The sequence below is a fragment of the Pseudomonas sp. TH41 genome (genome assembly GCF_016650695.1).
In the GTDB taxonomy this organism is placed as follows: Bacteria; Pseudomonadota; Gammaproteobacteria; order Pseudomonadales; family Pseudomonadaceae; genus Aquipseudomonas.
Map to the genome: position 1 here is coordinate 1 of NZ_JAEKFH010000009.1, position 57,671 is coordinate 57,671.

At 57.7% G+C, this 57,671-nt stretch carries 45 protein-coding genes and 5 pseudogenes (1 of these 50 running past the window's edge); 15 read left to right on the forward strand and 35 right to left on the reverse strand.

Translation table 11 applies throughout. The features are described 5' to 3' along the window. Positions 1-51 precede the first annotated feature (51 nt). The 4 genes from JFU37_RS29335 (at position 52) to JFU37_RS29350 (ending at position 6,883) form a co-directional block, all read left to right on the forward strand. On the forward strand, positions 52-1,881 hold the full coding sequence (locus JFU37_RS29335) for a DUF1302 domain-containing protein (protein WP_201120619.1): 1,830 nt from the start codon (positions 52-54) through the stop codon (positions 1,879-1,881). Between the two features lie 32 nt (positions 1,882-1,913). Beyond that, the gene (locus JFU37_RS29340) at positions 1,914-3,275 is read left to right on the forward strand and encodes a DUF1329 domain-containing protein (RefSeq protein ID WP_201117135.1); all 1,362 of its coding nucleotides are present in this window, start codon (positions 1,914-1,916) and stop codon (positions 3,273-3,275) included. 77 nt (positions 3,276-3,352) lie between these two features. After that, the gene (locus JFU37_RS29345; RefSeq protein WP_201120620.1) at positions 3,353-4,411 is read left to right on the forward strand and encodes a WD40/YVTN/BNR-like repeat-containing protein; all 1,059 of its coding nucleotides are present in this window, start codon (positions 3,353-3,355) and stop codon (positions 4,409-4,411) included. Between the two features lie 36 nt (positions 4,412-4,447). Beyond that, complete coding sequence (locus JFU37_RS29350; RefSeq protein WP_201120621.1) at positions 4,448-6,883, forward strand: efflux RND transporter permease subunit; 2,436 nt, start codon at positions 4,448-4,450, stop codon at positions 6,881-6,883. A 119-nt stretch (positions 6,884-7,002) separates the two neighbouring features. Here JFU37_RS29350 and JFU37_RS29355 read toward each other — a convergent pair whose 3' ends face one another. Then, positions 7,003-8,265: an anaerobic sulfatase maturase gene (locus JFU37_RS29355; protein WP_201120622.1), complete on the reverse strand. Its 1,263-nt coding sequence runs from the start codon at positions 8,263-8,265 to the stop codon at positions 7,003-7,005. A gap of 467 nt (positions 8,266-8,732) precedes the next feature. Here JFU37_RS29355 and JFU37_RS29360 point away from each other — a divergent pair. Beyond that, positions 8,733-8,993, forward strand: a pseudogene (locus JFU37_RS29360) (transposase); the annotation flags it as partial. Positions 8,994-9,253: 260 nt separating this feature from the next. Here JFU37_RS29360 and JFU37_RS29365 read toward each other — a convergent pair. Next, positions 9,254-10,279 carry an IS110 family transposase gene (locus JFU37_RS29365; protein ID WP_201120623.1) on the reverse strand — a complete coding sequence of 342 codons (1,026 nt, stop codon included), beginning with the start codon at positions 10,277-10,279 and terminating at the stop codon, positions 9,254-9,256. Between the two features lie 73 nt (positions 10,280-10,352). On the opposite strand from JFU37_RS29365, the pseudogene JFU37_RS29370 reads away from it, so the two are divergent. Then, positions 10,353-11,252, forward strand: a pseudogene (locus tag JFU37_RS29370) (IS3 family transposase); the annotation flags it as partial. A 72-nt stretch (positions 11,253-11,324) separates the two neighbouring features. Here the strand turns inward: JFU37_RS29370 and JFU37_RS29375 are convergent. From JFU37_RS29375 to JFU37_RS29445, 15 genes are all read right to left on the reverse strand, one after another. Further along, on the reverse strand, positions 11,325-12,230 hold the full coding sequence (locus JFU37_RS29375) for a flavin monoamine oxidase family protein (protein ID WP_201120624.1): 906 nt from the start codon (positions 12,228-12,230) through the stop codon (positions 11,325-11,327). After that, positions 12,215-12,763 (reverse strand): FAD-dependent oxidoreductase, encoded by a 549-nt coding sequence (locus JFU37_RS29380; RefSeq protein ID WP_201120625.1) that lies wholly within the window; start codon positions 12,761-12,763, stop codon positions 12,215-12,217. The genes JFU37_RS29375 and JFU37_RS29380 overlap by 16 nt, the downstream gene beginning before the upstream one ends. A gap of 103 nt (positions 12,764-12,866) precedes the next feature. Continuing rightward, positions 12,867-13,241, reverse strand: a complete 375-nt coding sequence (locus JFU37_RS29385; RefSeq protein ID WP_201120626.1) for a cupin domain-containing protein — start codon at positions 13,239-13,241, stop codon at positions 12,867-12,869. A 155-nt stretch (positions 13,242-13,396) separates the two neighbouring features. Beyond that, positions 13,397-13,879 (reverse strand): hypothetical protein, encoded by a 483-nt coding sequence (locus JFU37_RS29390; protein ID WP_201120627.1) that lies wholly within the window; start codon positions 13,877-13,879, stop codon positions 13,397-13,399. A gap of 108 nt (positions 13,880-13,987) precedes the next feature. Then, positions 13,988-15,436: an arylsulfatase gene (locus tag JFU37_RS29395; RefSeq protein WP_201120628.1), complete on the reverse strand. Its 1,449-nt coding sequence runs from the start codon at positions 15,434-15,436 to the stop codon at positions 13,988-13,990. A 288-nt stretch (positions 15,437-15,724) separates the two neighbouring features. Further along, complete coding sequence (locus tag JFU37_RS29400; RefSeq protein ID WP_201120629.1) at positions 15,725-16,528, reverse strand: SDR family NAD(P)-dependent oxidoreductase; 804 nt, start codon at positions 16,526-16,528, stop codon at positions 15,725-15,727. Positions 16,529-16,721: 193 nt separating this feature from the next. Continuing rightward, on the reverse strand, positions 16,722-18,158 hold the full coding sequence (locus JFU37_RS29405; RefSeq protein ID WP_201120630.1) for an arylsulfatase: 1,437 nt from the start codon (positions 18,156-18,158) through the stop codon (positions 16,722-16,724). 11 nt (positions 18,159-18,169) lie between these two features. Next, on the reverse strand, positions 18,170-18,868 hold the full coding sequence (locus tag JFU37_RS29410) for a hypothetical protein (RefSeq protein WP_201120631.1): 699 nt from the start codon (positions 18,866-18,868) through the stop codon (positions 18,170-18,172). Between the two features lie 43 nt (positions 18,869-18,911). Then, positions 18,912-19,904 carry an alpha/beta fold hydrolase gene (locus tag JFU37_RS29415; RefSeq protein ID WP_201120632.1) on the reverse strand — a complete coding sequence of 331 codons (993 nt, stop codon included), beginning with the start codon at positions 19,902-19,904 and terminating at the stop codon, positions 18,912-18,914. Beyond that, positions 19,894-20,598 carry a c-type cytochrome gene (locus JFU37_RS29420; RefSeq protein WP_242485861.1) on the reverse strand — a complete coding sequence of 235 codons (705 nt, stop codon included), beginning with the start codon at positions 20,596-20,598 and terminating at the stop codon, positions 19,894-19,896. Before JFU37_RS29420 ends, JFU37_RS29415 begins: the two co-directional genes overlap by 11 nt. A 12-nt stretch (positions 20,599-20,610) precedes the next feature. Continuing rightward, positions 20,611-22,092 carry a flavin monoamine oxidase family protein gene (locus JFU37_RS29425; protein ID WP_446739619.1) on the reverse strand — a complete coding sequence of 494 codons (1,482 nt, stop codon included), beginning with the start codon at positions 22,090-22,092 and terminating at the stop codon, positions 20,611-20,613. Between the two features lie 122 nt (positions 22,093-22,214). Next, entirely contained in the window at positions 22,215-23,180 is a 966-nt protein-coding gene (locus JFU37_RS29430) for a WD40/YVTN/BNR-like repeat-containing protein (RefSeq protein WP_201120633.1), read from the reverse strand. 15 nt (positions 23,181-23,195) lie between these two features. Further along, the gene (locus tag JFU37_RS29435; RefSeq protein WP_201120634.1) at positions 23,196-25,556 is read right to left on the reverse strand and encodes an efflux RND transporter permease subunit; all 2,361 of its coding nucleotides are present in this window, start codon (positions 25,554-25,556) and stop codon (positions 23,196-23,198) included. 67 nt (positions 25,557-25,623) lie between these two features. Next, positions 25,624-27,477, reverse strand: coding sequence for a DUF1302 domain-containing protein (locus JFU37_RS29440; RefSeq protein ID WP_201120635.1), 1,854 nt, complete (start codon positions 27,475-27,477; stop codon positions 25,624-25,626). Positions 27,478-27,498: 21 nt separating this feature from the next. After that, positions 27,499-28,863 (reverse strand): DUF1329 domain-containing protein, encoded by a 1,365-nt coding sequence (locus tag JFU37_RS29445; protein WP_201120636.1) that lies wholly within the window; start codon positions 28,861-28,863, stop codon positions 27,499-27,501. A gap of 277 nt (positions 28,864-29,140) precedes the next feature. Here JFU37_RS29445 and JFU37_RS29450 point away from each other — a divergent pair, with 277 nt between their 5' ends. The 3 genes from JFU37_RS29450 to JFU37_RS29460 all read left to right on the forward strand — a co-directional run bounded on the left by JFU37_RS29450 (position 29,141) and on the right by JFU37_RS29460 (position 32,537). Next, positions 29,141-29,791, forward strand: coding sequence for a TetR/AcrR family transcriptional regulator (locus tag JFU37_RS29450; protein WP_201120637.1), 651 nt, complete (start codon positions 29,141-29,143; stop codon positions 29,789-29,791). 83 nt (positions 29,792-29,874) lie between these two features. Next, a complete protein-coding gene (locus tag JFU37_RS29455) occupies positions 29,875-30,426 on the forward strand; it encodes a DUF2889 domain-containing protein (RefSeq protein ID WP_201120638.1) in 552 nt (183 codons plus the stop codon). A gap of 374 nt (positions 30,427-30,800) precedes the next feature. Then, entirely contained in the window at positions 30,801-32,537 is a 1,737-nt protein-coding gene (locus JFU37_RS29460; protein WP_201120639.1) for an N-acyl-D-amino-acid deacylase family protein, read from the forward strand. A gap of 450 nt (positions 32,538-32,987) precedes the next feature. Here the strand turns inward: JFU37_RS29460 and JFU37_RS29465 are convergent, their stop codons facing one another. From JFU37_RS29465 to JFU37_RS29515, 11 genes are all read right to left on the reverse strand, one after another. Next, positions 32,988-34,394 carry an SRPBCC family protein gene (locus tag JFU37_RS29465; RefSeq protein ID WP_201120640.1) on the reverse strand — a complete coding sequence of 469 codons (1,407 nt, stop codon included), beginning with the start codon at positions 34,392-34,394 and terminating at the stop codon, positions 32,988-32,990. Positions 34,395-34,478: 84 nt separating this feature from the next. Then, positions 34,479-36,842: an arylsulfatase gene (locus JFU37_RS29470; RefSeq protein WP_201120641.1), complete on the reverse strand. Its 2,364-nt coding sequence runs from the start codon at positions 36,840-36,842 to the stop codon at positions 34,479-34,481. A gap of 96 nt (positions 36,843-36,938) precedes the next feature. After that, the gene (locus JFU37_RS29475) at positions 36,939-37,415 is read right to left on the reverse strand and encodes a 2,4'-dihydroxyacetophenone dioxygenase family protein (protein WP_201120642.1); all 477 of its coding nucleotides are present in this window, start codon (positions 37,413-37,415) and stop codon (positions 36,939-36,941) included. Between the two features lie 112 nt (positions 37,416-37,527). Continuing rightward, on the reverse strand, positions 37,528-38,538 hold the full coding sequence (locus tag JFU37_RS29480; protein ID WP_201120643.1) for an enoyl-CoA hydratase/isomerase family protein: 1,011 nt from the start codon (positions 38,536-38,538) through the stop codon (positions 37,528-37,530). Between the two features lie 13 nt (positions 38,539-38,551). After that, positions 38,552-38,926 carry a hypothetical protein gene (locus tag JFU37_RS29485; RefSeq protein ID WP_201120644.1) on the reverse strand — a complete coding sequence of 125 codons (375 nt, stop codon included), beginning with the start codon at positions 38,924-38,926 and terminating at the stop codon, positions 38,552-38,554. Between the two features lie 116 nt (positions 38,927-39,042). Then, on the reverse strand, positions 39,043-40,281 hold the full coding sequence (locus JFU37_RS29490) for a thiolase family protein (protein ID WP_201120645.1): 1,239 nt from the start codon (positions 40,279-40,281) through the stop codon (positions 39,043-39,045). A 29-nt stretch (positions 40,282-40,310) separates the two neighbouring features. Next, the gene (locus JFU37_RS29495; protein ID WP_201120646.1) at positions 40,311-41,312 is read right to left on the reverse strand and encodes an alpha/beta hydrolase; all 1,002 of its coding nucleotides are present in this window, start codon (positions 41,310-41,312) and stop codon (positions 40,311-40,313) included. Further along, positions 41,309-42,766, reverse strand: a complete 1,458-nt coding sequence (locus JFU37_RS29500) for a wax ester/triacylglycerol synthase domain-containing protein (RefSeq protein WP_201120647.1) — start codon at positions 42,764-42,766, stop codon at positions 41,309-41,311. Before JFU37_RS29500 ends, JFU37_RS29495 begins: the two co-directional genes overlap by 4 nt. Positions 42,767-42,790: 24 nt before the next feature. Continuing rightward, a complete protein-coding gene (locus tag JFU37_RS29505; RefSeq protein WP_201120648.1) occupies positions 42,791-44,347 on the reverse strand; it encodes an AMP-binding protein in 1,557 nt (518 codons plus the stop codon). Between the two features lie 21 nt (positions 44,348-44,368). Continuing rightward, entirely contained in the window at positions 44,369-45,502 is a 1,134-nt protein-coding gene (locus JFU37_RS29510; RefSeq protein ID WP_201120649.1) for a saccharopine dehydrogenase family protein, read from the reverse strand. Positions 45,503-45,549: 47 nt separating this feature from the next. Then, complete coding sequence (locus JFU37_RS29515) at positions 45,550-46,833, reverse strand: acyl-CoA dehydrogenase family protein (protein ID WP_201120650.1); 1,284 nt, start codon at positions 46,831-46,833, stop codon at positions 45,550-45,552. Positions 46,834-46,977: 144 nt separating this feature from the next. Here JFU37_RS29515 and JFU37_RS29520 point away from each other — a divergent pair, with 144 nt between their 5' ends. After that, positions 46,978-47,847: a helix-turn-helix domain-containing protein gene (locus JFU37_RS29520; RefSeq protein WP_201120651.1), complete on the forward strand. Its 870-nt coding sequence runs from the start codon at positions 46,978-46,980 to the stop codon at positions 47,845-47,847. Between the two features lie 7 nt (positions 47,848-47,854). Here JFU37_RS29520 and JFU37_RS29525 read toward each other — a convergent pair whose 3' ends face one another. Then, positions 47,855-48,025 (reverse strand): hypothetical protein, encoded by a 171-nt coding sequence (locus tag JFU37_RS29525; protein WP_201120652.1) that lies wholly within the window; start codon positions 48,023-48,025, stop codon positions 47,855-47,857. A 577-nt stretch (positions 48,026-48,602) separates the two neighbouring features. Next, positions 48,603-48,959: pseudogene (locus JFU37_RS31430) on the reverse strand (hypothetical protein); the annotation flags it as partial. A gap of 425 nt (positions 48,960-49,384) precedes the next feature. Between JFU37_RS31430 and JFU37_RS29530 the strand changes: the two are divergent. After that, positions 49,385-49,560: pseudogene (locus JFU37_RS29530) on the forward strand (helix-turn-helix domain-containing protein); the annotation flags it as partial. Between the two features lie 457 nt (positions 49,561-50,017). Beyond that, positions 50,018-50,878, forward strand: a complete 861-nt coding sequence (locus tag JFU37_RS29535; protein ID WP_201120653.1) for an inositol monophosphatase family protein — start codon at positions 50,018-50,020, stop codon at positions 50,876-50,878. A 164-nt stretch (positions 50,879-51,042) separates the two neighbouring features. On the opposite strand, the gene JFU37_RS29540 is transcribed toward JFU37_RS29535, so the two are convergent. Continuing rightward, entirely contained in the window at positions 51,043-51,471 is a 429-nt protein-coding gene (locus JFU37_RS29540) for an antitoxin Xre/MbcA/ParS toxin-binding domain-containing protein (RefSeq protein ID WP_242485862.1), read from the reverse strand. Positions 51,472-51,740: 269 nt separating this feature from the next. Beyond that, entirely contained in the window at positions 51,741-52,031 is a 291-nt protein-coding gene (locus JFU37_RS29545; protein ID WP_201120655.1) for a helix-turn-helix domain-containing protein, read from the reverse strand. Positions 52,032-52,115: 84 nt separating this feature from the next. Between JFU37_RS29545 and JFU37_RS29550 the strand changes: the two genes are divergently transcribed. The 3 genes from JFU37_RS29550 (at position 52,116) to JFU37_RS29560 (ending at position 54,610) form a co-directional block, all read left to right on the forward strand. Then, positions 52,116-52,643: a hypothetical protein gene (locus JFU37_RS29550; RefSeq protein ID WP_242485863.1), complete on the forward strand. Its 528-nt coding sequence runs from the start codon at positions 52,116-52,118 to the stop codon at positions 52,641-52,643. 477 nt (positions 52,644-53,120) lie between these two features. Then, positions 53,121-53,348 (forward strand): type II toxin-antitoxin system Phd/YefM family antitoxin, encoded by a 228-nt coding sequence (locus JFU37_RS29555; protein ID WP_201120656.1) that lies wholly within the window; start codon positions 53,121-53,123, stop codon positions 53,346-53,348. 689 nt (positions 53,349-54,037) lie between these two features. After that, positions 54,038-54,610, forward strand: a complete 573-nt coding sequence (locus tag JFU37_RS29560; protein WP_201120657.1) for a hypothetical protein — start codon at positions 54,038-54,040, stop codon at positions 54,608-54,610. Between the two features lie 740 nt (positions 54,611-55,350). Here JFU37_RS29560 and JFU37_RS29565 read toward each other — a convergent pair. The 3 genes and pseudogenes from JFU37_RS29565 to JFU37_RS29575 all read right to left on the reverse strand — a co-directional run. Then, complete coding sequence (locus tag JFU37_RS29565; protein ID WP_201120658.1) at positions 55,351-56,130, reverse strand: glutathione S-transferase family protein; 780 nt, start codon at positions 56,128-56,130, stop codon at positions 55,351-55,353. 11 nt (positions 56,131-56,141) lie between these two features. Continuing rightward, positions 56,142-56,975, reverse strand: a pseudogene (locus tag JFU37_RS29570) (SDR family NAD(P)-dependent oxidoreductase). A 17-nt stretch (positions 56,976-56,992) separates the two neighbouring features. Beyond that, positions 56,993-57,671: the 3' portion of a saccharopine dehydrogenase family protein gene (locus JFU37_RS29575; protein WP_242485864.1), read on the reverse strand. 413 nt of this gene lie beyond the right edge of the window; 679 of the gene's 1,092 nt are visible here — the last part of the coding sequence; its start codon lies beyond the right edge, outside the window; it ends in the stop codon at positions 56,993-56,995.

Genomic DNA, 57,671 nt, shown 5'->3' on the forward strand with positions numbered 1-57,671 from the left:
GTGATTCAAAACCATGACTTTTCGTAAACCATAGAGCAGGTGGCAAGTTAGATGAACAAAAATAATAAGATCTGCCATGCAAACCTCCGCAAGGGGTTGCTGACTTCAGCCATCCTGGCGGGTCTGGGCATAACACCGGCACACGCACTGGAAATCAACACAGGGAACGAAGACCTGGCGGTTCGCTTCGACAACACGGTGAAGCTCAACTATGCCCAGCGGGTGGAATCAGCCAATAGCAAATTGGCCAATTCCTGGAACAACAATGACGGGGATCGCAACTTTTCCTCCGGCAGTGCGGTTTCCCAACGCATGGATGTGCTTTCTGAACTGGACGTCGTTTACAAACAGAAGGCCGGCTTTCGCGTCAGCGCCAACACTTGGTACGACCATGCTTATGACGATGTCGGCAGCAACAATGCGTCGACCAACCAGCTCAACAGTGGCCGGCCGGATTCCCATCACCAGAGTGGTTATGCCGATCGTTACTACAACGGCCCGTCTTCGGAAATTCTCGATGCCTTCGTGTTTGGCAGTACGGAGGTCGGCGATGAATCGCTGCTCAGCGGCAAGGCGGGCAAGCACACTGTTTACTGGGGCGAAAGCATCCTCGCGTTTGCCCATGGCAACAGTTACGGCCAGTCCGGCCTGGATCTTTCCAAGGCACTGGCAGTGCCGGGAACAGAAGCCAAAGAGCTGTTCATTCCGCGCAATCAGTTGTCGGCCAGCTTTACGGTTAACCCGGAGCTGACCCTCGGCGCGCAGTACTTCCTGGATTGGGATGCGGCGCGGTTGCCGGAATCGGGCACTTACCTCGGGTTTAACGACGGCATTCAGAGTGGCGGACATAACCTGTCGCTGGTCGCCGCACAGAACCCTCGTTTCGGCACGCCCGGTCCGTTGGGTGCCAATCAGTTTTTGCGGCTTAACAACGGCCACACCTACACCCCGGACAACCATGGTGACTTCGGCCTGATGGCCAAGTGGAGCCCGGAATGGCTGCAGGGCACGCTGGGTGTCTACTACCGCAAAACCTCCGACATCCTGCCCAATCTGGTCTTGCAACCAACGGCTGTCGGTCCTGCGCAGTTGATTTCGGGTAACGCCGGCAGCTACAACCAGTTCTATGTCGACGACATCGATGTCTACGGCCTCAGTCTGTCGAAAAGCATCGAAGGTGTCAGCGTCGGCGTCGACTTGAACTATCGCCACAACATGCCACTGGCCAGCGTGCCGGGAACCGTCAATCCGGCGGCAGGCGCTGCCGGTTTGCCGGGCTTCATCAGCAGTTTCGACGGCGACAACGGCGTGGCCCGAGGCAACACCGTGCATGCAGTCGTCAACGGCTTGACCACCTTCGGTGCGACCCCGGTGTGGGACAGCTCGACCTTGCTGGTTGAACTCGCCTACAGCCGCTGGCTGGACGTGACGGAAAACAAGCAGTTGTTCAAAGGCGAAGACTGGTATCACGGTGTCGACAAGGTATCCAAGGACAACTACGTCCTGGGCGTCAACTTCAACCCGACCTGGTATCAGGTGTTCCCCGGCATCGATATGTACTTGCCGGCCACTTACAACGTCGGACTCTCGGGTAACTCCGCTGTCCAGCTGGGGGGTAACAAGGACTCCGGCAGTTATTCGGTGGGTGTCGGCATGGACGTGCACAACCAGTATCGGTTCGACCTGAAATACGTGGATAACTTTGGTCCGTTCGACACCTGTGGCTCAGCCGGTGGTGCGAGCGCTCAAGGCCAAGGCGCTGCACCGGGTGCCAACGGCCAGTACAACTGCGTACCGGGGCAGACCACTGCCTTTGGCGGTACTCAGCCTCAGCTCAAGGATCGGGGCATGGTCACTTTGACGTTCAAAACGACCATTTGATCGAAGTCTTTGCTTGATAGCAGGAGTCACTCATGAAGTTCGTCAACACGCTTTTGTTCACTGCCTTGACCGTTGCCATCGCCGGCGCGGCACACGCAGCCGTCTCTCCGGGAGAAGCGGCAAAACTCGGCAGCAGCCTGACAGCCGTCGGCGCTGAAAAGGCCGGCAATGCCGACAACACCATTCCGGCCTATACCGGCGGCATCACCACGCCGCCAGCCAGTTACCAGTCGGGCAGCTCTTTTCGTCCAGACCCTTTCGAGGCCGACAAGCCGCGTGCGGTCATCGACGGCAAAAACGTCGGTCAATTCGCCGACAAACTGACCGCGAGCACGCAGGAATTGCTCAAGCGTTATCCGACGTTCCGGGTCGATGTGTTTCCGACCCATCGCAGCGTTGCGCTGCCTCAGCGCCTGCTGGATAACACCGCGAAAAACGCAGTCGGCACCAAAACCCTCGAGGGTGGTGTAGCGCTTGAAAACGCGTTGCCGGGCGTGCCGTTCCCGATCCCGAAAGATGGCTACGAGGCCATGTGGAACCACCTGCTGCGTTATCAGGGCTACGCCACCAATTTCAAATACGACTCCTGGAACGTCGACGGTGCCGGCACGGCGATTCTGGCCACCACCGGTAATGCGTATCTCGAATACCCGCTCTACGATCCCAAGCGTACAGAGCCGGCGAAAGAGAGCGATCTGTTCTTCAAGACCAAACTCTATTACCAGGCCCCGGCCCGCCGCGCAGGCGAAGCCATCCTGGTGCAGGATGCGGTCAACCCTCTGAAAATGGAGCGTCGTGGCTGGCAATACCTGCCAGGTCAGCGCCGGATCAAACTCGCGCCGGACATCGCTTACGACACGCCAAACCCCGGCTCGGCCGGTGCCTCGACCTATGACGATGCCTGGGTATTCAACGGCGCCATGGACCGTTACGACTTCAAACTCGTCGGCAAGAAGGAAATGATCATTCCTTACAACACCTACAAGCTGAACTATCACAAGGAAGCGGCGGACATCACCACGGCGCACCACGTCAATCCCGATTTGGTGCGTTGGGAGCTGCACCGCGTGTGGGTCGTCGAGGCCACGCTGAAACCGGGCAAACGCCACATCTACAGCAAGCGCACCTTCTACCTCGACGAAGACAGCTGGATCGCCCTGGCTTCGGATGAATATGACGCCAGCGGCAAGCTGTACCGCGGCTCCTTCGCACACCTCGCTTACAGCTATGACGTGCAGGCGCCGAACTCCGACAACCACATGATTTATGACTTTGTCTCCGGCAGCTACAACATCACCGGCATCTACGGCCCGTATGGCGGCATCAAGTACATCGATCCGCTTTCGAAAGCGCAGTGGGCACCTGAATCACTGGCCGGTACGGGTATTCGCTAAGCCATAAACGCGGGTATTTTTTTGTCGCCGGCAGTGTGTCCTCGCACTGTTTGGCGGCTTTTTTCCGAGTGAACCTCATGAATGCATTTAGATGGATAACGCTCACTGCGCTAGCCGTGGCATTGGCCGTGCCATTTACCAGAGCCGTGGTCGCCGCGGATTTTGTCGACCCGCTGTCGAGCCCGGCGATTCAGAGTGAAAAAGCCGTTAATGGAACGTTCACCGGGGTGGCCCGTGCGGGTAAGCGAGTGATTGCTGTGGGCCAGCGCGGCCACATTTTTTATTCCGATGATAACGGCGTTCATTGGCATCAGGCTGAAGTGCCGGTGAGCTCCGATCTGGTGGCCGTGCAGTTCCCGACGCCGACCCAGGGCTGGGCGGTCGGGCACGACGGCATTGTGTTGCACAGCGACAACAATGGCGAAACCTGGACGCGCCAGCTCGATGGCCGTCAGGTAGGGCAGATCATGCTCGAACACTATCAGCGGCAAGCGGCACAGGATGAGGCTCTACTGGCTGATGCTCAGAGAATGATCGATGAAGGGGCGGATAAACCCTTCCTGGACGTGTGGTTCGCCAATGAGAAAACCGGTTACATCGTCGGCGCTTTCAACCTCATTTTCCGCACCGACGATGGCGGCCAGACCTGGCTGCCGTTGATGGACCGCACAGACAATCCAGGAGCTTTAAACCTCTATGGAATGCGCGCCATCGGCGACGACCTGTTCATTGTCGGCGAACAAGGCCTGGTCTTGAAACTGGACCCTGCGAGCCAACGATTCGTTAACGTTCCGACGCCCTACAGCGGCAGTTACTTCGGTGTCACCGGCACGCCGGGAGCCGTACTGGTTTATGGCCTTCGCGGCAATGTTTACCGCAGCGTCGATCACGGTGCGAACTGGGAAAAAATCGAGCTGGGCCTGTCCTCGAGCATCACCGCGAGCACGGTCACGGCAGACGGTCGAATCATTCTGGTCAGCCAGGCCGGTCACGTACTGGTCAGCGCTGACGATGGCGCGCATTTCACGCAGCAGCCACAGACACGCCTGGGGCCAGCCGCTGCTGCGCAAGCCATCGGGTCAGGCTCCGTGGTGGTCGCGGGTGCTCAGGGCCTGCGTCAGATACCCTTCGAATGAGCCCACTTCACACAATAAAAAGAGACGAACCACGTCATGGGTAACTACAACCTCGATACGATGCCGGTGATCCGAGAGCTCAAGGGCTTCGATGCACGCTCCGGCAATTTCCTTGAACGCCTGATTTTCAATAACCGCCTGCTGGTGGTGCTGACCTGTCTGATCGTGACCGTGCTGCTGAGTTACTTCGCGGCCACTCGGCTGACGCTCAATGCCAGCTTCGAAAAGATGATTCCGCAGAGTCAGCCGTACATCAAAAACTACCTGGAAAATCGCCAGTCCTTGCGCGGTCTGGGCAACACGGTGCGGGTGGTGGTGGAAAACGCTGAAGGCGACATCTACGACCCGAAGTACCTGGACGTGCTCAAGCAGGTCAACGATGCCTTATTCCTGACCCCGGGCGTGGACCGGGCCTGGATGAAGTCATTGTGGACGCCCGCCGTGCGCTGGACGGAGGTCACGGAGGAGGGCTTTCGTGGTGGCCCGGTCATGCCGGACTCCTACGACGGCTCGGCCAGTGGCGTCGAGCAATTGCGCTTGAACATCGCGCGTTCCGGGATTATCGGCAGTCTGGTCGGCAACAACTTCAAGTCGAGCATGATCGTAGTGCCGTTGCTGGAGAAGGATCCCGTTACCGGCGCCGCCATCGACTATCACCAATTCTCGCGCATGCTTGAAGAACAACTACGCAACAAGTTCGAGTTCGCCGACAGCAACGCAACGCACAAGGCCGGTGAAGAGGGCAAAGGCCCGATCAAGATTCGTGTGATCGGTTTCGCCAAACTGGTGGGCGACCTGATCGATGGCCTGCTGCTGATCATGCTGTACTTCGGCGCCGCCGCGCTGATCGCCACTGCCATCATCTACTTGTTCACCCGCTGCGTGCGCAGTACCGCGTTGGTGATTCTGTGCTCGGTGGTGGCCGTGGTCTGGCAACTCGGGCTGATCACTTTGTTCGGTTACGCGCTCGACCCATTTTCGATTCTGGTGCCATTCCTGGTGTTCGCCATCGGCGTATCCCACGGCGCGCAGAAGATGAACGGGATCATGCAGGACGTCGGACGCGGCACCCATCAGCTGATCGCTGCGCGCTACACCTTTCGCCGTCTGTTCCTCGCCGGGCTCACCGCGCTGCTGGCCGATGCCGTGGGCTTCGCCGTGCTGATGCTGATCGATATTCCGGTGATTCAGGACCTGGCGGTCACCGCGAGTATCGGCGTGGCAGTGCTGATCTTCACCAACCTGGTGCTGTTGCCGGTGTTGTTGTCCTACTGCGGCGTCAGTCCGAAAGCGGCGGCGCGCAGTTTGCGTCAGGAAAGCCAGGAGCGAAAAGGCAAAGGATTGGGCAATGTCTGGAGCTTGCTGGACCGCTTTACCGAACGGCGCTGGGCGACGGTGGCGGTGGTGGTTGCCGGGCTGCTGGCGGTGGGTGGCTTCATGGTCAGCACGCATTTGAAGATCGGTGATCTCGACCCGGGGGCACCTGAGCTGCGTGCGGACTCGCGTTACAACCGCGACAACGCCTACATCACGGCGAACTACTCGCTGTCCAGCGACCAGTTTGCGGTCATGGTCAAAACGCCCAGCGAAGGCTGCCTGAAGTACGAAACCCTGGTGGAGGCAGACCGCCTGGGATGGTTGCTGCAACAGCAACCGGGGGTGCAGACCACCGTGTCGTTGGTCAATGCGGTGCGGCAGATAACGGCGGGTTCCTACGAGGGCAACCCGAAAATGCTGACCATCGCCCGCAACCAGAACGTGCTGAACTACGGCGCGCAACAGGCCTCGGTGAACAACCCGGAGCTGTTCGACAGCGACTGCTCGATGATGCCGGTGATCGCTTATCTCTCGGATCACAAGGCTGAGACGCTCGATCACGTGGTGAAGGTGGCGGATCAGTTCGCTCGCGAACACAGTAATGACGATCGTCAGTTCATGCTCGCGGCCGGCAGCGCCGGGATCGAAGCCGCGACCAACATCGTCGTACGCGAGGCCAACCGCACCATGCTCTTCTACGTGTACGGCGCAGTGATCGTGCTGTGTTTCATCACCTTCCGCAGTTGGCGGGCCGTGGTAGTGGCGGTGGTGCCATTGATGCTGACCTCGATTCTCTGCGAGGCGTTGATGGTCTGGCTGGGCATGGGCGTGAAGGTCGCGACCTTGCCGGTGATCGCCCTGGGTGTGGGCATCGGCGTCGACTACGCGCTGTACCTGCTCAGTGTGCAACTGGCTCAGCAACGTGCCGGTCTGTCGCTGACCGAAGCTTACAAAAACTCCGTTGCGTTTACCGGCAAGGTCGTGGCACTGGTGGGCATCACCCTGGCGGCAGGTGTGATCACCTGGGCCTGGTCGCCGATCAAGTTCCAGGCCGACATGGGCATCCTGCTCACGTTCATGTTCATCTGGAACATGATCGGCGCGTTGGTGTTGATCCCGGCGCTGTCGCATTTTCTGTTGAGGAAAATCCACTGATCCGAGCATGAAAAAGCCTCGCGACCGGATGCGGCGCGGGGCTTGCTCTGATGTCAGTCAGTTAAGGCATTTCAGGTTCAGCAATGTCCTGTGCAGCCGGACGCAGGCTTCACCAGCTGCTACAGCGGTACGATCAACGGGCCGTCAAAGGCTTGCATGATCAGCGCCGCCGGCTGGCCGTGGCTGACCAGCTGGGCCATGGCGTTCATGTAGGGCGTCAGATGGCGGAAATACTTCTTGTAGCTTGGACACAGGTAGTTCAGGCCAGGCTCGCCGTTGGGCGCAGACATGAAGCGGTTCTTCGGGCACTCGCCATGGCAGGCGAAGCGGTAGTCGCACTGCACGCATACGGCTGGCAGAGTCTCTTCTTTGGCCGCCCCAAATGCCTGCTGGGCGGGTGAGGCGAGTAGGGCTGCCGGATCGTCGGTCTGGATATTACCCAGGCGGTATTCCGGGTACATGAAGTGATCGCAGGAGTAAATGCTGCCGTCATGCTCGACGATCGCAGCCTTGCCACAGCGCGGACTGAACAGGCACACCGAAGGTGCCAGCTGGCACCAGGAAGCCAGCGCCCATTCGAAATTCATCACATGGATGGCGCCGACGTCCTGGCGCACCCATTCGTTGAAGATGGCGATTAAAAAGTCGCCATAACTTTCCGGCTCGACACTTTGCGCAGTCACTGCCGCAGGCTCGGACAGGCTGTGCAAGCGCAGTTCCGGCGGAGTGGCAAAGTGCAGGCCTTGCTCGACTTCCGCGGCACCGGGCTGGCATTCCACCACCGGGTTGAACTGAATGTGCCGAACCCCTTGGGCCTTGAGGAAACGATAGATTTCCAGCGGATAACGCGCAACCTCACGAGCCACGGTGACCAGCACATTGAACTCGACGCCGTGCTGCTTAAGCAGGCCGAGGCCGCGCATGACGTCGTCGAAACTGGAGCGCCCACGCTTGTCCGGCCGATAGAGGTCATGGACCTCGCGTGGACCGTCAAGGCTCAAGCCGACCATGAACTTTTCGCGAGCGAGGAAAGCGCACCAGTCGTCGTCGAGCAGGGTGCCATTGGTCTGCAGAGTATTGCGGATGACCTTGCCGCCGGCGAACTGACGCTGGTAGGCCAGCGCCCGCTGGAAAAACGACAGCCCCAGCAGGGTCGGTTCGCCGCCTTGCCAGGTGAACTCCACTTCGGGGCTGTTCTGCGCCGCGATATAACCCTGAACATACGCACTCAGCACCTCGTCGGGCATGCTGAAACGTTCGCGGGGCGGGAACAGCTGCTCTTTTTCCAAATAGAAGCAATAGCTGCAATCGAGGTTACAGATCGGCCCGATCGGCTTGGCCATCAGGTGCAGGCCCTGAGGTGGGGTTTGGGGGGGAAGCATGGCTGGGTTCCTGCGTGCTGTGCAGACCATTCCGCAGGACGCGGCGGTTTCAGTCTACAGGCTAGGGACTGGACGAGCCGCAGCCACCCCCCATGACCGGGGGGCAAAGCAGAGTATTACTGATGATCTGCTCAGCTGTGACCAGGCGAGCCACCAATCAGCCGGGAATCTGTCAACAAAGCCCGGCCAGGATCGGAACCGATGGTCTTACAGCAACTCCACCAAATCACCTACCGCGACATAGCTTGATTGTACGGCGCGGGCGTAAATACCGAGATTTTGCCCCGCATCACGCACGATGCTACACAGCACCGTCGGTCTTTTGGCAAGCCGACCTGCACATACCAGGCCTGCGAACCGACAGGGGCGAGCTCTTCAATGCTAAGTGCACGGCAGGGGATGATGTAGTGGTCTAATGAAACCGGACACCCATTTAGGCGAGAATGCTCGCCAGATCGAGGTGTCATATGACCAAACAACGCCGTTCCTTTTCTGCTGAATTCAAACGCGAGGCTGCCGACCTCGTGCTCAAGCAAAATTACAGCTACATCGAAGCCAGCCGTTCACTGGGTGTCGGTGAGTCGGCCCTGCGTCGTTGGGTTGATCAGGTTCAGCAGGAGCGCCAAGGCGTCACTCCGCAGAGCAAAGCCCTGACCCCGGAACAGCAGAAAATCCAGGAACTGGAAGCTCGTATCGCTCGGCTTGAGCGAGAGAAATCGATATTAAAAAATCTATGGTCACCCCCGTTTTTGCAATGCTGATTCGTGGGCGAAGTGCTTGGCTTGCTTAAATCTATCCGGCGTCTATTGGGTGAGTCACCCGCGCCATGATGAGAGTCGCGCCTGACGATCCTGAAAAGGCTAACGGCTTCTTGCAGAGCCGATTTTTAAAGCAGGTTCTTCGCCAGGCCGGTGGGCCGTTCACGTCATCCATTGTTCAGCTATCGCAAAACCTGAAAGTGGTTCGTGGCACTAGAACAACAGCTGAGTCAGATAGCCACGGCATCTGGCCCTGCATTAAATACTCCATGACCAGCTGAGATCGCCCAAGCGATCCGAGCCAGTTTGTTGGCCAAGGCACAGGCCACCACGTTCGAGTGCCGTCGTATCAGCAGCGAGCGAACCCAATCTGCCAACGCACCATGCTGGATCTTCAATTGCTGAAGATAAACTCGAGCACACTGAACCAATAATCGCCTGAGATTTTTGTCACCGCGCTTGCTGATTCCCAGCAAAGTGGCCTTGCCCCCGGTGCTGTATTGCCTTGGCACCAAGCCAATGGATGCAGCGAAGTCACGACTACATGCGTACTGCTTGCCATCGCCCATTTCCACAGCCAACAGGCTGGCGGTGATCGGGCCGACACATGGAATGCTCAGTAAACGACTGCCAAGATCATCGTCAGCCAGTTGGCGGGCCAGCTCCTTATCCAAATCCCTGATTTGGCCGTCTAGGTAGTTGAAGTGTTCGCGCAAACGATCCAAGAGTGTCATGAGACGAATGGGCAGCTCATGCTGAGTCAGGATGACCGGCAGGCGCTTCATGATGGCCAACCCTCTGGGTAGGCTGATCCCGAACTCCAACAGGAAACCATGCATCTGGTTGACGGTTTTGGTGCGGTCTCGCACCAGTGACTCTCGTAGACGATGCAAAACCGAAAGTGTCTGCTGGGCTTCGGTCTTAGGCGAAACGAAACGCATGGACGGGCGTGATGCCGCTTCGCAGATGGCTTCGGCATCGACAAAATCGTTTTTGTTACCCTTGACGTAAGGGCGAACGAACTGAGGGGAAATCAGCTTGGTTTCATGCCCCATGACCATCAGCTGGCGAGCAACGAAATGCGCTCCAGCACAGGCCTCCATCACCACGGTACATACCGGAAGGTTGCTGAAGAACTGCATCATCTGCTGACGTGAGAGTTTCTTACGAAACACCTCCCGGCCTGTCTTGTCCTGACCGTGCAGATGAAAGCTGTGTTTGCCGAGATCAATCCCGACCATTGCTAACTCGCTCATGATGATGGCCTCCGAAACGTAACCCCCTGGGAAAGCCTAGCTCTCTCAAGGTGTGGGGGTGACCATCTCATTAGGCTACCGCGCTCTTGATGTCGGAAGATCACGAGCGTTCGCGCTGATTGACCAACTGAGCGTCCACGAGCCGATTGATTGGCTGTGCAAGGTGTTTGAAGTCACTCGCTCGTGTTATTACGCCCAGCGTCTCAGGCGCCGGACTCCCGACGTTGAGCGGCTTCGGCTGCGCAGTCGGGTCAATGAACTGTTCACGCAAAGTCGCAGTGCTGCGGGCAGTCGCAGCATCTTGTCGATGCTGCGTGAAGACGGTGAGCAGCTCGGACGATTCAAAGTGCGCAGCCTGATGCGCGAGCTTGACCTCGTCAGTAAACAGCCCGGATCACATGCCTATAAACGAGCGACGGTTGAACGGTTGGATATCCCGAACATCTTGAATCGGGAGTTCGATGTTCCGGCACCCAACCAGATCTGGTGCGGCGACATCACCTACATCTGGGCCCAGGGGAAATGGCATTACCTGGCTGTCGTGCTGGATCTTTGTACGCGCCGGGTGGTGGGCTGGGCGCTGTCGGAAAAGCCGGACGCCGAGTTGGTTATCAAAGCGCTGGATATGGCCTACGAGCAACGTGGAAGGCCTCAAGGTCTGCTGTTTCACTCGGATCAAGGGTCGCAGTATGCAAGTCGTTTATTTCGCCAGCGGCTGTGGCGTTATCGAATGCGTCAGAGCATGAGTCGCCGGGGAAATTGCTGGGACAATGCGCCGATGGAGCGCGTGTTCCGCAGCTTGAAAACGGAATGGATACCGACCGTGGGCTACAGATTTGTTCAAGAAGCTCAGCGCGATATCAGCCATTTTTTGATGCATCGGTAAAACTGGATTCGACCCCATCAATTCAACGGTGGGCTGGCGCCAGCTCGGGCCGAAGAAAAACTTAACGTCGTGTCCGGGATTAGTTGACCACTACATGACAACACCGTACTGGAAGGGGCGGGTGTTGTACTCGGTTTTATCGCCCGCTATTTCTGTCGATTAACCTAATAGCTCTTTTATTTGTTGAGCCGCCTTGATACCCGAGCCTATCGCGCCATCAATATAGCCTCGGTTGCCTGCGCAGAAGTCAGCGCTAGCAAAGAAAACCCGACCTTCTGCGCCGTCCCGCAAACCTTTACCGTATTTCCTATACCAATCCGGACGCCATACACACCAGGTTCCTTGCGAGTAAGGGTCTGCAATCCAGTCATAACCATAGGAACCAGTTACTTCGATGCCGGGCAAAAATTGCTCTAATGCTTTCTGCATCTTGTCAGCGTCGTTAGTGTCAAAGTCTGCTCGATCATTTCCAAAGCACGCTATCAAAGAGCTTTCTTTGCCTATGTGATAGGTTAAAGCTTCGTCAAATCCTATGTCCTTGTTGCCATACAACAACACTTTTGGAGCCTCACCTTTTGTTTGCGCAAATACCTTGAAGCCTTTTCCAGGATGCCCCTCTTTGGAAGCTGCCAATTTGCCTGGATCTAACGATGGTGAAAACTCAACATCTTTCAGTACATTTAAGGGTATCGTACAGACCAACGTCGCCGCGGTAAGGATTTCACCTGCGCGAGTAGTGATAACGACGTGGTCTGATTTTTGTTCAATTCTTTTAACGGGTGTATTTAATCTTACTTCTGGCTTGCCATCTTCAATCATTTTATTGATCAACGAAATGGTGCCTTCTTTTAGCTGGTAACGCGCATTTGTATCATAGTATGAAGCGATGTTTTGTCCGCACAGAGCGAAAATTCGATAGGCTTCATTGGCCGATACATAGGTCGTTTTTGAGTTCACGCCGCCGCTTAATAGTCGTTGGAATATTTCAATTTGATCAGGTGTCAAGTCGGAACTATTTAGCAAGTCATGAATGCTGTCGCTATCTGCTTTCAGTATTTCCTCCATGCTAAAGTCGGCGTCAAATGGCCGCGGCCAAATGGCCATACCTTTATCGCTAATTTTTTACCGCCGGCATACAAGTCGGTAAAAAGTTTAACGATATCGGGCTCGATTCTTTTGCCATCCTTGATTTGAATAAGACGTTCCGCCGTTGCCCCCGGCGTTTCTTTAATCTCTAAACCGTAACGCATCGTTTCGGCCCACACAAAGGGCTGCATCCAGTGAATCCAAGTGCCACCCAACTCTACTTCTTGATCGCCAAAGGGCGCTTGATAAAAAGTACGGCCACCTAAACGATTACGCGCTTCCAAAATGACACAGCGATACCCATTTTCTTTTGCATCGCGAGCGGCGGTAACTCCAGCAAACCCACCACCTACAATCAGGACATCGTAATCGAATGGCGTTTTACCTCGAGGAGCATCAACGGCAGACGAGAGTGAAACATGACTCGACAATCCTGCCGCCAAAGCGCCGACAGTTACACCCTTGATAAAGTCACGCCGATTCGATTTTAAGTGGATGTCATCTTTACTCATCGTCTTTTCCTGTAGATCGTTATTTGACGGCTTTTAAAGGGCAGGAATTTTTGCGGGTGTGTTATTGAGCGGCGGTCGCGCGCAGCTCCTGCGGTCGTGTTGTCTAAATATCCGTAATCGCAGAGAGAAAGCTCTTGCGCGCCGTATCTGACTTCACATGCCAGACAACGGTTTCCCCTTTGGCAATAAACCAACTACGGCCATCACCACCCTTATAGGTAACGCTATTGCCTGACTCATCGGTAATCTCAAGCTCACCGTCGACTAACGTTGCCAGTTCGCTAAATGGATAAGTAAAGCTAAAGCGGCCTTTTGTTGTTTCAAACAATCCTGCAGTCAAGGGGAGGTTTCCACCGCCAAAGTCTGAGCGCGCATAAAGTTTGATTTCTGTTTCAGATAGCGTCTTTCCGCCTAAACTTTCAGGTGAGCCTATGTAAGTGAGTTCATCATTTTTGCATGAAGGTGAGTAGGTGATCATCAAAGTTCCTTTGTTCTATTTATTCGTCGGTTAATCAGATGGTCTTGCCACAATCTTTATGGGCAGGCGGTTAATTTCTGAGCTCGGATTCCCCGTCACGCGACTTGTGAGTATCAAAATTCGGGATCTTGCAAACCGTCTCGCCCAGATGAATTTCAAGGCTTGGGCAGGGGATAGCGCAACTCGCCTATCATCTCATCCAGGGACTCCTCAGATTTACCCTCGCTTTCCATTGCAAGCCATTTCAGGATTGCTGACTCGTGGCGAACCATTGATTCGGTAACGTCGCGATCTTCTTCGGGGCAAATGCGAGCGATCTCTTCAAAGCGGGACAGAAAACCCTGCACAGTAGGCTTGATGACGGCGGAAAACTCCAGGAGGTTATTTGTTGATTTATACGCGTTGACTATTGCCTCGACATCACCGAGATCTATGTTCTCGCTCAGGGACATACCGTATTTGACCAAGAACGGGCGCAAGCGCGCCTTTGTTTCGGTTTCAAGTTGAAGCAAGGTGCCGAAGTGGTACTCGTCGCGTTGATTTTTGGCCACGGCGATAAGCGCCAGCGCGAGCGCTTCACCGAAAATTTCGCTCTCATGTAGCTCTCGGATCCACGCAGGATAGGCCACGGAATTCATATTGTTTCTCCTTTCAGTTGTGCATCGGCGCATTGCCGCGTGTTGTCTCTCACGGCTGTAGCCGTTTGTTTGTTGGCCTTTGGACACGCCACGGCTTCTTCACGGACATCACCCACCAAATTTCGTCAGATTGACTGCTTTGGGATTTGGATATTGCTCAAGTGACTTCAGGTACTCGCCGATCAACTTCATATACGGCGCAATAACCCAGCCATTCACGGCGACGGTGTTGACCTCCTCACGCGGGTCTTGCTCGACATTGAAGATCGACGGATAACCATTCAGTTCGGCACGGTAGCCGGCGGCGCCGGCCATGGCCGGATTACCGGCGGAGCTGACGAACTGCTGCGGATAGATACGGAACTGTCGCCAACGCACCGCCACGATCTGGTCGCCGATGAAGGTGATCAGGCTTACGCGATTCGAGCTGGCCTGTTTGCCAGTGAAGAATTCGCTCTGGTCCACGCCGTCGATGGGCCGATCCTGGGGGATATCCGCGCCGATGATTTTTGCCAACGTCGGAAAGACGTCATGGATGGACACCATCGCGTTGCTCACGCGCGGCGCGATCTTGCCCGGCCACTTGATCATACCGGGCACACGCAACGAGCCTTCTAGCGCATCACCAACCTCGCCACGGAACGGGCCATTCGAGCCGCCGCGGAACTCGGCCGGCCCCGCCGTGGGCGAGGCCCCATTGTCAGATAGCCAGATCACGATGGTGTTGTCCTCGACGCCGGCAGTCTTGATCGCGTCCAGCACCTGGCCGGTGCGATGGTCGAGCTCCATGATCGCATCGCCATACGGACCGCTGCGCGACTTGCCGACAAACTCGGGGGCGACCAGCGAGGGGTAGTGCGTGTTGGTCCAGCCGACGAAGAGGAAGAAAGGCTCCTTCGCTTTGGCTTGGCGCCCGATGTACTCCACCGCCGCAGTGGCGATGTCACCCTCCACCTGACGTCGGTAGTCCACCGTGTAGGGTCGGACCTTCTTCAGAGTGCCGTTTACCTCCGATTCCCAGATGCCGGGCTCGGACGCAGCGATGACGCCTTCAGGCAGCCCGGTACGCTGCATGCTGTCGCGGTACAGGGTGCCGTCGGTCGTCTCGATGACGCCGACCCGGAATTGGTCAAAGCCCTGACGGGTCGGCCAACTTTGCTCGCTTGCCCCCAGATGCCACTTGCCAACGTAGCCCGTCGCGTAACCCTGGCTCTTGAACAACTCTCCCAGCGTCACTTCACTGGCCTGGAGCGTGTTCGGCGTGCCCCCGACAATGATGCTGCCAAGACCCGAACGGGGCGAATAACGCCCGGTTTGCAGCGCCGCGCGGGAGGGCGTGCAACCCGGCTCCACCAGGAACTGGGTAAAGCGCAGGCCTTCGCTGGCAAGCTGATCGATACTTGGGGTCGGCATACCGCGAACCTCACCCGCGCCATAGGCGCCGATGTCTCCATAGCCAACGTTATCGGCCAGCATGACGACGACGTTGGGTTTGTCTTGGGCATACACTGAGCCTGTGAGGGCGATCAGGAGTGCAGGTATCCAAAAGTTTTTCATATCGTCCTCGGTGAATTTCCTTGTACTCGTCAAACTAACTACTACGCGGCCTTTCGATGGCTCGGTACTGAATCGTTACCCCTGATCCAGAACTGAACCTTTCACATATCAGGTATGCACTGTGCTTCGAGGCCGTGCATGAGGAGTGCAACTTCTTTCAAGCCGCAGAGCGCTTGTGGGTGAGCCATGCACTCGCGATCTGATTCACGATGATTTGTTTGTGCGCTTCCCTCAGGGCTTGCAGGCACGCCTCTGGCAGATCTTTGCTTGCTTTATTGTTGGCCCGAATCAGCGCGTGAGCAGCTTTAGCAGTGCCGGATAGAAGTTTGGAAAGAGCCGCGCCATCCAGAATATGGTGGTCGATTTGTTGCCGGTGATGACGCGTTTTTTGCCTTTTCGGATGCCGTTGATGATGTCGGCCGAGCACACTTCCGGTGGGGTCAGCAACATCCTCTCGGCGTGGCTGCAAATTAACTCCTCCTGGGCACCTGCCTCCTTGACGCGGCGTCCGGCTTTTTCGAAATTAGTCTTGATGCCGCCGGGATGGACGCAAATGGCGCGCACACCGGTACCTTCCAGTTCCGACCACAGGCACTCGGTCAGGCCGCGCACGGCGAATTTCGACATGTTGTAAGCGCTCTGGGTGGGGAAGCCGATCAGACCGAAGATGCTGGAAATGTTGACGATGCAGCCTTCGCGCTGTTTCAGCATCATCGGCAAAAAGGCCTTGGTACCGTAAAGCACGCCCCACAGGTTGATACCCAGTTGCCACTCGTATTCTTCAATGGAGGTGTGCGCGACCGTGCCAAACAGCGCAGCACCGGCATTGTTCATAAGGTAGTGCACCGCGCCAAAGTCGCGGTTCACCTCGGCGGCATGGGCCTGGAAGGCCTCCCAGGAGGACACGTCGAGAATGTAGCCCTTGGCGCTACCCGTGCCGCACTTGGCTAAGAGCGCCAGTGTTTCGTTCAGACCGACCTGACTGATGTCGGACAGCGCGAGACGCGCGCCGGCCTCGGCAAACTGCAGGGCCAATGCTCGACCAATACCTGATCCTGCACCGGTGATAACGACTACTTTATCTTTGAACATTTTTTCACTTCAAATTAGGGTTTGATTGTTGATCCCCTGATGACGGCGGAATCGTCGTGGTTGGTCAGGCCAAAAAGCTGGTGATGCTCATCCGGGTTGCAAAACGCGGCAAAGTGAAATGCTCTAAGGGGCATCCTGAAGATGCGGGGGAACAATTACCCCCCCGGCGGCGAGGGGGCTGACTGAAATTCCATCAATGTCCGGGTTCATAAGGATCGGGCGTACCCGGACGGATCGGCGGCTCCTGATGTAAAGACTTCATGTGCTCCGCTATGACCTGAAAAGCCGGGAAGCGCACCCAGAGGTTTTGCATAAAGCGCGGATCTGTGGCGTGCTCCTCTTTCGGGTCAGTCAGCAGGTTGTAAAACAACGGCACACTGTAGCTGCGCACTGGATCGCCATAACCGGCTCCGACCTCCTTGCTCATGACTTTCCAGTTGCGCCACTTGACGCCATAGATGTCGTTACCGACATAGACCACCAAGCTCTCGCGCTTCGATTTATCGGTCTTGCCTAGCAAGAAATCACTTTGGTCCAGGCCGTCGATGATGCGGTCCTGCGGGACCTCGGCACCGGCCAGGCGCGCGAGGGTGGGGAAGATATCCATCTCATGGACGATCTCGTTACTGACTCCACCTGCCGGCACCTTGCCCGGCCAACGGGCAATAAAAGGTACGCGCAACGAGCCTTCCAGCCCGGTGAAGTAGGTGCCGCGCCACGGACCGCTGGAGCCGATGTAGGGCAAGGAAAATTCCGGACCGTTGTCTGAAGTAAAGATCACCAAGGTGTTGTCGCGCACACCAAGCTTGTCGAGAGCGTCGAGCAAGCGCCCCATATAGGCATCGGTCTGGGCCAGCACGTCGGCAAATTCGCCATTACCGGTTTTATCCTTGAATTCGGGGCTGGGGATAACCGGGTAGTGCACCATGGTCAGCGGAAGATAGAGGAAGAACGGCTTGCCGGCTTTGCTCTGGCGGCTGATAAAGTCGATGCCGCGTCTTGTCAGCTCTGCGTCGATCAGCGACCGTTGCTCAAGGTCATAACGCTTGACCTGCTTCGGCGCTTCCCCCTTTTTGCCTTCCATGATGTATTCGGGCCGGACGAAAGGATGAACCGATTTACCGTCGACCAGCGGGTTGTCGGCCCAGTAACTTTCATCAGACGAGTTTGGAATGCCGTACCACTCGTCAAAGCCCTGATCAGTAGGAAAGCGTCCTTCGGTATGGCCAAGGTGCCATTTGCCGTAAGCCGCCGTGGCATAACCTTTGGCGGACAGCGCTTCGGCGATGGTGATCTCCCACTGTGTGAGACCGTAAAGCGGCGTGTCGATCGGGACCGAGCCGTTCCCGGTGCGCACCGCATAGCGTCCCGTCATCAACGCCGCACGGCTGGGCGTGCATTGTGGTTCGACATTGAAGTTGGTGAAACGCACACCTTCTTGCGCCAGCGCATCGATCCGTGGCGTCGGCGCACCACGGACGATGCCGCCGCCATAAACGCCAAGCTCGCCATAACCAAGGTTGTCCATCAACACCAGAACGATATTGGGCTTGTCGCTGCTGACCCCTGCCGCCGATGCAGCCAGCGGCAGGGCAATGAGCCCGAGAAGGAGGGTGCCTACGAGCTTCATATTACTGCCTCTCAGCGATCACGTTGGCGCGACAGTGCGATGCCGGTCAGCAATGCCCACAGTGGCAACAGAATAAAGAAGACCGCCTGGATAATTCCCTCCATTTCTTCCAATCCCAGCACACCGGTGAAAAAGGCGCTGATATAGCAAGCGCCGACTACCATCAACAGGCGCCCATATGCCATGCCTGAGGCACGCATGGCCTTGCCGATGACCAGCCCCCAGAAGCCCATGACCGGACCCTCCATAATCCACAAGCCATGCTGTGCCGCATTTGCCACCGCCAACCAGGCTGCTTCACTGGCGGCCTTGTTCAACGCATCACCCGCCGTATGCAGGGCCGCGAGCGGCGACACTGTGGCGAATAGAATGGATGCGCCGGCAATGCCCATTGCCACGTAGGTGACGATGCACAGCGTGGCCATGTCGATGATTGCGCCGTGTTCGTTGCGCAGCAGCGACCAGAGATAGCCGCCAACTATCAGGAAGGGCAAATAAAACCCCAGGGTATCCACTACCATCGCCCAGTGGAGATAGGTGTGCGCCTGCGACGGTAGGGTCAGAAAGACTTCGGGTTTGAAGACCACCGAGAAGTCACCGCCAGTTGCGGCCCCATACAAACCGACGGTGGTCCAACCCAACAGTGCGCCAATGATGGCGACCCAGCCAACCAGGCGTCGGCCATTGGCCGCAAACAACGAGTGAGTCATACGAAGTTCCAGCGCGTGCATTTGTCTTTTCCTTGATCAGAAGTCAGGCGTTTTTGAACCAATCGAGCAACAGCGTGTTCACCTGTTGCGGACGATCAAGCATCATCCAGTGCGAGGCATCTTCGATGCGCTCGTAACGCCAGGGCGCAGACATGAATCTCGAACTCAGCTTCACCTGAGACTCCCACACATAGGCATCGCCGCTGCTCCACAGGCCCAGTGTGGGCACGCTGCATTTACGCGGGGCTGCGGCGCTATCAAGGGCAGCCAGATATGCCGTGGCCATGGGATTGCCTCTATCCCAATTCAAGTTGCCGAGCATCGCCTCTGGATTTTTCAGGCGCGACCAGACTTCGTCGATCTCAGGATGGGTGGGCATGATGAACTGCTTGAAAAAGGCGCCCTCATTGGCGGCATAAAGCGCCCCAGCCGCTGCCTGCGTCGGCAGGTACATGTACCAACTGTCTTTCACTTCGGCGATTGAGTTCATGTACATCATCTGGTCTGGATGCCCGATCGAGAGCGCCGCGTACCGGCGGAAGCGCTCGGGGAAATTCAGTACCAATTCCCAGCTGGTAGCGGCGCCCCAGTCATGGCCAATCAGGTCCACTTGCTTGAGGCCGAGAGCGTCCAGCAGAGCGATCATGTCGCCGACGATCATTGCCAGACCATAGCGCTGCGGGTCTTGTGGTTTGTCGGTTTCGCCATAACCGAGCATGTCCGGGACGATCACCCGGTAGCCGGCCTGCACCAGTGCGGGTATTTGATGGTCCCAGACGTTCGAGGTGTCGGGCATGCCGTGCAGCAACAGCACGACTTTGTCGCCGCTCCCCTGATCGGCGACGTGGTAGTGCACGCCGTTCAGCTCGATTTTTTTGCCAGGCACACTGCTGCGTATACCCAAAGGTGCAGCGGCTGGTTGGCTGACAGGAACATTCGCGGGTGCTGCTGCAACCTGGGTCGACAGGCTACCCAGCGTTGTCGATAGCGCCAGTACGCTGGCTGTTTTCAGAAACTCACGTCGATCATTGTGCATGTGTATCTCCTTGGTAAATGGCCAGGTAGTTGGCGATATTTTTGATGTCTTCGTCCGACAGCGTGGCGGTAAACGCCATTGCATCGCCGATAGACTTGCGGCTGCCGTGCTTGAAATCGGTCAGCTGTTTGACCAGGTAGTCATACCCTTGCCCGGCAAGACGTGGGAAAGCAGCCTGGCCAGTTAACTCAGCGCCGTGGCAGGCCGCGCAATTCCCCGACTTGACCAGTAGTTCACCCTTTTCCTGGCGTACCGGATCGGCTGCAAACGTTGAGTTGGAGGCGGCGGTCTGTGCGGCGAAATAGGCGGCCAGCGAGCCGATTTCAGCCTCCGAGAGGTTTATCGCCAGTGACGACATGGTGGGGTTGGCGCGCTGACCGTTGGCAAAGGCGGTCAGTTGCGCAGTCAAATAGGCCGTCGGCTGGCCGGCCAGGCGTGGGTAGGTTTGCGTCTGTGGGTTGCCATTGTTGCCATGGCAATTCATGCAGGTTTCGTTCAGTTGCGGCCAGGGGCCGTGGTTGGCGACACTTTCCCGGCTCGCCGTTTCTATGGCCTGGCTGAATCGATAGGCGTCCAGCACTTGTGGGCCATAGCTGTTGCCGACCATTGTCAGCACGGCCAACACCCCAAGCCCACTGATGATGAGCGCTCGCCGTGCTACACCGTGTTTTTTGCTCTGCTGCATAAGCTCCATTTCAGTCCCCCCTTAACCGACTTGCCGTAAGGTTTGCAGTGCCTGCAGCGCGGCGCGATGGCCCGAGCGCACGGCACCGTCCATATAGCCGGCCCAGATATCGGCGGTTTCGGTGCCTGACCAGATCAGATGGCCTACTGGCGGGTGCAAGGCCTCACCGTGCTCCGTCCAGAATCCAGGCGGGATGGCAGAGACACAGCTGATGGTCCAAGGCTCTTGACCCCAGTCGAGATCGTGAAACTCAAGCGGATTCAGGGCTTCTTTGCCTAGCGCTTGGGCGAATAACTCCGAAAGCATGATCTCTGCCTGCTTCGGATCGCTCGGTAGCCCGGACTGAGTGACAAAGGCATTGATCACACCGATGGAACCATCCGGTGGCGAATTGTCGTACGCCCAAAGCAACGGACCATTGGCCTGGATGATATGTCCGTTGTATCCCTGATCACGCCAGAAGGGTTTGGCATACACGTGGGCCGTCTTGCGCCCAGGCGAGTAGGCCGGCCAGCGGCGCTGCATTTCGCTACGCCGTTCAGGTAACGCCGGACTGAAATCTATTCGGTTACACAAGGCCGGCTGAATCGCCATGATCACCCGGCGGGCGCGCAACAGCCCCTGGTCGGTGTGCAGGCTGACCTCGGCCTGATCCCATCCACTGATACCGCGTACCGGTGTCGACAAGCGGACCTTATCGCCCAAGGCCTCAGCCATCTTTTGGCTCAAAATCTGTGAGCCTCCGACAAAGCGGGTTTCCTGAGCACTGCCCTTGATTGAGTCGAGCTGTTCGTAACGACTGTTAGCCGAATTGATCATCGACAGAAAATGCAGCAACCCCATTTTGGCCGGCGCCACTCCGCCTGAAAGCTGGGAGGCCATATCCCAGCCGACCCTGTCCTCCGGTTTGAGGTCCTGCGTGACCAGCCAGTCGCCTAGCGACATTTTGTCCAGTTCGGCCGCACGCGCCGCCTTCCACGGTGCCCCGCAAGGTACACCGCGCGCCAGCTCATCGAGCTTCGCGGCGATGTTTACGTCAGTGCCGAAGCTACCGTGCAGATCCATCGCCACCCGCCCGTCACCCGCGAGGAATACCGTTTCACCCTGGTAGTAAGTCGTGAAGGTGGCGATATCCAGCTCCCGGGCCAAATCTGCCACCGCCGTCTGCCCCGGGCCTATCCATTGCCCGCCCGCTTCAGAGATATAACCGCCACTCAGCTGATGATTAAAGGTCCGGCCACCGACCCGATCACGGGCCTCCAGTACGACAAAAGACTCGCAGCCGGCCAGGCGCAAGTCGCGCGCGGCGGTAAGCCCGGCCAGACCGGCGCCGATGATGACGACATCAAGCACATCGTTGCTGTTTGCCGTTAGCGCAGCAGCCTCGCCCGGCATTGCAGCCACCGCCATGGCTCCGGCCGCCACGCCGAGAAAGCCACGCCGACTCAATTTTCCGCCACTCGGTGGGGGCACGGTTGCCACGTGTTCTTGTTTTTCATCCATTGCTTGATCCGCCCTCTGCCAACTTGATTTCTGTGTTGCCGGGCCAGTGAGTGCGCTGAAAAATGATTCACGCGATCCCCGGCCAGATTTAAAGTGCGCCTTCTTACTCCGCGCCTATCCACTTAATGAGGTCCGTTCAGGTCCTGCTTCAGCACGCCTTGAGAGGTGAACAGCATTAACTGGTCATTGCCTGGCGATACCGCGGCGGCAAGGTTCAGACGGTCCGGGCGCACAGTGGCGTGAAAACGCTGCAAGCCCGCATCGGCGACACTCACCAGCCCTGCGTTGCCAGCCACTGCCACGCGCCCATCGCGCAGTTGCGTTATGGCGGTGATGGCTTCATGGCTGCCGCTTTCCAGGTCATGCCAGGTATCACCGCGATCGTCGCTGAGCAGCACGCGTCCGCTCATGCCGACCAGCAGCACGCGCCCGTTTTCAAGCGTCATGCCGCTCCAGAGTGAACCGCTGGTGCCGGTGTCGAGCGTTTCCCAAGTACTGCCGTTATTGCGCGAGCGGTAGGCGATACCGCCTTCTGCTGCGATGAAAAGGCTGCCATCGGGCCCTGGGAAAATGTGATTGAGGTGATAGTCGTCGGCGCTGACGGCCAGACGCTGCCAACTCTGCCCACTATCGTGGGTTTCACTGGCGTAGCCGTAGGCGCCGACGACGATTCCGTGGCGAGGGTTTTCGAACCATACCGAGAGCAATACCGGGTTGCCTTCCAGGCGCGCCTGCAGAACCCAGCTCTCGCCACCGTCCTCGGTATGCAGCAACACGCCACCGTGCCCGACGGCCCAGCCGTTATGTGCATCGGCAAAACTCAATGCGGTCAGCAATGTATCCACCGGAACCGCATTAGCCTGCCGCCAATTTCGTCCTTCATCCGATAGCAACACCACACCGTGGTCACCCACCGCGACCAATTTCTCTCCGACACGAGTCACCGCTACCAGCGGCGCTTGTTGCGCGGACACCAGACGCATGGCTGGAGTAAACCTGGCAGCATGGCAATTGAGTACCTGGCTTGCCCCAATCAGCAGCGCGACGACGGCCAACAGGCGCAAGGGAGTGAAATTTTTCCTGGGCATTTTTATGCTCCTTAATCAATGCGCCATCAGGGGCGCACGTACCGGCCCCCTGCGCGGAATCAGCACGTCCAGCATCACTGCGATCGCAGGCAGCAAGGTAATTGCCATTAGCATGTTGACCATGAACATGAAGGTCAGCAGCAGGCCCATGTCGGCCTGGAACTTCAGCGCCGAAAACGACCAGGTGGCGACACCAATGGAAAGGGTGATGGCGGTAAATATGGTCGCGACCCCAACCTCGCGCAGCGCCTGTTTGAAAGCACTGACGATGTCCAGGCCTTCGGCCAGATGCAGTTGCAGGCGGTTGTAGATATAGAAGGCGTAATCCACGCCGATACCGACCGCGAGCACCATCACCGGCAAGGTGGCGACGGTAAGGCCGATGTCCTGGACTTTCATGAACCAGTAACCGAGGAAGGTCGCAAGAGTCAGCGGCAGGCAGCAGGCGATCATTGCTCGCCAGTCGCGATAGACCAGCAACACCAGCAGTACGATGGTCAGATAGACATAGAGCATCATCGGTAGCTCGGAGCTTTCGACGATCTCATTCGTGGCCGCCTGCACGCCGGCATTACCACTGGCCATCCGCACGGTGACCCCATTCATGGGATGCTCGGTACGGTATTGCTGCACGGCTGCCACTACCGTTTTCAAGGTTGTGGCCTTGTGGTCGGTCAGGTAGAGATTGATCGGCAGCAAGGTGCAGTCGGCGTTGTACAGGCGCAATCCCTCGGGCACCTGGCGCACGGCTTCCGCGATGGACGACTCATCCACCGGTAGCGCCGCCCATTTCGGGTTGCCTTCGTTAACCCCAGAGGCGGATAGCTTGGTCAATGTCGGCAATGACTGGGCCGAAAGCACGCCCGGCACATTGGCCAGGTACCAGGTCAGGCGGTCGGTGTAGGCCATGACCTCATGGTTATAGCAACCGTTGGCTGGCGTTTCTACCGCCACCGTGAACAGGTCGAGGCCAAGACCGAAGTGCTTGACCACGCTTTCCACGTCCTGGTTGTAGCGCGAGTCGATATGCAGCTCCGGGGCGCCCGGCAGTACGTGGCCGATGTGTCGGCCCTCACTCTGCCACACGGCAATCACCAACAGGATCAGGCACAGCACCGCCCCCAACGCCGCATTGCGTGTTTCGGCAATGCGCCCGAGCTTGAGCATGACCTGGTCGCGCCAATGACGCAGGTGTTCGACGCGCGCGACATAGGCTTTGTCGAAACGGAAATAGCTGGCCAGCACCGGCAGCATGATCAGGTTGGTGATGATTTTGTAGGCCACGCCGACTGATGCCGTGATCGCCAGTTCCCGAATCATCGGAATGGGCACCAATACCAGGGTGGCGAAGCCGACGAAGGCCGTGATCAGCGCCAGGCTGCCAGGAATCAGCAGGCCCGAAAAGCTGCGGCGTGCAGCGGTCATGCCATCGGCACCGGCGCAGACTTCCTTGGAAATGAAGTTGACCTGCTGGACGCCGTGAGACACGCCGATGGCGAACACCAGAAACGGCACCAGGATAGCCAGCGGATCGAGGCCGAACCCCAGCAGCGTGATGGTGCCGAACTGCCAGACCACCGACACCAGCGAACAGCACAGCGGCAGAAAGGTCAGTGCCCAGGAGCGGGTATACCAATACACGGCCGCTACTGTCAGCAAAAACGCCAGGGCAAAGAAACCCAACACCGATTTCGCACCGGCACTGATGTCGCCCATCTGCTTGGCGAAGCCGATGATTTGCACGTCGTACTTATCGTCGGCGTACTTGGCTCGGACCTCATCTTCCAGACGCTGGCTGAAATCCAGGTAGTTCAAATGCTGACCGGTCTGCGGGTCGGGGTCGGCCAGTTCGGCCACCACCATGGCGCCCGAGTAATCGTTGGCCACCAGACTGCCAACGAAACCACCGATGATCGTGCGCTCGCGAATACCGGCAATGGCACGATCATCAAGTGTGCCGACGGTCACGTCACCACCGACCACGTCCTCCGCCTTCATGCCTTCCTCGGTGATCTGCACCGCACGGGTATTCGGCGTCCACAGCGAAGTCACGGTGCGACGGTCGACCCCCGACATGAAGAACAGTGTCTGGGTCAGATCGTAGAGCCTGGTCATTGCCTCCTTGTTCCAGATGTCACCATTCTTGGCATGCAGCACCACGATGACCCGGTTGGCGCCGAACAATACGTCACGGTATTTGTTGAAGGTCTGGATGAACTCGTGCTGCTGCGGCAGCTGTTTGTCGAAGCCGGCCGACATGCGTAGTTGCGAGGCGTAGCCTGCCATCACCAGCGTTACCACGGCGAGTGTGGCAAGCGTGAGCAAACGGTTACGAAAAAAGAAGCGTTCGAGGTTGAGTACGACGGAAGCCAACATGATTACGCCTTCCTGAAAATACGTGATGAACGGGGCAGGGCGGGACGGGCCCGCCATGCTCCCGCGGTCAGAACGAGTAAGAAATGTTGCCGCTCAAAAAGTCGCGGTCAGCCATCAGGTTGTTGTCGCCACCGCCCCAGTACTGGACCCATTGCAAGCCACCTTTCCAGCGGTCGCGGTAGTTGAACAGCAAGGCTGTCGTGAGCGATTTGCGACCTTCAACGAACGGCAAGGCGTTCGGCGACGTGCCGTTGACGTCATGGGTGAAGTCGAGTTGCGGCGTGACAGTAATGCCCGTGCCGAACACATTCGGGTAGTTGATACCCAGCTCGGTGACATAGCCCCATGAGGTCCTGTCCGGCAGTGAATAGTCAGGCAGGAAGTACGGGGTCTTACCCGAGGTGTCCAGATCCGGATAATGGGTGACTACCGCCTCAGCCAGTACGAAACCGTCCGATGCCCCCACGCTCAAGGGAATAAAGCCCAGAGGATCGCTTGCCGAGAAGGTGTAGATGGCATTCACATGGGCCTGCCATTTTTTTTCTTCGACGAAGCCTCTGTTGGTGCCGGTGTCGTACACGCTGAACTTGTTGAACTCGCCGGTAAAGGCCTGACCGAAGGGCACTGTGGGGTCGATGCCGACACTGTCGTTTGGCCGATAGGACAACTCGGCCCCCACTGCCACCGGACCGACCATGGTATTGAGCGACAGGCCGTACAGGTTCTTGTCTTCGCCGTAATTCCAGAAGTAGTTGTCGATCACCAGCCCATCGGGATTTGACGTAGCGGTGTATCCCACGAAGGGCAGCTTGTCGTGATAGCGCTGGTAGAAAAAGCCGAATTCGGTCGCGATTTCCTCTACCGTCCAGCGCAGGGCAACACCATATTGGCCGCTGTTCTTGGCTTCGCGCTCACCGGCGTACGGTATCGCCAAGCCGTTGGCGACTAGGGTCGCATCGTCCAGTCCGCTGATCCGTGGCTCGCCGCAATGGCCGGTCGGTGTCAACGCAGCGCAGGTCCCTGCACCGAGAAGCCCGTCGACGGTGCTGGTCGAGAAGTAGATAGGCCGGTTGCCTTCACCCACCACATCGGAGTTGGAATAGTAAGTGCCCACCGGGTCGATGCCGTAGGCATTCCACTTGAACTGGTAGTAGGTCTCAAGGTTCAGGTTTTCCGTCAGTCCCAAGTTGAAAGAAGCCATGGGGGCCGGGATGAAAACCTCCTTCAACTGAGTGCCGGGCGTGTGGTATTTCGGCAGGTTGATGGCATTGATCTGGTTGATGCCACCGGTGACGAAAATTTCCTCGCCCCAGCTGATCACCTGATTGCCGACCTTGACCTTGGCCGGCATCTCGCCCAGGTCGAAGCTCTTGGCTACCCACAGGTCCAGCAGGTCCATGCGTTCGGTGGCTTCGCGGTCGGCATTGTCATCGAGCTCCGTGCGCCGGGTGTTATCCATCTTGAAGTCTTTCGCCCAACTGACCCGCCCCAACGCACTCCAGCCATCGCCGAACTTCAGGCTCAGCTCGTGGGTGCCTTTCACTACCTCGGAGAAGACGTCGTGCTTGTTGTAGTTGAGGTCGCCATCGTCGGAGTTGGTGAAATTGATATCGGCGTTGGCGTACCCATTACCTTTGCTGAGGTTATAAAACTGCCCTAGCTGGGTATTGGTGCCGTCGTTGCAGCCACCACTGTCGCCACCGAGCAGGTGGCAGTCGCGTGATTGCATGCGCGTGGCCATGCCATATGACAGCGTGGAGTCGAAGCTGCCGGAGATACCGTCCTCGGAACCGAAGCGCATGGCGTGACTAGGCGACATCCAGGCCAGGCTCGAAGCGGTCATTACCGCCGCAGCCAGACTGTTTTTTGAGCGCAGGAACCCCGGCGCGGCTGACGCCGCGCCTTTTTTATTGTTGTGCATGAGTTCTTCCTTTGACCGGACTTAGCGTTCGCCGCGACGGCGCAGTTCGTTGGAGTTGAAGAGTTTTTCGTTGACCCGCCCCTCGAGGCCGGCCGTCAGGTCGAGTACTTCACCCTCCTGGGTAAAACCGTCGGCAATGTAGCGTCGGGCGATCAGGTCGTAGCTGGTGTACTCGTAAGCGGTGCAGGAATGAATCTGCGGGTCCGCCCAGAGGCTGCCTTCCTGTACGCGCCAGAGATTGCCCTTGGCGTCATACATGTCCACATGCAATACGGCCCAGCTGTCTTCATCGATGAAGAACACCCGCTTGGCAAAGGAATGGCGCTTGTCCGCCTTAACCGTCGCTTCCACCACCCAGACTCGGTGCTTCTCGTAACGCTGCACGTCGCGGTTGAGGTAGTCCTGGCCGATCAGGTCGACAAACTTGTTAGCCTTGTCGATCAGCTTATAGGAGTTATACGGCACGACCATTTCCTGCTTGCCGACCAGTTTGAAGTCGTAGCGATCCATCGCGCCGGTGAACATGTTGATCTGGTCGACGAAGTACAGGCTGTCCGTGCCGGCGATCGGGTTGTCATAGGCGAAGGATGGCGCGCGGCGAACACGACGCTGGCCTGGAAAGTAGATCCACGAATCCTGCGGCTTATCCAGGTAGGCATGCACCAAATACAGCTCACCTGCTCGCGAGGATGGCGAGAGTACGTCGGCGAGCAGCTTGGCTTCGAACCCGCCAGCATCGGACGGGCCCTTCACCGCGGGGTCGTTGAAGGGGTAATACTCGTAGACCCACTGTTTGAACTCGGACAATGCCCCGTCTTTCTCGCGCATCAACAGGGAGAACTGCGCGCGACGCCCTTTGGCCATGTAACGAAGCTTATAGTTCCACATTGCCTCGATGCCGCTTTGCGGTACCGGGAAGGGAATCGCAGCGCCAGCGGCCTGCTCCAGCTGCCAGCCATCGCTGCCGATCTTGCTTTGGGCAGCGAACTCCTTGGTGCGTTTGGCGATCTCGTCCGGAAAGGTGCAGCTTCGATGGGTCGGGTAGACGTCCAGGCGGTAGCCCGGGTAGGTTTTGATCAACTCGACCTGACCAGGTGGCAATTGTGCCTGGTACTGGGCGAGGTTCTTCGCATTAATCGAATACAGCGGTTTTTCGGCACCGTAAGGGTCACCATGACCTGGCTGCCAGCCGGCGGGTGCCTGAGTCAGGCCGCCGCTCCAGGCTGGAATGGTGCCATTGGCGTTGCCAGCCTTTTCTGCGCCGAAGGGCGTCAATTCGTTGCCCAATTTGGCCAGGTCTGCGGTGGACGCCGCCTGAGCGCCATTGATACCCAGTAGCGCCACCAGTGCGCTGCCGAGCAAGGATCGTTTGAAGTGGCTATTCATGCGTTTTTCCCCCGATTGTAATTGTTGTGCAGGAGCGCCCACCGCCTCGCGGGCCAGCCCTCAGGTTGAATGTGACAGAATGTAAAATATTATCTGACACCGTGTCAATTTACATTCGGGCACGATCGGCGGTACCCTTATGCAATGGCAATATCAGAATGGCGCGCACCAAAAATCACATAGCCGCCGGTAATAATCAGGCGCAGTCAAACCCAGTCGGGCCCACTGCTGTCACAATCGCGCTATTGGCCTGTTTTCCGGAGAGCAAGAGACGAATATGGAAAGTTCTGAAAAAACTGCGCTGCCGATCAAGCGCGCACCACAGCAGCAGCGTGCCCTCGATCGCATTGACGCAATCCTCGCCGCCGCAGAGGCAGTAGTGGCCGAAGGGGGCTACGACAACCTGACCATGGTCAAAATCGCCGCATGCGCCGGCATTACCCACTCCTCGATTTATCACTACTTCAATTCAGTCGAAGCCATTCTTGCCGCGCTGATTTCACGCCTGATGGCTGACTTCGATCGCGGCGCCGCCGAAATCCTGGCGCGCGCTCAAACCCCAGAGGCGCTTATTGGAGCGGCTCTGCAAAGCATCGAACTGGGTTTCCAGACTTATCGTTCCACGCCGGTAATACGTGGCCTGTGGGCGGCGACCCGCTATTTGCCGACCCTGCGCAAGATCGACGACGAAGATACGGCGCGCAATGCCCGCTTGTTCAGCGAGCGCTTCATAGCGCTGACTCCGGATATTGACCAAAACATTATCTGCGTCACCATGCGAATGGCGGCAACGCTCGCCGTCCCGGCATACGAAGCCGCTCTATCGCTACCGGAACATTTGCAAAATCTAGCCATCAATGACTTTTTGGCGATGGTGCGCTCGCGCTTGTACGACGTAGTACTGCCCGGTAGAACACCGGGTGATTGAAGTTGGCATGGCCTTGGGCCTTGATGAGCCTGGCGCAGCTGGTCGGGCATCGCAACAGGCAGTCTAATACTTGGAGTTTGACCGTGACCAACGATGTCGACGAGCAAGGCCGCCGGTTGATTCACCGCCGCAAGGTCGAGTGCCTGGGGTACCTGCGGGCAGACGGTCTGTGGGATATCGAAGGACGCCTGGATGACAGCAAGACTCACCCGGTGACCCTGGCCGAAGGACGAGCTTTGGCGATCGGCCAGACTTTTCACGGGATGTACATTCGCTTGACCCTGGACGACGACTTCATCGTGCGCGAAGTGCAGGTGTGCATGCCGCAAGTGCCCACCAGCGAATGTCGCGCCGCGGCGCCGGCTTACGAAAAATTGCTTGGCGAGCGCATCGGCGCGGGCTTTTCGCGGCGAATCAAAGAGCTGTTCGGCGGAATCGGTGGCTGTGTGCATCTGACAGAGTTGCTACTGCCCATCGCCACCACGGCGTTTCAGACCATCCCCATGGCGAGGGCCATGATTGCGCCGCGCACCGCCGCCGATACCGAGGCTTACAATCGCGCCACTGCCGGCTTGCTCAATACTTGTCATGCCCTGCGCGACGATAGTCCCGTCGCGATACTGCTGAAAAAGTAGTCGGTAGGCCACTTCGACTTCCCTGAATCAACGGCGCGATCCGCGCCTCGTTCAAGTTCTTTTTGCGCATTACTTGAGCGCCATGTTTCTGCTCGCCTTGAGCACCATCTTGCTTCTGCATTCAAGACTGCACGCCTCCAACCATCGCCAATCGTCATGAGCAATTTTTGACAAAAATGAGCGCTTTTTATAGGAGTTGTCGATGCCAGGAAAAACAATCATGGCGAAACTGATCTTCTGAGAGCAGGGATCATTCACGCGCTACACAACCCGTCATCTGCTTCACCGAAGCGCTCTCGCAAGCACTCAAAGACAGCAGTCCCACGGTAAGCGCCGTATTGCCGAGCAATGCAATTTCTGATCAGGGGTGAGCGATGGAAACGATGTTTGATTTGGTCATACGCGCAGGCATGGTAGCGGACGGCTTGGGCAATCCGTTGTTCGAGGCCGACATCGCGGTGCGCGATGGTCGGATTGTCGAAGTGGGCAAGGTTTTGGGTTCGGCGAAGGAGGAGATCGATGCGCGTGGCCTGGTGGTGACGCCAGGCTTCGTGGATGTTCACACCCACTACGATGGCCAGGCTATGTGGGATTCGAGGCTGGCTTCATCGAGCTGGAATGGCGTCACGACCGTGGTCATGGGCAACTGCGGCGTCGGGTTCGCGCCAGTGCGCACGCAGGACCGCGAGCGCCTGATCGAGCTCATGGAGGGGGTGGAAGACATCCCCGGAGCCGTGTTGCATGAGGGGCTTGACTGGCAATGGGAAAGCTTCGGCGAGTACCTTGCCGCCCTGGAGCGGCGGCCCCATGACATCGATATTTGCGCGCAGCTGCCTCATGGTGCCCTGCGTGTATACGTGATGGGCGAGCGTGCCACCCGCCTGGAAGCCGCGACTGCCGATGATGTCGCGCAGATGCGCATACTGGCGGCAGAGGCTATGCACGCCGGGGCCATCGGTTTTTCGACGTCGCGCACGATCAACCATCGGACCCTCAATGGCGATCCGACCCCCTCGTTGCGCGCCGCTGAAGATGAACTGATGGGCATCGCTATGGGCCTCAAGGATGCCGGTCGTGGTGTCATTGCCCTGATCACCGACTTCGATACGCCCGATCTTGAAACGGAGTTTGCGATGATGCGCCGCATCGTCGAGCAGTCGGGCAGGCCAATGTCATTTTCCCTGGCGCAGCAGACACACAGGAAGGAGTCGTGGCGCCAGTTGCTTGCGCTGACCGCCGATGCGGTAGAGGCGGGGCTGCCCATGCGCGCGCAGGTGGCACCGCGGCCGATTGGCACGCTGCTCGGTCTTCAGGCAAGCCTCAATCCATTCTTCGAGTGCGCCAGCTACATGGGAATTGCCCATGAACCCTTGGCGCAGCGCCTAGCGCTGCTGAAGGATGCCGGTCTTCGACAGCGTTTGCTGGAAGAAATAGAACTGCCACCAAAGAGCGGTTTGGCGCGGCATCTGACGTCGTTCGGGATGATTTTCCCGCTCGGCAATCCGGCAAACTATGAGCCGAATCGCGACACGTCGATTGCGGCGCAAGCGGCCAGGCAGGGCCGCAAGCCCGCGGAGCTGGCGTACGACATGTTGCTCGAGGATGAAGGCCGCAGTTTCCTCTACGCCCCGTTTGCGAACTACGCGGATTTCAATCTTGATGCCTGCGGCGAGATGATTGCCGACCCGAACACGGTGATGGGATTGGGCGATGGCGGAGCGCACGTGGGGGTGGTTTGCGATGCCAGCTTCCCGAGCTATCTGCTGACACATTGGGGCCGGGACCGCGAAAGTGGCAAGTTCGCCCTGTCCTGGCTGGTCAAGCGCCAGACCAGCGACACGGCACGCGCTGTGGGCCTCTTTGATCGCGGGGTGATCGCACCGGGCATGAAGGCGGACCTCAACGTCATCGATATGGATCGGTTGGGGCTGGACCAGCCGCAAATGCACTTCGACTTGCCGGCTGGCGGCAAGCGGCTGCTGCAGGGCGCGCGCGGATATGTCGCGACCATTGTCTCAGGTGTACCGATTTATCGGGAAGGGAAGGCCACGGGTGCGCTGCCAGGGCGACTGGTACGTGGCCCGCAGAAGAGCGATAGCGCAGCACTCTGAGAGTAGGTTCGATCAGGCCGGGGCGAACGGTTGCTGACACAAGGCTGTCGTCCCCCGGCAACTCTGCGCAGTCGATCAGCGTCATAAAAAACCTCCCCGGGCCAGGCTCGGGGAGGCGAGGGGCAGAGCAGAGGATCACAGGTAACCGGTTTTCCGTGCGTCGCTGATCATTACCCGGCGGATCAGGCCAGGGAAAGGCGATTGATATGGAAAATCAGTTTGGCGAACGACCCGACCAGTACCAGATTCTGGCCTTTTTGCATGGCTCGCACCATAGCGTCGGCGACCAGCTCCGGCTCACAGCCCTTGGCCTGATAATAAGCCTGTAGTCGCCGGTGCCGGGCAATTTCGGCCGGAAGCGGATGCGCCAGGTCAGTTCGGTGGCCTGGCCCAGATCGCGCAGCAAGATCTCGCCCTGGTATGCCGGTGCCGGTGCCGGATCGTGCTTCCTCAGCAGCGCTCGATGAGCGGTTTAAGACGTTTGAGCAGCATTGCCCCGAGCATCCGTTGGAGCAGGCAGCGCAGCAGGTTGCCGGTGCCGGGCAATTTCGGCCGGAAGCGGATGCGCCAGGTCAGTTCGGTGGCCTGGCCCAGATCGCGCAGCAGGATCTCGCCCTGGTGACAGATGAAGGGAGAGCCCTCGGTCACCCGGTAGCGCAGGCTGTGCGGCGGTTGCCAGTCGATGACCTGCTCGACCACGCGCCCACCGGGGCCGTGCATCAAGCGCTCGCTGCCGTGGCCGTTGCGCTCGCCATTACCGGCACGGTGGACAGTCACCGGCTTGAAACCACTCCATTGGGCCATGCCCTCGTGATCACTGATGTGGGCCCAGACCTTGTTCGCCGGTGCCTCGATCCGCACGCTGTGTTCGATGCAGTGAGTGTCAGGCGCTGGCCGGCGGGCCAGCGGCAGCGGCTCGAAGCCCCAGGCACGGTCAGCCTTGCCCGGCTTGAGCCAGAGCACTTCGTAGGAGAAATCCTGAGCATCGTTGAGGTAGACCACCCCAGCATTCAGCAGCGGGATATGCACCGGGCGGCAATTGGGTCGTGCATGGGCGGCGCGGGCTCGTCGGTAAACCGTCATCAGATCCTGCTTGTTGTGCGCGCCGAAGGCGATGTTGAGGATGCCCTGGTCGCACACCCGATAGCCCGCGGGCCGGGGTTTGCCGAGCGGCTCCAGGTATTGCACGACTTCCAGCAACACGTCACCGGCGAGGAACAGGCAGCTTCTTTTTTTCGCCCCTGGCAGGCCCCAGAGCGCTTCGTGCTGCGGATGGTGCAAAGTCGCCTCGGCTTCGGTCAGGCCGATGCCATTGCGCAGGAACGCGCAGGTTTGTTTAAGATCAGGCACGGACATGGTCACCGAGCGGATGGCTGCGGGGCAGTCCCGCCCAGGTTTGACCTGGCCGGCCAGCGGATCGGCTTCCATGATCTCGACATAGACCCCATCGGGGTTGCGCACGCAGGCCCGGCGCTGGCCAGCTTGGCCTTGCACCGCGGACAGCGGTTGCGAACCGAGGCGGGCGAGGCGGACCAGGGTTTCATCGAAATCGGCGACCCAGAGCCCAATACGGGTGTAACCGATGTCGCAGGGGCGGAAGTCGCTTGGCAGCGGTCGGGCGATCGGGTTTTCGAACTGGAACAGTTCGAGCTGTGCCCAGGGGTTGCTGCCGACCAGCCACCAGCAGGTCGAAGCAGCCTTGGGTAAACCTTGCACCCGTGAGGGCAGCAGGCCGCGCATCATCAATCGACTACCACCGGCTGGCAATAGGCCGAAGCCCTCGCGGAACCAGTGCTCGGTCAGGCGCAGATCGACCACGGACAGGGCAATCTGATTGAGTGGGGGAACGAAAGTCATATCGGTATCCGTCGCTCAGGAGATGTTGGGTAGCACAGGCGTCACGCCAAAGCCGTCCCGGGAGCCCGGGACGACTGCTGCAGGTCAGGGCATGTAGGCGACGTGCACGTCATTGATCTTGCCGTTGAAGGCAAAGGGCGCGCGCTCGAAGTAGTCCAGAGATACCGGCGAGCCGAGGTCCTCGGCCACATCGAAGGTCTCGCTGGCGGTGAAGATCAACGGTGGGGTGAACGGCGTTGTACCCTTGGCGATTTCCTGGTCATTGAGGCGCAGGCTGAGGTTGGCCGGTGACCCAGGCTTGGCCGCGGTCATGGAAGTGAGCACCTCGATACTGACCTTGCCGGCCGGTACTTTCTCCGCCGAGCGCAGCTTGACCCGGGCGATGGCGAGCGCGTTGTATTCATAGACCAGATGACCGTCATCCATGTAAAGACTCACGCCGCCACCGATACCGCCCAGGGCGTACAGCACGCCGTTGGCGTTCGCCGGGATGTCAGCATCTACCACCACCTTGTTGTTCTGGCTGCGCAGGTTGGGTGCCGTCAGCTCCGGCATGCGCTGGATTTTGTCGCTGAAATGCCACTCACGCTGGCGGGTGCCGACACGTACGGAAGGATCCAGCAGCGGATAAAGGCCGGCACCGAGCGGGTAGACATGGTTGGCCTTGGCTTGCACATCGAACTCGGCCTTCAACTCGGCAAGCTTCTCGGGATTGCTGGCGGCCAGGTCGGTGGATTGCGAATAATCGTTGTTTAGGTTGTAGAGCGCCCATTGGTCGTTCTCGGGGTTCCAGCCTGTGAACTGGGCAGCACCCTGGACCCAGGGTTTGCGTGGGCCGAAAACAGAGGCCATCCAACCGTCCTTGTAGATACCACGGCTACCGAGGACTTCGAAGTACTGCGCCGGCTTCTTCGACTTCACTTCGGCGTCGTTGAAGGTGTAGCGCATGCTGATGCCGTCAAGGGGGTCCTGGGCGATGCCGTTGACTTCTTTGGGCGGGGTGATATTCAGAACGTCGTATACGGTCGGCGCGATGTCGTTGACATGGTGGAACTGCCCGCGAACCTTGGCGTCAGCCTTGATCTGCTTGGGCCAGGAAACCGCCAGCGGGGTACGCGTGCCACCGAAGTAGCCGGCGACTGTTTTGGTTCCGGGGAACGGCCCCGAGCCGGCCCAGGCCCAGGCGGCGTTGTACATGCTTTCAAGCTTCGGCCCACCGAGTGCCGGCAAGCCACCGTACATGTCATTGAGGGTTTTCAACTGCTGGTCCTTGGACACCGGAATGCCATTCTGGGCCAGCAGCTCGTTGATCGTGCCCTCCATGCCTTCGGCAGAGGCGCCGTTGTCGCCGAACACATAGAAGATCAATGTGTTGTCGCGTTTGCCCTCGCGTTCCAGTTCGTCGAGGATCTTCCCGGCCTGGGTGTCGGCGTGCTCCATGAAGCCGGCAAACACCTCCATCAAACGTGCCTGGTATTGCTTTTGTTCCGGGGTGAGGCTGTCCCAGGCCGGCAGTTCGGCCGGGCGCGGCGTCTGCTTGGCGTCCTGGGGGATAAAGCCCAATGCCTTCTGGCGGGCGAAGGTTTGCTCACGATAGGCATCCCAGCCGCCATCGAATTTGCCCTTGTATTTGTCTGCCCATTGGGCATTGACCTGGTGCGGGCCATGCACGGCACCCGGGGTCCAGTAGAGGAAAAAGGGTTTATCCGGAGCAAAGGTCTGCTGACCTTGCAGCCAGTTCACCGCCTGATTGGCCAGGTCTTCGCTGAGGTGGTACTTGGGGTCGCGCGGTGGCTCTATCGGCGTGGTGTCGCGGTACAGACGCGGCTCGTACTGCGAGGTTTCGCCCGCCAGGAAACCGTAGAAATGTTCAAAGCCATAGCCGGTTGGCCAGGTGTCGAATGGGCCGGCAGCCGTGGTATCCATTGGCGGGGTGTTGTGCCATTTGCCGAAGGCGGCGGTGCTGTAGCCGTATTGCTTGAGCACCTCGGCCATGGTCGCCGAGCTTTTAGGGATCTTCCCGGTATAACCGTCCCAGTCGGTGGCCAGCTCCGAAATCACGCCGTTGCCGACCCGGTGATGGTTGCGCCCTGTCAGCAGCGCGGAGCGAGTGGCCGAGCTGATCGCGGTGGTGTGGAAGGCGTTGTAGCGCACGCCGCTGTCGGCAACTCGGCTCAGGGTCGGGGTGTGGATGGCGCCGCCGACGGTATCGGACTGGGCGAAGCCCGCATCGTCGAGCATGATCACCAAAATGTTTGGTGCATCGGCCGGCAAGTGCGATTGCTCCTGACGCTTCTGGTGCCTGGACGCTTGCAACGTCGGCTTGGCATCGCTGGCTGAGGGCGTAGGCGGGAAGGGCAGCGTCTCCTGGGCACAGGCGATCGAACTGGCCAGCAGCATGCTCAGTTTCAACGTGAAGCGCCCGGACAATGGCAGCCTCTGGGTCATGGGTATCTCCATCGATTATTGTTTTTATGCGGCGGGTTGGATTGTGCTTGGCACGTTGCCGGCGATCCGCTGAAGACGCAGGATCGCCGAGGCAGGTTAGGCAGAGAAGCTGGTGATGTCCTTGGCTTCGATGCCTTGGGCTTCGCAGAACGCCCGGTAGCGCTGTACACCGCTTTTCCAGTTTTCGATGGCGCAGATGTTGTCGTTCTCGTCGTAATACAGCAGGTCGCCCTGAGTGATATTCAGGGTGATGATTTCATCGCCGTACTCCTTTAGCGCGACCGGGGTATGGCTGGTGCCGGCGGTTTCGAACACCACGCCGCCCGGTTTGGAGATCCAGTCGTGCTCGAGGTATTTCCAGCCACCCTTGACGGTATAAACAATCACGGTGCCGGTATGGTAGTGCCTGGGCAGCGTGGTGCCGGCCGGGGCCTTGAGCAGGGTGATGGTCTCGCCACGAACCGGGTCGCACTTGATGTACTTGATGAAGACTTCGTCGCTGTAGGGAGAGAAGGGAACCCAGGGCAGGTCTTCGTCGTTGATGGCTGCGGTATCGATGCTTTCGTACAACATGGTGATGCTCCTCGGATGACTGCCATTGACGGCAACTTGGACACTCTGAGGTGCATCCTGAGGATGCGAGGCAACAATTACCCCCCCGTCGACGAGGGGGGAGGGAGCCGTTTCAGTGGAAATGCCGGGTAACTCGCGCGCTTTCCAGCAATGGCGCGACGTCATGGACAGTGCCGGGCTGTTCAAGCCCGTGGGTGATTTTTTCGTCAAGGATGTCCATGTATTCGACCAGTGCCGCCTGGGTCGAGCGGTCGGCGAAACAGCGTACGGTCGAGGTCATTTCGATGGCGAGCGCCTGGCGCAATCCAGTGTCTTGTCCAGCATGTACCGCATGCTTGGTCGAAGCCACTCCGATAGGGCTGCGCCGGCTCATGCGTTGGGCAAAGGCCTGGACCTTTTTCCTGAATTCGCTTTTGCCAAAGTGGTCGGTGATCAGGCCATTGTATTTGGCCTGATCGGCACTCCACTGGTCGCAGCCAAGCATGAATTCCAGCGCCTTGGCCTTGCCAATCAGGCGTGGCAGGCGCTGTGTGCCTCCACCGCCGGCGATGATGCCGACCAGCGCTTCCGGCTGGCCTATAGTAAAGCCGGCATCGCCAACCATGAAGCGGAAGTCGAAGCAGGCGGCCATTTCGGTACCGCCGCCATTGCAGTTGCCATTGATCGCGGCGATGGTGATCTTGCTGCTGCGCTCGATGGCAAAGTAGGCCGCCATCATCTGAAACCACAGATACAGCGTCGAGCAGCGTCCGCGCAGCCGGCGGGTCAGCGCCAGCACGGGCCGTTCGCTGGATGGCAGCTTGTCCATCAGCCACAGGCAAAATTCGGCTTGCCATTCCATCAGCTTGCTGCCGATGCGCGCGCCGCAGATCCGGTCGAGCAGAAAGGCCCGATTGTCAGCACTGATCTTTTGCAGCTCGGCAATCGAGAAGTGGAAGATATAGGTATCTTCGAGGCCGCCGGTCAGCACGAGCACACCGATGCTGCTGTTCTGTTCGGCGGCCTTGAACACCTGGTGCAGTTCGGCGCAGATATCGACCGTCAGGAAGTTGGCCGGTGGGTTTGCCAACTCGATCCACAGCGTGCGCTCGAGTTGGGTAGTCTTGAGGTAGCGCAGTTCCATGATGGTTTTATCCTTATCGAGTACTGCTCAAATAACGCCAGAACAGCAGCGCAAAAATGATGTCGCCGGATGCCAGTACCGGCAGCGGCCAAGGAATATTGCCTGCCAGCCAGTGACCGTAGATGACAGCAACGACGAGGATCTTGAGCAAGATCCCGAGCACGATATAGGGACGATAACGCACTGGATCGCGGCTGATCATCCAGTAGGCCCAGCCGAACATCACCACCAGGGCCATGGTGATTTGAATGAACAAAGCGGACGTCGGCGTGACTTGCAGCCCCATCAAAGCGGCGACCGGTTGCAAGGCCACCAGAAATGGAAGGCCTGCCAGTACGTTGAAACCAGCGGCGGAACCGAAGAGGGTGCGGGCGGAACTGTTGGACATGAGATTTTTCCTGCAAAGTGTTGTGTAGGCTTCAGCGCAGCAGGCTGAGCAGTGTCGGATAACTGTTGGGGAAGAGCCTCCCGCTGCAGCGGGCTTGTACCCAATGAGCAAAGAAACTATTTGCTCAGAATGTGAATCGCCACTGCCGCTTCCTCGATGCCCTGCAAACCGCCACCGTTTTCCTGAATGGCGTGGCGTGCACCCTCTACCTGACGTTTGCCGGCTTCGCCGCGCAACTGAGTTACCAGTTCGCAGAGCTGGCCGATACCGGTGGCGCCGAGGGGATGCCCTTTGGATTCGAGGCCGCCCGAGGTATTGACCGGAATTCGCCCTCCGAGGGTGAATTCGCCGCGTTCGGCTGCAGATCCGCCCTGGCCGAGGGGGACGAAACCAAGGTTTTCGACCTGGATGATTTCACCCATCGCCGACGCATCGTGTACTTCGGCCACATGCATGTCCTGCGGCCCCAGGCCCGCCTGCTCATAAGCCAGGTTGGCGGCCAGGCGGCCGACGTGCAGCAGTGGCTGGTCGAGGCGGCGGTGGCTGAAACTGCGCATGACGCTGGCGGCGACCTTGATGCAGCGGCTCTTGTCGGCGCCGATGCGCTTGAGTCCTTCCTCGGTGCAGAGAATGGCCGCCGCGGCACCGTCCGACAGCGGTGCGCACATCGGCAAGGTGATCGGGTAGGTGATCGGCGGCGCAGCGAGGATCTCCTCGATGCTGAACGGCTTGCGAAATTGCGCGAACGGGTTATGTACCGAGTGGTTATGGTTTTTCGCTGACACCGCAGCGATCTGCCGCTGGGTGGTTCCGTAGTTACTCATGTGATAACGGCACATGGCGGCGTAGATGGCCATGAACTTGCTGTAGGGCTTGTCCGATTCCGAACCGTCCGGGACTTCAACCCCTTCGCCCATCTTCACCAGCATCTGGTAGTTCTCTTCGGCTCGCGAGACATCCCAGCCGGCTTCGAAAATTGAGAACGCCTTCAACTTGTCGGCGATGTTCATCTTTTCCGCGCCGAGCGCCAGCGCGACATCGGCAGTGCCGGCCTTGAGGCTTTGCACCGCCAGATTGAAGGCCGAACTGCCGGAGGCACAGGCGTTTTCGATGTTGTAGATGGGGATGCCTTCGATGCCGAGCTTGCTGAATACGACCTGGCCCGGAATGGCGATCTGACCCTGCAGCGGTCCATTGGTCATGCCTGCATAAAAGGCGATGCCCAGATCCTCAGTAGTGCAGCCGGCGTCCTGCAATGCGCCATTGAGGGCTTCGCGCGCCAGGTCGTCGAGGCTGCGTTCAATGTGCCGACCGAACACGGTCATGGCGATGCCGGCGATATAGATAGTGCTCATAAACATTCCTTATTTTCAGTTGACCGGCGTCAGGTTCGAGCTTCGTGCGCGGCTGAAGTGGGAGAGCAAGAGGTGCTTGCCGGCTGATGCGAGTGACGCTCGACGAACTCGCCGACGCAGGCCAGTGCATCCTGTGCTTCCGGTAGCCAGTCCACGGCCTGCCAGACGTGCGGCATCTGTGGCCAAACTTGCAGCTCGGCGTGGGTTCCAGCGTTACGCGCTTGCGCAACGGCGATTTGCGATTGATGCAGCAAGCATTCGGTGCTGCCCGCTTGCAACAGTAGCGGCGGCAACCCGTGCAGGCTGCCGGCACAGGGCGATACGCCGGGGTCGTGGGCGGCGACCTCAGCGACCACCACTCGCTGCAGCAACTCGAGTGCACCGGCGCCGATCATCGGGTCGTCAGCGGTCGCCCGCGCATCGAGCCGGCGGATGGAATCGATACAAGTGCCTGGCGAAAACATCACGGCGCAGGCAGGCAAGGGCAGGCCGGCATCACGAATTCGCTGCAAGGTAGCCAGCGTCAGTAAGCCACCGGCGGAATCGCCGATCACGATAATCCGTGCAGGATCCTGGCCCTGCTCGAGCAGCCAGCGATAGGCCGCAAAGCAGTCCTCGTGCGCGGCCGGCAGCGGGTGCCCGGGCGCCAGCCGGTAATGCGGCATCAACGTCCGGGCACCAAGGGTCAGGCACAGTCGCGCGGCGAGCCGGGCATGCAGGCGCGGCGTACGGAACATGAAGCCTCCGCCATGCAGATAGAGGATGACGCGGCCCGACTTGATTGCGTCGACACCGATCCAGTCGGCGGCCACCCCACGGGCACTGATGTGTTCACGGTTGAAACCTCTGCCGCCGCCGCCCAGCCAGCGATCCAGCCTGGTCAGTAGCGTCTGGACCTTGGCGAGTTCCATAGGTTTGGCCAGGCGGGCCTTGACGATGTGCCGGTAGAACCACAGCAGAAACCGCGCCCGCAGACTCAAGGGGCGTGGCGCATTCGGCAGCGGCGGTGAGCAATTCAGAGCTGGACTCATGCCAGCCCCGCATTACGTGCGGCCGGCCTGCGGGCGGCTGCAGCGGCTTTCTTCCTCGGCGCTTTCACCGGCGCCGGCAGCCTCTGGCTCGGGCCGTCGCCGAGCACCTGTTCAAGGGTGTCAAAGGATTGCTGCACCAGGCAGGCAAGCCGTTCGACATCGGGCACCACAGAGCGCAGCGAGGTGAGCGACATGAAGGTTTCGTCAGCATAGGTCCAGATACCCACCATCAGCCGCGCCCCAAGCGACGGGCCCATCATGGGTAGGAAGTAATCGAGCCGGCTGCCGTTCAGGTACAACGGCTGCGGCAGGCCGAATGGATTGGAAATCAGCAGGTTGGCCGTCGCCGGGAAACGCTCGCCGACGCGTAACATGTCAGGCAAAGCGGCAAACGTCATGTTGATCATGGCGTAAAGCTTGGCACCAGCCGGACTCATCGCGCCGATATCCTTTTTGGCGCGGTTCATGGCCCCATGGATGCTGGCCAGGCGAGTGCGACCATCGCTACCCGGCGTGCCGAGGGTAACCAGCGCAGCGGAAAGCTGGTTACCGGAACCGGCCAGCTTGAGGGCCATTGGCACTATGGCCACCAGCGGCCTGGTTGCCGGCTTGCCCGATTCTTCCAGATAAGTGCCGTAGGCGTCGTCGATCACCGTGGTCATGACATCGTTGAACGAACACCCCGTCGCCTTGGCCAGCGCCTTGACCTGTGTTACCGGGAAACGTACCAATCCATAAGTACGCTCTCCTGAGCCCTGACGTTCCAGGCGGGTTTCAGGCGCAGCCAGGGGCAGGGCGATTCCGCCTTTGCCGGTGATCAATCGCAGGCTTTGCCGTAAGTACACCTTGCGCATATCGGTCGCCGCGCGAGTAGCGTCACGCATGGTGCCCAGCACCCGGCGCAGGACAGACGGGCGCTCCTTCCTTTCCTGATCCGGCACAACATGTTGCAACCAGGTCGATACGCCTTGCCACGGCGCCCGAATGGTTTTTCGTTGCGCGGACTGCGACATGGTTTCACCCATCAGGCGAAATATCGCCATGCCATCCCATTGCGAATGATGGGCGACCAGCAAAAACGCGAAGCGCCCACCTTCCAGGCCTTCGATCCAATGGCAGCGCCACAAAGGCAATGACCATGACAGCGGTTCGTGCATCGCTTGCGCTGCAGCGTCGCGCAATTGCTGATCGTTGCCTGGCGCCGGCAAGCGCAGCTCGACGAGGTGGTTGTCGAGGTCAACGTCGACCTCCTCCCAGTAGGGCAGGCCGCTAAGCCGGAGCCGCGGTCGGAGGTTGAACGGTGCGCCGACGGCACGTTTTTTCATCGTCGCCAGCAGTCGACGGCTGTAATCAGCCCTGACCCCTGACGGCGGAGTGAAAACGTGCAGAAACCCTCCGTGCACGGGAATAGTCCTGGACTCCAGTGGAAACCACGACATATCGAGCAGCGTCATGTTCATCGGCATATCTTGCAAACCTCAGATGTTGCGAGTGGAGTTTTCCCAGTACTGCTGGCGCAGGTCTTTCTTCAGCACCTTGCCCACGGGACTGCGCGGCAGGCTAGTGATGAAGTCGACCGACTTGGGCGCCATGACGCCGCCCAAACGGGTCTTGCACAGGTCAATCAGTTCCTGTGCCGAAGCGCTATGGCCAGGGTTGAGCTCAACCACGGCCTTGACCGCTTCGCCCCATTTCTCATCGGGGACGCCGATCACCGCGCAGTCCTGCACCGCAGGATGGCTCCACAACACTTGCTCGACTTCACTCGGATAGACGTTGAAGCCACCGGTGATGATCATGTCTTTCTTGCGATCGGTCAGGTGCAGGTAGCCTTCGCTGTCGATATGGCCGATATCGCCCGTGTGCAGCCAACCGCCGACGATGGTTTGCGCGGTCACTTCCGGCTGTTTGTAATAGCCCTTCATGATCAGGTCGCCCTGCACGCAAATTTCACCGGTTTCACCCCGGTCCAGAATCTGCCCGGCATCGTTCATCATTTCGACCCGAATCAGCGGATTAGGCCGGCCGACCGACGACAGGCGACTGTCACTGGCGAGTTCACCGTTAACCAGATGCTCGTCGGGCCGCAGGTACGAAATGCTGGCGGGGGCCTCGGTCTGGCCGTAGCCGCCGGCCATGATCGGACCGAAGACTTCGATGGCTTTTTTCAGCTTCTCGACCGACATTGGTGCGGCGCCGTACAACAAGAATTTCACCGAGGAGAAGTCGACGGTTTCGATGCCGGGGATTTCCAGCAGCTTGTAAATCACCGTCGGCGGCAGAAAGAACTCGCTGACCTTATGTTGCGCAATGGACGTCAGCATCAGCGCCGGATCAGGCTTTGGGAGCACGACGACTGTGCCACCTTGCGCCGTGCAAGGAACCGCCAACAGGCCGGCGGTGTGGGTCATCGGTGCGGCGGCCATATTCACCGGTTTATGCCCGTCGCGATAAGCACAGGCGAGCATGAAGTGCGCAATGAACGTTTGCGCACTGCGATGCGTATTCATCACGCCTTTTGGCTTGCCGGTGGTGCCGCCGGTGGGCGAGAGCATGACCACGTCGTCCATGTCATAGGCGACTTCCGGACGCGTCGTTGGTTGGCCCGCGGTCCAGGTATCAAGCGATGGTGTATCGCCGTCGGTGGCGTCGATGCAGATCCAGTGCTTGATCTTCGGCAGTGCAGGCCGGATGTCGGCCATCGCTGCTGCGAATTCGTGCTGGTAGAACATCACCTCACAATCGAACGCGTCGAGAATGTCGGTGTTCTCCTGAACGGCATTGCGCCCGTTGACCGGAATCCAGGTCATGTTCGCGCGCCACAGTCCCAAGGTGCAGGCCCAGGCAGTCACGTCATTGCCGGCCCAGATCGCGCCCTTGGTTTCCTTCGGCAAGCCCAGTGCGAGCAGCTTGTTGGCGACTCGGCAAGAAAGTTCGCCGATTTCGTCGAAGGTATAGGAGCGCTCGCCCTGGATGTAGGCGACACCGGCCGGGTCGATGCCCCAGCCGCGGTCGTAGAAATCAATTATTGCCATGAATTTCTCCAGTGCAGCCGATCAGAGCGGGGTAACGGTGGCACGAGCCAGGCCGCGCTCTTCGAGGAAGCCCAACAGGTAGCGGTGACCGAAGGCTTTGGAACCGGACGCGAAACCGACCTTGTTGGTCTCGCCATCGATCAGCTTGATTGCGGCCGCGACCTGCAGGGCGCCGGTGGCAATGTAGGCGGTGGTGCCATGTACGGTGGCGCGCACGGCCGAGAGCTGGCCGCGACCGATGGCGGTGTCGACCATGCGCACGGTGGTGGTGCGCTCGCGCGGCGGCATGGTCGGGGTGGTCGACTCGACGATTTGCTTGAGTACCGCATCCTGCTGTTCTTTTGGCAGGTGCTTGTATTCGGCCTCCCACTTCTGGCCCAAGGCATGCACCATCTTCATGACGTTGTTGTCATAAAAGCCGACGCAGGAAACGCAGGAGCGTACGCGCGGATCGTTTTCGAAATACACCGGCAAGGAGGTGCCGCCCCACGGCAGGGCAAAGACCGGTTGTAGGAAGTCGGGCGAGGCGATGTTGAAAGAGGTGTCGATGGCGTGTGGGACCAGTTTCTTCTCCCACAGGTAGCACTGTTCGGAGCGATACAACTCGAAGATGGAGGCCGTCGAACCAACGGTCACGCCGGACCCGGCATCGCGCGGGCCACGGCACAGTGTCGAGGTTTCCAACGCGTCGATGCCCGGGGTTTCCAGCGCAAGTTCCGCGGCGATTTCCGCATAGGTGTACATGTAGGACAGCGATGGCGAGACCAGCAGGCCGGCCTGGGCATAGAGTTTGCCGAATTTTTCCCGCACTTCGCGCATGTATCCCTGTTCACCAGTGGTATCGAGGTGATGGCAACCGGCCTTGAGCGCTGCTTCAACAGTGGTCAGGCCGAAATTGACGAAGGGACCGACGGTGTTGCAAACCACCTTGGCACCCCGGAAGGCTTCCGTCAGTGCTTCGACCGTGTGTTCGGCCTCAATGACTTCATAGGTGGCGGACTCCAGACGCACCACGCGCTGCGCCATCATTTCGTGCACACGCCCGGCGTTGCGCGCCACGGCGGTGAATGGAATGTTCTGATCGATCAGCCAGTCCATGGTCAGCATGCCGGTGTAGCCACTGGCGCCATAGACAACTACGGGGTATTTAGCCATTTTCGAGTATCTCTTGTTGTTTGAGGTTACTGGGTTGAGTGCCGGGGTCAGTTCTGCGACCAACCTTCGGCATAAAGCTGTTGGCACAACAGGCCAGCGCGCATGGTGATGATGTAGTTTTCGCCGTCTTCGATCAGGGCCGAGCGGGCATCGCGGAAGATTTTTTCGATCGGGTATTCGCGCGAGGTGCCGGCGCCGCCGAACAGTTGCAGCGCCTCGCTGGCGACCTTCATGCATTCCTCGGTCACCGTGACCTTGGCTGATGCCGTGGCGTAGGGATGGGATTGCGGCGACAGGCGTGCATAGGCCAGCGAACGGCGCGCCACCCCCCGGGCCAGTTCCACTCGGCGCAGCATGTCGCCGAGGCGATAGCGGGTGAGCTGATGGTCGATCAGCAACTGGCCGCCTTGTTTGCGCTCATGGCAATACTGCAAGGCCAGTTCGAAGGCCGAGCGAGCAACACCGGTAAAACATTGCGACATGTGGGTGCCGGCGTAGGACCAGGCCGAGGATTGGTTGCCGTAGTACTGGTCTTGCAGTGCGACCGCAAAACGCAGCGGCACTTTGACGTTGTCGAAATAGACTTCGCCTTGTGGTAGCGCGCGCTGGCCGATCTTGTCCAGCGGCTTGCCGCGCGAGACACCGGGCAGGTCGAGGGGGATGATCACCGCCACGCCATGGGGCCGCCCTTCGGTATCGAAGTAACCGTCGCCGTAATCGGCACCGATGTAGGCGAGCGCTACTTGCGCCACGGCACCATTGGAGACCCAGGCCGAGCACTGGCCGTTGATGACGATTTCGTCCTTGCCGACCTTGGCCGAGAGGCTGCCCTTGTTACCTTGCTGGCCGTGGGGCCACTCGCGCTTCATGTCATAAACCATGATGTCGCTGCCCTTGTCCGGATGGGTGATCATCCAGCAGCCGACCTTGCCGGTGCAGAGATCGACCAGTTCCTGGTTGCCGGCAGCCATCGCCATGTGCAGGGGAAAGCCGGCCGCTGCCAATGAAGTGCCTAGGCCCGCATCGCCCCAGCCCAATTCCTCGCCGATCAGCGACTCGAGGCGTACCGCGACTTCGGCTGGGAACTGGGAGAAAAAGGACGGATCAAGGCCCAGTTTTGCGGCTTCCTGAAACACCGACCAGAACGGCGAGCCTGGCGCGCAGACATCGGCCGCGCTCATCTTGTCGAGCTCTTGGCCGATCGGTCGCATGATGTTTTTGGCAAACTGATGAACGCTCTGCTGAATGGCGGATTCTTCTTCGGTCAGCGGTGTTTCAAAACCGGTCAAGCCAACGGCGGGCAACTGCAGCGTGTCGTGTAAGTTGATCATCACGGTTCCTCGACTGGAGATGAAATGGCCCGCCTGGCGTTTACCGGAGGGTTGAATATGGGTGCAATGATTGTTCTTCCGGCCCTCGACAACTCACCGAAAAAGCGGTCATATTTGTCAAAATCTGCTCATCCCGAGATACCGATGAATCCGCAACAGCAAGTCCACGAAGCACTAGGTTTGCCGATGGTTGGCGGTATGCTGTGCAGTGAAATGCCCTTGTATGCCGAGCGTTATTTTCTTCATGAGACCGATCGGGTCGTACCTCCGGTCAGTGTCATGGCCCTCTTGACCCAGTTCGGCGGCTCACGGGTGCAAGAAGGCATGGAAGGGGAGCTGCGCTCGACCTCACTGCCTTTTGTATCGCTGCTGATGCCTGCCGGTTGTGCAACCCATTGGCACTATTCCGGCAGCGTCGACTTTGCGGTGTTCTACTTGCCCGAGCGCACCGACGGCGTTTTTCAAAAGTTGCTCGAGCTCTGCGCTGATGCGCAGGCACCGTTTTCCTTCAGCGATGCCCTGGTCAGCGCCGCTGCCCGGCAACTGATGGATGAACTGAATCTGGGTAAAAAGGCCGACCGGGGCTTCATGGACAGGTTGTCTGCGGTCATGCTCGAGCAGGTATGCCGTGTGCTGCGGTCCGATATCACCAGCGGCATTAATCCACCGCACATTCAGCTGGCGCGTCTGCAGACAGTACTGGTCTACATCCGTGAGCACCTGGCGCAGGAGCTATCGATCAGCCAACTGGCGGAACAGGCCGAGGTCAGTCCGGCGCATTTTCGGCGGTTGTTTCAGAATGCGATGGGCATGCCACCTCATCGTTACGTGATGAATACGCGGCTGGAACATGCACGCGATCTGCTCATGCAAACCGACCTGCCGATTCTGCACATCGCCCTGGAATGTGGTTTCAGTACCCAGAGCCACCTGACAGCGGCATTCAAGACTGCACATGCAACTACGCCGGCGCAGTATCGAACCCAGGCCGGCGGTAGCAGGGGGCGAGCCTGAAGTAAAATCAGTGCAGTGACGCGAAACTCACGGCCGGTTTGAAGCAAGTGTATTGATTGACCTGGCATTCACTCGCGGCCTGGCGCTGCGACTCGAACCAGACCTCGTCCAGTCGTAGAACGACGGCGATCATCGCAGTCAGCGATGCAACTACAGACAGCATTATTATTATTTTCATCCGTTCACCTGCTTTCGAGCATCGATGACAGTACTTGTTGTTCCGGGAGTAAAAATTACTCGTTTTGAACGCTTAAACCCCCCTCTTGTCGGGGGGGGGGCACAGGCGTTTTCAGCGCTTGAGCAAGGCCGTTACTCGCAGGTAGTGGAACGCGGCACACGGATTGAGCAGGCCGGAAAGCGGTAAGGCGTTTCTCAGATATGCGGTGGCACTTTCATGGTTGAAATAGTAAAAGCACTCGCATGGCCTTCTGCGGTATTTGGGATCGCGTTGCTCTTTAGTGGGCAGCTCGTTCGGGTTCTGGGGACCATAACGGCTGGGAGTAGCTGGGTATGTTTCCCCTCCGAATTTAGCATCGCGATTCCTCCCTGGAAGAGGTCGGCTTAGCAGCAGGAGAACTTTTAAGACTGGATGATCTGTCCAGTAAAGCGATGGTGACAGACCAATCATGCATGCCTTTTTTATGGAACTCATGTCGATCCGACAGCGCTCCGCGACCTTTCAGTGTGGTAATCAGTGGCGTTTATTCCTGCGGTGAGGGTAGGGGAGAGAGCTTTAGGAAGTCGCGATATCTGACGAGATAGCACTCGACGTACTCGTCTCTCACACCGATCTTCGCTTTATTACCTTTACCGACCACGTGGAACCGCCAGTTATCCGTTGTATCCTGTCGCAAATCCCCATTTTTGGCCGTCAGTTGTCACGGCCGATCAAGTCAGAAACACAGAGCCGCATAGCAAAGAGCGTGGCGACGACAATCAGCGTGAGCTGCCAGCTTGCGTATGAACTCATCCGATTCAAGCCGCTTGCGTCCACCGATGTGTTTGAACCGGGATTTGACGATTGGGCCGACCCAATCCGCAGGCGGATTAAGACAAAATTCCATGAATTGCTCAGCATCAGAGCGGCGCAGATCCTGGAGCGGTTTACGAGCCGCTGGACAGAAGGACGTTCCTCGCTGAGCTGGAGAAAGTTGAGCTCTTAGGTGTCGAACAGCGGCTGAGGGAATCGTGACATGGATGGACCAATGGGGTACTGGAATGGTGTCAGTTTGAGTGTCTAATGGGAGTTACGAAATACGGGGCAGACAGTTATCAGATATTGCATATAGCTTCTGGCTGGAGGACACCAAACCAGGGTAACTGCTAACTCAACTAAATAGATGTTTAGTTGAGTTGCTCTCATAGGTTATTTGCAGAGGAGGGGATCTGTTTCAGGAGTATAGGGGATATCGATGTTGCCGCTGACCGAAAACTGACCTAGTAAAGGCTGTTCTGCCGACTGAAAACTGACCCAGGTGTTCAACTGCTTCTGCTCAATTTTTGAGCAGGAGAACACAGGGTGATCAGCATGGAAATGATGGGCAAAATTCGGCGCATGTATTTTCGCGACAAGCTGTCGCTGCATCAGATAGCCAAGCGTACCGGGCTGTCGAGAAACACCATCCGAAAATGGGTCAGAGCACCCGAAGCCACTCAACCGGCGTACCTGCGTACCTGCGGTGCGCAGCCTCCAACAAACTCAGTCCGTTTCACCATCTGGTCAGCGGTATCAGCCATGCGCACCACTTACAGTAAAAGCCAGGCTCGCCGCCGTATGCATCGTCTGCTGGTATTGGTTGCGCAGGGGCAGACGTTCGTCATCACCCAGAATGGGAAAGCGGCTTGCCTGCTAGTACAGGTCGAAGCAACAGGGCGCACAGTTTGAAAAGCCTGCCCCTACAATCCTTAACCACAAAAAGGATAGAGTCTTGATGGCAGCGAAATTCTTCTGCTGTACGTAAGCTCATCAGCCATTAACAGTCATTGCAAGCGTAGATTTAAGGCGAAGTCCATCGAGTCATGCGGAAAGAGGCAGAAGGGCACACACAGATTTTGAGAAGCGATGTTGCAATTTGGCTGACAGTTTATTAGGCGACTGAAGCACGATTCGCGTCGCCTTATAGTCGAGGACCATCGCATTACCCCACCCAACCATAGGGCTTCACATTTCGTGCAAAACCCCAACCTTGAACAACTACTCACCCAGACCATTGAGGTCGTCATTCGCGCTGGCCAGCTATTGATTGCCGAGTGGGCGAGAGTTGACGGACCACGAGGTCAAGGTGACAAGGCCGCCGTCGACGAAGAAATCGAACAGTTCTTACATCAGCACTTGCTGAAGCTTCTTTCATGCGACTTCTGGGGAGAGGAGACCGGACACCTTCTGACGGGCCATCCCTGGTGCTGGGTCGTTGACCCGAACGACGGGACCGCGGATTTTCTCAAGGGGCTCAAAGGCTCAGCCCTTTCTATCGGTCTATTGCACAATCAGTTGCCCGTACTAGGTGTGGTGTATGCCCCCGTCACCGTTGAGGGAACGCCTGATTGCATTGCTTGGGCAGAAGGGATGGCCGAGGTGAGCCGCAATGGACAGTCCGTCACGTCACGGCTTACTACCAAAACGTTGTCGAGCGGCGAGTTCGTGATGGTCAGTGCCGCTGCAATCAATAAGCCTGAACTTAATAGCAAGCCCTGCCAACCCAGCACTTTTGTAGCAATGCCATCCATTGCCTACAGGCTCGCCAAAGTCGCCGCGGGGGAGGGTGTCTGTGGCGTCTCTCTTTATCCCGTTTCCGCACATGACGTTGTCGCAGGCCACGCACTCTTGAGAGGAGCGGGCGGCGTTTTATTTGATGAGCGAGGCGAAGTCATTACCTACATTACTGAAGCCAATATGCAAGCGGTATCACAACGCTGCTTCGGTGGTTCAGTGGTTCAGTGGTTCAGTGGTTCAGTGGTTCAGTGGTTCAGTGGTTCAGTGGCAGCGTGCCGCGTCTTGCTGGCTCGTGAATGGGAGCTTATTTTCACTTAATCCCCAACCAAGCCGCTGCCCAACTTATTCGAGCAACTGGTATCGCTTGTACTTGACCGATTCAACTGCACACAGTCCGCTAGCGCCCGACCAAAAACCTCTCGAATGAAATTTCCTAAAACCCAGGCGTCGATTAGCAGAACGCTTACGCTCCGAATCCAAATCTAGGCAGGACCTCCCCATTCCAGCGCTTGAAGCACCCGACGAACCTGCTTGCCCCCAATTTCCGTTCCACAGAGCAGCACTGGCGTATCTCCGCCGAGGGCTTTGTTTGGTTTCGACATCCAGCATGCGGCCATATTTCTATTTTGGAACACCTGTTCAGCCAAATGGCAGACCACGGCAACTCGATCTAGCCGTTCTGAAGCGACGGAGGTGAGCGGCTGTTGTTCACGGCTACGTCGCTTCAACGTGGAGATTGACACGTTGAGGAGCATCTCCAAGCTACGCCCCTGAAGGTCAAAAGCTATGCGAACCACTTGAAAAAGCTGAGCGGAAAACCCTGCTTTGATCTGAAGCAGTCGCTCGGAATCATTAAGCAAAACCCGATTGGCACTGAAATCCGAGAATGCGGCGATAGCGGCATCACGCATTTCGCCTTTCTTGTTTAGCTGACGCCGAGCGGTCGTTGGGGTATTCATCGGTTCAGTATGGACGAGCAACGGGAAAATTGGATGGAGCCTTCCGGGAAGGGGCGACGAACCGTCACCAACAAATCATTCAGAACAAATCGTGTGCGAATTTGGGCCTGCTTTCAACCAATTGCAATGTAGGCACAGTCCGCAGCGTGAGGCGATATGTTTGTCGGCCAGCCAAGTCAAGACCCCTCATCGCCTGCGAGATCTCCATTATCGGCCCCAATCTACGAGTCGAGGGACTGGCCCGAAGTGGATTCTTGTCGGACCCGTTCTAGCAACGCGTCTAAATTCGTATCAGGATCGAGGAGCAAAAAACTCTCAAGAAGAAGGGTAAGCGGGTGTACCCCCATTCTACCTGCAAGCTCCGATGCCTTCTCCAGCGTCACATTTTTAAGGCCACGTTCAAGGGTGCTGAGATATGTCCTGCTGCTGACAATTCCAAAATCTTCTTGGGTCAAACCCCGACGAATACGTGTGTTACGTAACGCAATAGCGAACGCTTCCCTCAGTTCCATTTTGTTTCACTCACAAAAGGAACGATGAAGCCTTTTTGAACTCTATAGAGCTACAATCTATAGTGTTCATTTTGGGAGGGGTTTATGCCCGCACTACAGATTAGCGCCAGTCAGTTATCTACGACGGGTGACGAGGACAGCCCTGCAACCATGCTGATTGTCGCGGTGGCGAACATTGCTCGGCCGGAGCAGGGCATCGAGATGGAAAAATGCCTGTCAGGCCAAAAATTGGTTGATCTCTTCAACGAAATCGACCGACCTGATTCAGATAAGGCCATCGTTGGCGTCCTATTAGCGATCCCTCCAAAACTCAACGGCTCTCCACGATGGGTCGTCGAGAATGTGTTTGATTTTGCTCGGGTCAAGCTCAAGGGGAGGGGGGAGGTTTCTTTGGATACATACGCATATCGACTTGCTTCACAAGCAGTGTTCCGGGACAACGCCCAGGTCGACCCAGCGGATATTCTTGACTGGAGGTCACTCTACGAAACGTCCAACGCGGGTGGCAACGTCGACTCGCAACTTGTCGCCCATCAATCGTGGCTATCCATCGTCATAACTCGGCTGGTCAATGCTGTAAATCTACCTGACGAAGCGGAAGCCCCTGAGTAATGTTCGGATTTCAAGCTGTGACGTAACTCAACCATTATGAAGTAGGGGAAAGAGTGTTCATCAGTCGACGGTCACGAAAATCTACGCGAGTCCGATCTTCTGAGAGATGACTAAACACTCGACTGCTAGCAATAAGCCACAATGAGTGCGATGGAAGGAGCATCCGTAACTCACAGCATCCACGAGAGAGCTGTCATGAAAGGAAGGCGTAAAGTCAGTACATCCAAGTGGTTCTTGAAGGCTAAATTTGAGGCCGAAGCTCAACAAATGAGCGCAATCAGATCAAAGAATGTAGCAAACAGATTTCTTGATGCCGCATTGCAGTTCGGAGCTGAATACGAGCCAACAGGGCGTCTCGCGGGCGGTTCGAACCACGCCGCACCTCAAGATGATTGAGTTCTGACTTGTCGATCAGGCAGCGCTAATTGCGGCGGTGATAGGCGTGTAAGGCCAGAAAAGGCAGGGGGAGATGACGGAATGCAGACTCTCGATATACAAGCTGCCAAAACGCTTTTTTCTACACTCATCGATGCGGTAGTGGACGGAGACACAATCATCTTGACCGATGGCGGCATACCTGTGGCCAAACTCTCTCCTGTAACGAATCTTAAACGGCGTGGAATGCTATCGGATTTTGAATTTAATGCCGAAGCATCGGATGCGCTAGATAATGGCATTGCCAAGCTGTTTGAGGGGGGGGAGTAGGGCTACTACGTAGTGCCAGGAAACCTAATAATCGTCTATAAAGTCATTTTTCCGCCTGTCGAAGGGCAGCCTCAATTTCAGCTGTCCTCAAGTTCTACGGTGGTGAAAAGCATGGGGCAGAGCCCCACGAGGTGAATCCGAAGGTTCGCATAATATGACGCTATGGTAGCTTTGCCGTCGTGATCGACGAATTCAGCGCCGGAATAATAGCGAAGCCTCGGCGCTGAGTTTATCCATAACGTCCATTATGCGAGGATCATCAATTCAAAAAATGAAAGCTTGTCGGTAAGGGCACACTGAAATTATGGAGGTTGGCGTGTACGAGATTGAAGCCTCGAAATATAAGGATTTTCTGGCCGCTTGGGAACGAGCTGACTTCGAGCAACAGCGGCTCGGCTAGGCCTTCTACAACTATTTCAAGCTTCATTCGCTTACGGACCAGGCCAGCTTGCTCGGCTTGTATGAGGCGAACGGAGACGCTGCGGTCGAACTCATACAACGCTGCTTCCTAATTAGGTAGGTGCTAGGGCGACACGTGGGTAGATGACTTGGCCGGACGCATACGATGAAATTTATGCAGATTTACGCTGAGCTGCCAGTAACCGTCCGGGCAGCATATTTGGCGTTATATACTCAAGCAATGCGCTCCATGAAGCAGGAGAACTGAAGGGCAATCAGGTAACAAAACCATGACGATCGAACCCGATAAAGATGTCAAAGCTTCCGCGAACGAGGTCAGTCGGACCGAGATTTCTGCTCTTGCGGATAACCCACTAAAGGGGCAGGAGCTAGACGAGTGTCCTCGTCCAGGGACGGCGCCTACAGCAAGAGTAGAGAAACGTCGGACTTGCGAAGAAAGAGAAGAAAAGATGGTTGCCCTTGCAAGAGCTCACATTCTGACCTGCGGCGACTTCCTTCTTGTACAGGACTTGGCTAACCATCTGGGTATCGACATCGCGTTCCTGAGTCCCGCACTTATGCGGTGGGAGGCGGACCACCGAATTTTCTCGATCGATCACGATGGTAGTAGGTCTTTTCCAGTTTACGCGTTCCCATCGCAAGGCGGTGCCAGTCCGATTCCCAGCCTTAGAGACGTACTATCTGTTCTCTGCCCCATGAAAGATGGTTGGGGAATTTCATTCTGGTTTATTTCTCCCAATGGATGGCTTGGAGGCAAGCGTCCACAGGATCTCCTTTCCACCGAGCCAGACCGCGTGATTTCAGCTGCACACGAAGAAGCAAGCGGTGTCATGCACGGTTAAGGGACCTGTCGCGGAGAAGCTCGCTGACTCACGCAATGAAACCAAGCGGCTTGAAGAGGTAGCTGTGTTGGCCGCTGAAGAGTTGGCTCAAGCCAAAGAGACAACTGACAGAATCCGCTGTTGAGCTCACGGAGTTACGGCACAAAACGAAGCAGCAAAGTAGCACGTAGCAGCCAATCTCACGATTACAAGTCCACCTTTTGTGACGCATCCAACGGAAATTACATGATTTCCGTTCTAGGGCGACGAAAAGTCCACGTTTTCTGTCTTAGTGGGATTCTGGACGCTATAAAATGGTCAAATAGTCCAAGATTTCTGTCGGTGCGGGGAGGCAACTGACGGATCCGCTGTCGAGCTCACGCAGTTACGACAGGAAAGGAACCATTTACGTACCGGTCCACGCGAAAGTTTCAAGTTTACCTCCACAAAGGAATGTCCAAGGCGATTGGGTAGCCAAAAGGTTTCACTTTCGCGGAGTCGCAAGGTAATCAGTAGATAACGCTTAAATACCGGTCATCACGCACTCATTCCGAATTTGTTCAGAAGTTTCCCTTCTGCGTTCTGTGGCGCATCGCTAGAACTAAAAATTAGCTTTTGAAGCATCGGTCGAAAATCTACAAATTAGTTCGCAAAAATTCACAGAATTAGTTCGGAGCGCTCCAGAAAAAGCCAAAAACGGCTCTATGATGCGATAACGCTCCATTATTTTATCAGATGAATGCTGTTTTATTGGTCTTTACTTAGCATAAAAATAGTACGTAAATACATGGTATGTAACACAGTACGAAATCGTAGGAGCAGAAAATGGCCTGTGGTGGCGTCAACAAGGCAATTGTGCAGAAAGCACCATCGCGCCCTGCATCATTCGAATCCAGAAAAGTCTGCACTGTCTGCCCTAACACTTCACGGGCTATGGCGAGCCACGCTTTAGTGAACGATTCCCTGGACTGAAGTCGCTGCCAATACAGCATTACGTTTTCAGGGAATCTATCACCCAGCCCAATGAACTCTGCGAGCATCAGTGCATAACCAACGGAAATATCAGCAATCGTGAATCGGTTCTGACACAGATACTCTCGTCCCTCGAGCGCGGAACTGATGGCCTTCAGCCTACCCAGAAACCATCGTGAGTAGTCCTCGACTACTTGTGGCAATCGTCTTTGCGGCTCTTCGAATTGGCCATAACGCAGAATGAGGGTCTGAGGGAATGTCAGCGTTGCTTCACCGTAGTGGAGCCAGTTCAGATACTTGGCGTAGTCTGGTTCTTCAGGATCGATCTCCAGGGCGGTAGGTCCGAATCGTTTCGCCAGATATTGGCAGATAGCGGCTGACTCGGTCATCAGTATGTCGTCAATGACAAGTGCCGGGACCGTGCCGATCGGGTTGATATCCAGATATTGACGAGCGTGAACCCTTGGCGGAAAGGGCAGCATGTTCAATTTGTAGCTCAATCCCAATTCTTCCAGAGCCCATAACGGCCTGAACGAGCGAGCACTCATGCAGTGGTAGAGGGTGATCATGTGTGGGCGACTCATAGATAACCGATTTGCTTGGCTTTACTAATCATGAGCCTGCGCAACAGGCCGAGTGACAGCCGCTTGACGTGATAGACCAAGGCTGCGCCAGGGCCTGTCAGACAGATGTCACTGCCTCGTTGCACGGCGCGCACCATGTCTTGCGCCACAATCTCCGGTGCGCAGCCATTAGCCTGATAATAGGCCTGGTTTTTTGCGCGCTGCGCCTCGGGTACAGAGGGCGAGACGGCTGAGTTGTTAGCGGCCAACGGGGTGTTGATGATCCCGGGGAACACGGTGGTAAAGCTGACGTCGCTATCGACCAGCTCCATTTTCAGCGCTTCGGTCAGCACGTTTATCGCGTGTTTGGAAGCGGAATAGGCAGCCATCGAGGGGGCGGGGTAGATCCCGGCAGTGGAGGCGACATTGAGTACATGACGTGCCCCCCCAGCGGCAACCATGTCCGGGAGGAAATAGCGGCAGCCATAGACCACGCCCATTAGATTGATGTTGATAATGCGTGGCCAGTGGGCCAGGTCGCTTTCCAGGAACAAGCCCAGGTGGGCTATCCCTGCGTTGTTGACTAATACGTCAAGTGCACCGCCTTAACGTTGCACCTGTGCGGCCAGTTCCTGCATGGCTGCCTGGTTCGAGACGTCCACGGTATGGATCTGGCAGGTTGAGCCCAACGCCAACACGTCGACTTGCAAACTTTCCAGTGGTGCAGGCTGGATGTCGGTCGCAATAATGTGTGCGCCCTGTTTGGCGAAGGCGATCGCCACGGCGCGACCGATGCCTGAACCGGCATCGGTAATGAGAACCCGTTTGTTTTTAAGATTGGGAATGGCCATGCCGATATTCCTTGTGCTCAGGAGAGGGTGATTGTCGAGACGCCCGACAGGCGTTCGACGCAACGTGAGCCCATCAGCGTGGTGGGCGTATGGAAGCCATTGCTTTCAGGGTGGGCAAGCAAATGACTCACGGTCATGAGCATGCCATCCACCGTCAGACAGTAGCCGTTCGGTGTGCGCAGATGGGCGCGACGCACATCGCCTCGCGCATTGTGCACTTCGCCGATCACGTGACAGGTACCATTCTCGTACGCAGCCGTGCCGGGCCCCTTGACGACCAGATCGACCAAGCGTTTTAGCGCCGATACCAGTGATTGATTGCGCAGCAGGCGTACGAAGGGCTTGAGCAATGACATGCTGCGAGCCATGGCCGAACTGCGCGGCACATACACTTCAATATTAGGGATACCGGTGGAGAAGTAGGCGGTGGCCACGTCCGCCCAAGGAATGTTGAATGCATTGACCGAGCCTTTGCCATCGGCGAAGTTCAGCACCTTGTTACGCGAGAAATAAGGGATGTCGACTAGCGCGCTCTGTACTCTGACCTTGGACATGCCCTTTCCCACGCTTTCCAGCGAAGATTTCAGGGTGCCCGGACTCAGGTCGTCCAGGCCGCTGAAGCCGAGCGTCAAATGGGTGGCATCGGGTAGCGCCTGTTTCAGAACCGCCGCGATGCAATCGGTAGGAATGACATCG

Bases quoted from the DNA above. Each gene is read 5' to 3' on its own strand.
- JFU37_RS29335 (WP_201120619.1), top strand. From the start codon at position 52: ATGAACAAAAATAATAAGATCTGCCATGCAAACCTCCGCAAGGGGTTG.
- JFU37_RS29340 (WP_201117135.1), top strand. From the start codon at position 1,914: ATGAAGTTCGTCAACACGCTTTTGTTCACTGCCTTGACCGTTGCCATC.
- JFU37_RS29345 (WP_201120620.1), top strand. From the start codon at position 3,353: ATGAATGCATTTAGATGGATAACGCTCACTGCGCTAGCCGTGGCATTG.
- JFU37_RS29350 (WP_201120621.1), top strand. From the start codon at position 4,448: ATGGGTAACTACAACCTCGATACGATGCCGGTGATCCGAGAGCTCAAG.
- JFU37_RS29355 (WP_201120622.1), bottom strand. From the start codon at position 8,265: ATGCTTCCCCCCCAAACCCCACCTCAGGGCCTGCACCTGATGGCCAAG.
- JFU37_RS29365 (WP_201120623.1), bottom strand. From the start codon at position 10,279: ATGAGCGAGTTAGCAATGGTCGGGATTGATCTCGGCAAACACAGCTTT.
- JFU37_RS29375 (WP_201120624.1), bottom strand. From the start codon at position 12,230: ATGGAGGAAATACTGAAAGCAGATAGCGACAGCATTCATGACTTGCTA.
- JFU37_RS29380 (WP_201120625.1), bottom strand. From the start codon at position 12,763: ATGAGTAAAGATGACATCCACTTAAAATCGAATCGGCGTGACTTTATC.
- JFU37_RS29385 (WP_201120626.1), bottom strand. From the start codon at position 13,241: ATGATCACCTACTCACCTTCATGCAAAAATGATGAACTCACTTACATA.
- JFU37_RS29390 (WP_201120627.1), bottom strand. From the start codon at position 13,879: ATGAATTCCGTGGCCTATCCTGCGTGGATCCGAGAGCTACATGAGAGC.
- JFU37_RS29395 (WP_201120628.1), bottom strand. From the start codon at position 15,436: ATGAAAAACTTTTGGATACCTGCACTCCTGATCGCCCTCACAGGCTCA.
- JFU37_RS29400 (WP_201120629.1), bottom strand. From the start codon at position 16,528: ATGTTCAAAGATAAAGTAGTCGTTATCACCGGTGCAGGATCAGGTATT.
- JFU37_RS29405 (WP_201120630.1), bottom strand. From the start codon at position 18,158: ATGAAGCTCGTAGGCACCCTCCTTCTCGGGCTCATTGCCCTGCCGCTG.
- JFU37_RS29410 (WP_201120631.1), bottom strand. From the start codon at position 18,868: ATGACTCACTCGTTGTTTGCGGCCAATGGCCGACGCCTGGTTGGCTGG.
- JFU37_RS29415 (WP_201120632.1), bottom strand. From the start codon at position 19,904: ATGCACAATGATCGACGTGAGTTTCTGAAAACAGCCAGCGTACTGGCG.
- JFU37_RS29420 (WP_242485861.1), bottom strand. From the start codon at position 20,598: ATGGAGCTTATGCAGCAGAGCAAAAAACACGGTGTAGCACGGCGAGCG.
- JFU37_RS29425 (WP_446739619.1), bottom strand. From the start codon at position 22,092: ATGGATGAAAAACAAGAACACGTGGCAACCGTGCCCCCACCGAGTGGC.
- JFU37_RS29430 (WP_201120633.1), bottom strand. From the start codon at position 23,180: ATGCCCAGGAAAAATTTCACTCCCTTGCGCCTGTTGGCCGTCGTCGCG.
- JFU37_RS29435 (WP_201120634.1), bottom strand. From the start codon at position 25,556: ATGTTGGCTTCCGTCGTACTCAACCTCGAACGCTTCTTTTTTCGTAAC.
- JFU37_RS29440 (WP_201120635.1), bottom strand. From the start codon at position 27,477: ATGCACAACAATAAAAAAGGCGCGGCGTCAGCCGCGCCGGGGTTCCTG.
- JFU37_RS29445 (WP_201120636.1), bottom strand. From the start codon at position 28,863: ATGAATAGCCACTTCAAACGATCCTTGCTCGGCAGCGCACTGGTGGCG.
- JFU37_RS29450 (WP_201120637.1), top strand. From the start codon at position 29,141: ATGGAAAGTTCTGAAAAAACTGCGCTGCCGATCAAGCGCGCACCACAG.
- JFU37_RS29460 (WP_201120639.1), top strand. From the start codon at position 30,801: ATGGAAACGATGTTTGATTTGGTCATACGCGCAGGCATGGTAGCGGAC.
- JFU37_RS29465 (WP_201120640.1), bottom strand. From the start codon at position 34,394: ATGACTTTCGTTCCCCCACTCAATCAGATTGCCCTGTCCGTGGTCGAT.
- JFU37_RS29470 (WP_201120641.1), bottom strand. From the start codon at position 36,842: ATGACCCAGAGGCTGCCATTGTCCGGGCGCTTCACGTTGAAACTGAGC.
- JFU37_RS29475 (WP_201120642.1), bottom strand. From the start codon at position 37,415: ATGTTGTACGAAAGCATCGATACCGCAGCCATCAACGACGAAGACCTG.
- JFU37_RS29480 (WP_201120643.1), bottom strand. From the start codon at position 38,538: ATGGAACTGCGCTACCTCAAGACTACCCAACTCGAGCGCACGCTGTGG.
- JFU37_RS29485 (WP_201120644.1), bottom strand. From the start codon at position 38,926: ATGTCCAACAGTTCCGCCCGCACCCTCTTCGGTTCCGCCGCTGGTTTC.
- JFU37_RS29490 (WP_201120645.1), bottom strand. From the start codon at position 40,281: ATGAGCACTATCTATATCGCCGGCATCGCCATGACCGTGTTCGGTCGG.
- JFU37_RS29495 (WP_201120646.1), bottom strand. From the start codon at position 41,312: ATGAGTCCAGCTCTGAATTGCTCACCGCCGCTGCCGAATGCGCCACGC.
- JFU37_RS29500 (WP_201120647.1), bottom strand. From the start codon at position 42,766: ATGACGCTGCTCGATATGTCGTGGTTTCCACTGGAGTCCAGGACTATT.
- JFU37_RS29505 (WP_201120648.1), bottom strand. From the start codon at position 44,347: ATGGCAATAATTGATTTCTACGACCGCGGCTGGGGCATCGACCCGGCC.
- JFU37_RS29510 (WP_201120649.1), bottom strand. From the start codon at position 45,502: ATGGCTAAATACCCCGTAGTTGTCTATGGCGCCAGTGGCTACACCGGC.
- JFU37_RS29515 (WP_201120650.1), bottom strand. From the start codon at position 46,833: ATGATCAACTTACACGACACGCTGCAGTTGCCCGCCGTTGGCTTGACC.
- JFU37_RS29520 (WP_201120651.1), top strand. From the start codon at position 46,978: ATGAATCCGCAACAGCAAGTCCACGAAGCACTAGGTTTGCCGATGGTT.
- JFU37_RS29525 (WP_201120652.1), bottom strand. From the start codon at position 48,025: ATGAAAATAATAATAATGCTGTCTGTAGTTGCATCGCTGACTGCGATG.
- JFU37_RS29540 (WP_242485862.1), bottom strand. From the start codon at position 51,471: ATGCGTGATGCCGCTATCGCCGCATTCTCGGATTTCAGTGCCAATCGG.
- JFU37_RS29545 (WP_201120655.1), bottom strand. From the start codon at position 52,031: ATGGAACTGAGGGAAGCGTTCGCTATTGCGTTACGTAACACACGTATT.
- JFU37_RS29550 (WP_242485863.1), top strand. From the start codon at position 52,116: ATGCCCGCACTACAGATTAGCGCCAGTCAGTTATCTACGACGGGTGAC.
- JFU37_RS29555 (WP_201120656.1), top strand. From the start codon at position 53,121: ATGCAGACTCTCGATATACAAGCTGCCAAAACGCTTTTTTCTACACTC.
- JFU37_RS29560 (WP_201120657.1), top strand. From the start codon at position 54,038: ATGACGATCGAACCCGATAAAGATGTCAAAGCTTCCGCGAACGAGGTC.
- JFU37_RS29565 (WP_201120658.1), bottom strand. From the start codon at position 56,130: ATGATCACCCTCTACCACTGCATGAGTGCTCGCTCGTTCAGGCCGTTA.